Source organism: Burkholderia sp. MSMB1835 (assembly GCF_001526365.1).
Classification (GTDB): domain Bacteria; phylum Pseudomonadota; class Gammaproteobacteria; order Burkholderiales; family Burkholderiaceae; genus Burkholderia.
Genome location: NZ_LOYP01000012.1, coordinates 1 through 56932, shown reverse-complemented (window position 1 = coordinate 56932; position 56932 = coordinate 1). Strand labels below are relative to the sequence as shown.

At 66.6% G+C, this 56932-nt stretch carries 53 protein-coding genes and 1 tRNA gene (1 of these 54 cut by a window edge); 24 read left to right on the top strand and 30 right to left on the bottom strand.

The genetic code is table 11. The features are described from left to right. The 3 genes from WS96_RS05715 to nagE all read left to right on the top strand — a co-directional run. Positions 1-123, top strand: the 3' portion of a protein-coding gene (locus WS96_RS05715; RefSeq protein WP_059831152.1) for an SIS domain-containing protein. 894 nt of this gene lie to the left of the window's left edge; the window shows 123 of its 1017 coding nt (coding positions 895-1017); its start codon lies beyond the left edge, outside the window; it ends in the stop codon at positions 121-123. A gap of 15 nt (positions 124-138) precedes the next feature. Continuing rightward, complete coding sequence (gene ptsP / locus WS96_RS05710) at positions 139-2736, top strand: phosphoenolpyruvate--protein phosphotransferase (RefSeq protein ID WP_059831150.1); 2598 nt, start codon at positions 139-141, stop codon at positions 2734-2736. An 83-nt stretch (positions 2737-2819) separates the two neighbouring features. After that, on the top strand, positions 2820-4583 hold the full coding sequence (nagE, locus tag WS96_RS05705; RefSeq protein WP_059831149.1) for an N-acetylglucosamine-specific PTS transporter subunit IIBC: 1764 nt from the start codon (positions 2820-2822) through the stop codon (positions 4581-4583). 159 nt (positions 4584-4742) lie between these two features. Here nagE and WS96_RS05700 read toward each other — a convergent pair whose 3' ends face one another. The 6 genes from WS96_RS05700 to rpoH all read right to left on the bottom strand — a co-directional run bounded on the left by WS96_RS05700 (position 4743) and on the right by rpoH (position 12294). Beyond that, positions 4743-7220 (bottom strand): family 20 glycosylhydrolase, encoded by a 2478-nt coding sequence (locus tag WS96_RS05700; protein WP_059831147.1) that lies wholly within the window; start codon positions 7218-7220, stop codon positions 4743-4745. A 575-nt stretch (positions 7221-7795) separates the two neighbouring features. Continuing rightward, complete coding sequence (gene cydX / locus WS96_RS05695; RefSeq protein WP_059831145.1) at positions 7796-7918, bottom strand: cytochrome bd-I oxidase subunit CydX; 123 nt, start codon at positions 7916-7918, stop codon at positions 7796-7798. A 61-nt stretch (positions 7919-7979) separates the two neighbouring features. Beyond that, complete coding sequence (gene cydB / locus WS96_RS05690) at positions 7980-9116, bottom strand: cytochrome d ubiquinol oxidase subunit II (RefSeq protein WP_059831142.1); 1137 nt, start codon at positions 9114-9116, stop codon at positions 7980-7982. Positions 9117-9147: 31 nt separating this feature from the next. Continuing rightward, positions 9148-10728, bottom strand: coding sequence for a cytochrome ubiquinol oxidase subunit I (locus WS96_RS05685; RefSeq protein WP_034208434.1), 1581 nt, complete (start codon positions 10726-10728; stop codon positions 9148-9150). Next, complete coding sequence (cydP, locus tag WS96_RS05680; protein ID WP_179949914.1) at positions 10718-10999, bottom strand: cytochrome oxidase putative small subunit CydP; 282 nt, start codon at positions 10997-10999, stop codon at positions 10718-10720. The genes WS96_RS05685 and cydP overlap by 11 nt, the downstream gene beginning before the upstream one ends. Positions 11000-11358: 359 nt before the next feature. Next, positions 11359-12294: an RNA polymerase sigma factor RpoH gene (gene rpoH, locus WS96_RS05675; RefSeq protein WP_034208432.1), complete on the bottom strand. Its 936-nt coding sequence runs from the start codon at positions 12292-12294 to the stop codon at positions 11359-11361. Between the two features lie 359 nt (positions 12295-12653). Here rpoH and pagL point away from each other — a divergent pair, with 359 nt between their 5' ends. Beyond that, positions 12654-13223: a lipid A 3-O-deacylase PagL gene (pagL, locus tag WS96_RS05670; protein ID WP_034208431.1), complete on the top strand. Its 570-nt coding sequence runs from the start codon at positions 12654-12656 to the stop codon at positions 13221-13223. Positions 13224-13268: 45 nt separating this feature from the next. After that, complete coding sequence (locus WS96_RS05665) at positions 13269-13652, top strand: nuclear transport factor 2 family protein (RefSeq protein WP_034208430.1); 384 nt, start codon at positions 13269-13271, stop codon at positions 13650-13652. A 142-nt stretch (positions 13653-13794) separates the two neighbouring features. Here WS96_RS05665 and leuA read toward each other — a convergent pair whose 3' ends face one another. Beyond that, positions 13795-15441 carry a 2-isopropylmalate synthase gene (gene leuA / locus WS96_RS05660; RefSeq protein ID WP_059831138.1) on the bottom strand — a complete coding sequence of 549 codons (1647 nt, stop codon included), beginning with the start codon at positions 15439-15441 and terminating at the stop codon, positions 13795-13797. Positions 15442-15814: 373 nt separating this feature from the next. Next, positions 15815-16789, bottom strand: a complete 975-nt coding sequence (gene ybiB / locus WS96_RS05655; RefSeq protein ID WP_059831136.1) for a DNA-binding protein YbiB — start codon at positions 16787-16789, stop codon at positions 15815-15817. A gap of 179 nt (positions 16790-16968) precedes the next feature. Between ybiB and maiA the strand changes: the two genes are divergently transcribed. Next, a complete protein-coding gene (gene maiA / locus WS96_RS05650) occupies positions 16969-17613 on the top strand; it encodes a maleylacetoacetate isomerase (RefSeq protein WP_059831225.1) in 645 nt (214 codons plus the stop codon). Between the two features lie 93 nt (positions 17614-17706). On the opposite strand, the gene ftsY is transcribed toward maiA, so the two are convergent. After that, positions 17707-18861: a signal recognition particle-docking protein FtsY gene (gene ftsY, locus WS96_RS05645; protein WP_059795510.1), complete on the bottom strand. Its 1155-nt coding sequence runs from the start codon at positions 18859-18861 to the stop codon at positions 17707-17709. Between the two features lie 215 nt (positions 18862-19076). Here ftsY and rsmD point away from each other — a divergent pair, with 215 nt between their 5' ends. From rsmD to WS96_RS05630, 3 genes are all read left to right on the top strand, one after another. Continuing rightward, a complete protein-coding gene (rsmD, locus tag WS96_RS05640) occupies positions 19077-19691 on the top strand; it encodes a 16S rRNA (guanine(966)-N(2))-methyltransferase RsmD (RefSeq protein ID WP_059831134.1) in 615 nt (204 codons plus the stop codon). A 111-nt stretch (positions 19692-19802) separates the two neighbouring features. Beyond that, complete coding sequence (coaD, locus tag WS96_RS05635; protein WP_027785472.1) at positions 19803-20300, top strand: pantetheine-phosphate adenylyltransferase; 498 nt, start codon at positions 19803-19805, stop codon at positions 20298-20300. 59 nt (positions 20301-20359) lie between these two features. After that, on the top strand, positions 20360-20626 hold the full coding sequence (locus WS96_RS05630; RefSeq protein WP_027785471.1) for a YfhL family 4Fe-4S dicluster ferredoxin: 267 nt from the start codon (positions 20360-20362) through the stop codon (positions 20624-20626). 82 nt (positions 20627-20708) lie between these two features. On the opposite strand, the gene hisC is transcribed toward WS96_RS05630, so the two are convergent. The 8 genes from hisC to WS96_RS05590 all read right to left on the bottom strand — a co-directional run bounded on the left by hisC (position 20709) and on the right by WS96_RS05590 (position 27873). After that, positions 20709-21776: a histidinol-phosphate transaminase gene (gene hisC / locus WS96_RS05625; protein WP_059831133.1), complete on the bottom strand. Its 1068-nt coding sequence runs from the start codon at positions 21774-21776 to the stop codon at positions 20709-20711. Between the two features lie 117 nt (positions 21777-21893). After that, positions 21894-22493, bottom strand: a complete 600-nt coding sequence (gene pth / locus WS96_RS05620) for an aminoacyl-tRNA hydrolase (protein WP_027785469.1) — start codon at positions 22491-22493, stop codon at positions 21894-21896. 120 nt (positions 22494-22613) lie between these two features. Beyond that, positions 22614-23222 (bottom strand): 50S ribosomal protein L25/general stress protein Ctc, encoded by a 609-nt coding sequence (locus WS96_RS05615; RefSeq protein ID WP_034208424.1) that lies wholly within the window; start codon positions 23220-23222, stop codon positions 22614-22616. A gap of 158 nt (positions 23223-23380) precedes the next feature. Continuing rightward, positions 23381-24343, bottom strand: coding sequence for a ribose-phosphate pyrophosphokinase (locus WS96_RS05610; protein ID WP_034208423.1), 963 nt, complete (start codon positions 24341-24343; stop codon positions 23381-23383). A 44-nt stretch (positions 24344-24387) separates the two neighbouring features. Next, positions 24388-24464 (bottom strand) — tRNA-Gln (locus WS96_RS05605). Positions 24465-24519: 55 nt separating this feature from the next. Beyond that, positions 24520-25401, bottom strand: a complete 882-nt coding sequence (gene ispE, locus WS96_RS05600; protein ID WP_059831131.1) for a 4-(cytidine 5'-diphospho)-2-C-methyl-D-erythritol kinase — start codon at positions 25399-25401, stop codon at positions 24520-24522. Positions 25402-25429: 28 nt separating this feature from the next. Further along, positions 25430-26050: a lipoprotein insertase outer membrane protein LolB gene (gene lolB, locus WS96_RS05595; protein ID WP_059831130.1), complete on the bottom strand. Its 621-nt coding sequence runs from the start codon at positions 26048-26050 to the stop codon at positions 25430-25432. Continuing rightward, positions 26050-27873 (bottom strand): tetratricopeptide repeat protein, encoded by a 1824-nt coding sequence (locus WS96_RS05590; protein WP_059831128.1) that lies wholly within the window; start codon positions 27871-27873, stop codon positions 26050-26052. The genes lolB and WS96_RS05590 overlap by 1 nt, the downstream gene beginning before the upstream one ends. A gap of 246 nt (positions 27874-28119) precedes the next feature. Between WS96_RS05590 and mutM the strand changes: the two genes are divergently transcribed. Together mutM and mutY are read left to right on the top strand one after the other, a co-directional pair. After that, on the top strand, positions 28120-28947 hold the full coding sequence (mutM, locus tag WS96_RS05585) for a bifunctional DNA-formamidopyrimidine glycosylase/DNA-(apurinic or apyrimidinic site) lyase (protein ID WP_059831127.1): 828 nt from the start codon (positions 28120-28122) through the stop codon (positions 28945-28947). 25 nt (positions 28948-28972) lie between these two features. Next, complete coding sequence (gene mutY, locus WS96_RS05580) at positions 28973-30079, top strand: A/G-specific adenine glycosylase (RefSeq protein ID WP_059781472.1); 1107 nt, start codon at positions 28973-28975, stop codon at positions 30077-30079. A gap of 116 nt (positions 30080-30195) precedes the next feature. Here mutY and WS96_RS05575 read toward each other — a convergent pair whose 3' ends face one another. The 11 genes from WS96_RS05575 to kdsD all read right to left on the bottom strand — a co-directional run bounded on the left by WS96_RS05575 (position 30196) and on the right by kdsD (position 39427). Continuing rightward, positions 30196-30831: an LON peptidase substrate-binding domain-containing protein gene (locus WS96_RS05575; RefSeq protein ID WP_034208417.1), complete on the bottom strand. Its 636-nt coding sequence runs from the start codon at positions 30829-30831 to the stop codon at positions 30196-30198. Positions 30832-30858: 27 nt separating this feature from the next. After that, the gene (rapZ, locus tag WS96_RS05570; protein WP_006477783.1) at positions 30859-31767 is read right to left on the bottom strand and encodes an RNase adapter RapZ; all 909 of its coding nucleotides are present in this window, start codon (positions 31765-31767) and stop codon (positions 30859-30861) included. Between the two features lie 74 nt (positions 31768-31841). Further along, a complete protein-coding gene (gene hprK / locus WS96_RS05565; protein WP_006483133.1) occupies positions 31842-32810 on the bottom strand; it encodes an HPr(Ser) kinase/phosphatase in 969 nt (322 codons plus the stop codon). A gap of 129 nt (positions 32811-32939) precedes the next feature. Next, a complete protein-coding gene (locus WS96_RS05560) occupies positions 32940-33479 on the bottom strand; it encodes a PTS sugar transporter subunit IIA (protein WP_011546240.1) in 540 nt (179 codons plus the stop codon). A gap of 167 nt (positions 33480-33646) precedes the next feature. Further along, entirely contained in the window at positions 33647-34006 is a 360-nt protein-coding gene (gene hpf, locus WS96_RS05555; protein WP_006477786.1) for a ribosome hibernation-promoting factor, HPF/YfiA family, read from the bottom strand. A gap of 158 nt (positions 34007-34164) precedes the next feature. Continuing rightward, entirely contained in the window at positions 34165-35670 is a 1506-nt protein-coding gene (locus tag WS96_RS05550) for an RNA polymerase factor sigma-54 (protein ID WP_059831125.1), read from the bottom strand. Positions 35671-35830: 160 nt separating this feature from the next. Continuing rightward, entirely contained in the window at positions 35831-36607 is a 777-nt protein-coding gene (gene lptB / locus WS96_RS05545) for an LPS export ABC transporter ATP-binding protein (protein WP_034208414.1), read from the bottom strand. Then, the gene (gene lptA, locus WS96_RS05540) at positions 36604-37269 is read right to left on the bottom strand and encodes a lipopolysaccharide transport periplasmic protein LptA (protein WP_053525109.1); all 666 of its coding nucleotides are present in this window, start codon (positions 37267-37269) and stop codon (positions 36604-36606) included. The genes lptB and lptA overlap by 4 nt, the downstream gene beginning before the upstream one ends. Before the next feature lie 20 nt (positions 37270-37289). Continuing rightward, the gene (gene lptC / locus WS96_RS05535) at positions 37290-37904 is read right to left on the bottom strand and encodes an LPS export ABC transporter periplasmic protein LptC (RefSeq protein WP_034208413.1); all 615 of its coding nucleotides are present in this window, start codon (positions 37902-37904) and stop codon (positions 37290-37292) included. Positions 37905-37907: 3 nt separating this feature from the next. After that, the gene (locus WS96_RS05530; RefSeq protein ID WP_059831124.1) at positions 37908-38444 is read right to left on the bottom strand and encodes a KdsC family phosphatase; all 537 of its coding nucleotides are present in this window, start codon (positions 38442-38444) and stop codon (positions 37908-37910) included. Further along, positions 38444-39427 (bottom strand): arabinose 5-phosphate isomerase KdsD, encoded by a 984-nt coding sequence (gene kdsD / locus WS96_RS05525; protein WP_059831122.1) that lies wholly within the window; start codon positions 39425-39427, stop codon positions 38444-38446. The genes WS96_RS05530 and kdsD overlap by 1 nt, the downstream gene beginning before the upstream one ends. Before the next feature lie 125 nt (positions 39428-39552). On the opposite strand from kdsD, the gene WS96_RS05520 reads away from it, so the two are divergent. From WS96_RS05520 to purU, 5 genes are all read left to right on the top strand, one after another. Beyond that, positions 39553-41559 (top strand): monovalent cation:proton antiporter family protein, encoded by a 2007-nt coding sequence (locus WS96_RS05520; protein ID WP_034208410.1) that lies wholly within the window; start codon positions 39553-39555, stop codon positions 41557-41559. Positions 41560-41636: 77 nt separating this feature from the next. Continuing rightward, positions 41637-42203: an adenine phosphoribosyltransferase gene (locus WS96_RS05515; RefSeq protein WP_034208409.1), complete on the top strand. Its 567-nt coding sequence runs from the start codon at positions 41637-41639 to the stop codon at positions 42201-42203. Between the two features lie 87 nt (positions 42204-42290). Beyond that, entirely contained in the window at positions 42291-42905 is a 615-nt protein-coding gene (locus WS96_RS05510; RefSeq protein WP_059831120.1) for a LysE family translocator, read from the top strand. Positions 42906-42910: 5 nt separating this feature from the next. Further along, positions 42911-43771, top strand: coding sequence for an NUDIX hydrolase (locus tag WS96_RS05505; RefSeq protein WP_059831118.1), 861 nt, complete (start codon positions 42911-42913; stop codon positions 43769-43771). A 61-nt stretch (positions 43772-43832) separates the two neighbouring features. Beyond that, entirely contained in the window at positions 43833-44717 is an 885-nt protein-coding gene (purU, locus tag WS96_RS05500; RefSeq protein ID WP_059506669.1) for a formyltetrahydrofolate deformylase, read from the top strand. 92 nt (positions 44718-44809) lie between these two features. Here purU and WS96_RS05495 read toward each other — a convergent pair whose 3' ends face one another. Both WS96_RS05495 and uvrA read right to left on the bottom strand, forming a co-directional pair. Continuing rightward, positions 44810-45892, bottom strand: coding sequence for an AI-2E family transporter (locus WS96_RS05495; protein WP_059831117.1), 1083 nt, complete (start codon positions 45890-45892; stop codon positions 44810-44812). A 262-nt stretch (positions 45893-46154) separates the two neighbouring features. Next, a complete protein-coding gene (gene uvrA / locus WS96_RS05490) occupies positions 46155-49040 on the bottom strand; it encodes an excinuclease ABC subunit UvrA (RefSeq protein ID WP_034208404.1) in 2886 nt (961 codons plus the stop codon). A 263-nt stretch (positions 49041-49303) separates the two neighbouring features. On the opposite strand from uvrA, the gene WS96_RS05485 reads away from it, so the two are divergent. The 8 genes from WS96_RS05485 (at position 49304) to phaP (ending at position 56564) form a co-directional block, all read left to right on the top strand. Continuing rightward, the gene (locus WS96_RS05485) at positions 49304-50491 is read left to right on the top strand and encodes an MFS transporter (RefSeq protein WP_021162585.1); all 1188 of its coding nucleotides are present in this window, start codon (positions 49304-49306) and stop codon (positions 50489-50491) included. 103 nt (positions 50492-50594) lie between these two features. Continuing rightward, the gene (locus tag WS96_RS05480) at positions 50595-51140 is read left to right on the top strand and encodes a single-stranded DNA-binding protein (protein WP_059831115.1); all 546 of its coding nucleotides are present in this window, start codon (positions 50595-50597) and stop codon (positions 51138-51140) included. 638 nt (positions 51141-51778) lie between these two features. Beyond that, positions 51779-52678 carry an RHS repeat domain-containing protein gene (locus WS96_RS34745; RefSeq protein WP_156443584.1) on the top strand — a complete coding sequence of 300 codons (900 nt, stop codon included), beginning with the start codon at positions 51779-51781 and terminating at the stop codon, positions 52676-52678. Beyond that, entirely contained in the window at positions 52675-53076 is a 402-nt protein-coding gene (locus tag WS96_RS05475) for a hypothetical protein (protein WP_059831114.1), read from the top strand. Before WS96_RS34745 ends, WS96_RS05475 begins: the two co-directional genes overlap by 4 nt. Before the next feature lie 22 nt (positions 53077-53098). Continuing rightward, positions 53099-53365, top strand: a complete 267-nt coding sequence (locus WS96_RS31905; RefSeq protein WP_089456946.1) for a PAAR domain-containing protein — start codon at positions 53099-53101, stop codon at positions 53363-53365. Positions 53366-53981: 616 nt separating this feature from the next. Beyond that, complete coding sequence (locus WS96_RS05470; protein ID WP_059831112.1) at positions 53982-54605, top strand: DNA-3-methyladenine glycosylase; 624 nt, start codon at positions 53982-53984, stop codon at positions 54603-54605. A gap of 113 nt (positions 54606-54718) precedes the next feature. Continuing rightward, positions 54719-55483 carry a ParA family protein gene (locus tag WS96_RS05465; protein ID WP_034208399.1) on the top strand — a complete coding sequence of 255 codons (765 nt, stop codon included), beginning with the start codon at positions 54719-54721 and terminating at the stop codon, positions 55481-55483. Positions 55484-55979: 496 nt separating this feature from the next. Next, a complete protein-coding gene (gene phaP / locus WS96_RS05460; protein WP_059506684.1) occupies positions 55980-56564 on the top strand; it encodes a TIGR01841 family phasin in 585 nt (194 codons plus the stop codon). The last annotated feature ends 368 nt before the right edge of the window (positions 56565-56932 follow it).

The window sequence follows — 56932 nt, the reverse complement described above, 5'->3', positions numbered from 1 at the left end:
TCGGCGCTCGACCCGATCGCCGCCATTCTTTCGTTCTACGTGATGGCGGCGGATCTCGCCGTCGCGCGCGGCCGCAATCCCGACACGCCGCGCCACCTGAACAAAGTGACAGAAACGCACTGATAGCCGAGAAAGCCGATGAGACGCGCCGAGGAATCCCAGTTGAAGAGCCCCACCCACGATCAGATCGTTCTGCTCAGCCCGTTGACGGGGCCGATCGTCGCACTGGCCGATGTGCCCGATCCGGTGTTCTCCGGCGGGATGTTCGGCGACGGCATCGGCATCGACCCGCTCGCGGGCCGGCTCGTCGCGCCGTGCGCGGGCGTCGTGTCGCATCTGGCGCGCACCGGCCACGCGGTGACGATCACGACGCCGCAAGGCGCGGAAGTGCTGCTGCACATCGGCATCGATACCGTCGAGCTGAACGGCCAGGGCTTCATCGCGCACGTCGAAGCCGGCGCGCGCGTCGAAGCGGGCGCGCTGTTGATCGAGTTCGACCAGGACGCGGTGGCGCGCCATGCACATTCGCTCGTGTCGGTAATCGCGATCGCGAATTCCGACGCGTTCGAGGTCGTCGATCGCGCGAGCGGTTTCGCGACCGCCGGCGAGACGCCGTTGCTCGCGCTGCGCGGCAAGGGCGACGCCGCCGCGCAGGCGGCGCAGGCGGGTGCTGCCGCGCACAACGAAGTGCGCCGCGCGATCGTGCTCGCGCAGCCGGGCGGGCTGCATGCGCGGCCGGCCGCACGGGCGCGTGAAGCCGTGCGCGGGTTCGACGCGGCCGTCGACGTGCTGTACGACGGCCGCAAGGCGTCGATCGCGAGCGTCGTCGGCCTGCTCGGCCTCGGCGCCGGCGAAGGCGCGACGGTCGAACTGGTCGGACGCGGCGCGCACGCGCAGCAGGCCGTCGACGCGGTCGAGCACGAGCTGCTGCGCGAGGCGCACGGCGAAGTGGAAGAAAAGCCGGCGCGGCTGACATCGCCCGCGCCGCAGACGGTCGCACGCCACACCGGCGCACCGATCGATGGCGCGCCCATCGATCCGAACACGCTCGCCGGCGTATGTGCGTCGCCCGGCATCGCGGTCGGCACGCTGGTGCGTCTCGACGATGCGGACATCGTGCCGCCCGAGCAGGCCACCGGCACGCCGGCTGCGGAAAGCCGCCGGCTCGACCAGGCGTTGAAGGCGGTCGACGCCGAGCTCGGCGAAACGGTGCGCAACGCGTCGGCGCGCGGCGCGGTCGGCGAAGCGGGCATCTTCGCGGTGCATCGCGTGCTGCTCGAGGATCCGACGCTGATCGACGCGGCGCGCGACTTGATCAGTCTCGGCAAGGGCGCGGGCTTCGCGTGGCGCGCGACGATCCGCACGCAGATCGACACGCTGTCGAAGCTCGACGACGCGCTGCTCGCCGAACGCGCGGCCGACCTGCGCGACATCGAGAAACGCGTGCTGCGCGCGCTCGGCCACACGAACGGCGCCGTGCGTGCGCTGCCCGACGAGGCCGTGCTCGCGGCCGACGAGTTCACGCCGTCCGACCTGTCGTCGCTCGATCGCGAGCGCGTGACCGCGCTCGTGATGGCGCGCGGCGGCGCGACGTCGCACGCGGCGATCATCGCGCGGCAGCTCGGCATCCCGGCGCTGGTGGCGGTCGGCGACGCGCTGTACGCGATTCCGGACGGCACGCAGGTCGTCGTCGATGCGAGCGCGGGCCGGCTCGAACACGCACCGACCGCGCTCGACGTCGAGCGCGCGCGGCACGAGCGCCAGCGCCTGGACGGCGTGCGCGAGACGAACCGGCAACGGGCCGGCGAGGCGGCCGCGACGGTCGACGGCCGCGCGATCGAAGTCGCCGCGAACATCGCGACGCTCGACGACGCGAACACCGCGGTCGACAACGGCGCGGACGCGGTCGGGCTGCTGCGCACCGAGCTGATGTTCATCCATCGCCAGGCCGCGCCGACGGTCGCCGAACATCAGCAGAGCTACCAGTCGATCGTCGACGCGCTGCAGGGCCGCACGGCGATCATCCGCACGCTCGACGTCGGCGCGGACAAGGAAGTCGACTACCTGACGCTGCCGCCCGAACCGAACCCGGCGCTCGGCCTGCGCGGCATCCGTCTCGCGCAGGTGCGCCCCGATCTGCTCGACGATCAGTTGCAGGGCCTGCTCGCGGTGAAGCCGTTCGGCGCGGTGCGCATCCTGTTGCCGATGGTGACCGACGCGGGCGAACTCGTGCGGCTGCGCAAGCGCATCGACGAATTCGCGCGCGCGCAGGGCCGCACCGAGCCGATCGAGGTCGGCGTGATGATCGAGGTGCCGTCGGCCGCGCTGCTGGCCGACCAGCTCGCGCAGCACGCGGATTTCCTGTCGATCGGCACCAACGACCTGACCCAGTACACGCTCGCGATGGACCGCTGCCAGGCCGATCTGGCCGCGCAGTCCGACGGCCTGCATCCGGCCGTGCTGCGCCTGATCGACATCGCGGTGCGCGGCGCGGCGAAGCACGGCAAGTGGGTCGGCGTGTGCGGCGCGCTGGGCGGCGATCCGCTCGCGGTGCCGATCCTCGTCGGCCTCGGCGTGACCGAACTGTCGGTCGACCCGGTGTCGGTGCCGGGCATCAAGGCGCGTGTGCGCCGTCTCGATTACCAGTTGTGCCGTCAGCGCGCGCAGGATCTGCTCGCGCTCGATTCGGCACAGGCGGTAAGGGCAGCAAGCCGCGAGGTCTGGCCGCTCGACTGACGTCGACGGGGGGCGCGCGACCCGTTTCACTACGAAAGCAATTAGGTCAACGACGATTGAAGAGACATGGATTGGAGGACTGAATGGACGGGAACCCGTTTCTGAAGATACAGGGCCTGGGTCGGGCGCTGATGCTGCCGATCGCGGTATTGCCGGTCGCCGGCATCCTGCTGCGGCTCGGCCAGCCGGATGTGTTCAACATCAAGATGATCGCCGACGCCGGCGGCGCGATCTTCGACAACCTGCCGCTGCTGTTCGCGATCGGCGTGGCGGTCGGCTTCGCGAAGGACAACAACGGCGTGGCGGCGCTCGCGGGCGCGATCGGTTACCTGATCGAAACCGCGATCATGAAGGACATCGATCCCAAGCTGAACATGGGCGTGCTGTCCGGGATCATCGCGGGCGTGGTCGCGGGCCTGCTGTACAACCGCTACAAGGACATCAAGCTGCCGGACTACCTCGCGTTCTTCGGCGGCAAGCGGTTCGTGCCGATCATCACGGGGCTGGTCTGCGTGATCTTGGGCATCGCGTTCGGGTACGTGTGGCAGCCGATCCAGCATGCGATCGATGCGGCCGGCCAGTGGCTGACGACGGCGGGCGCGATCGGTGCGTTCGTGTTCGGCTTCCTGAACCGTCTGCTGCTCGTCACCGGCCTGCACCACATCATCAACTCGCTTGCGTGGTTCGTGTTCGGCAACTTCACGCCGCCCGCCGGCGGCGAGATCGTGCACGGCGACCTGCATCGCTTCTTCGCGGGCGATCCGACCGCGGGCACCTTCATGGCCGGCTTCTTCCCGATCATGATGTTCGGCCTGCCGGCGGCGTGTCTCGCGATGCTGCACGAAGCGCCGAAGGAGCGCCGAGCGATGGTGGGCGGCCTGCTGTTCTCGATGGCGCTGACGTCGTTCCTGACCGGCGTGACCGAGCCGATCGAGTTCAGCTTCATGTTCCTCGCGCCGGTGCTGTACGTGATCCACGCGGTGCTGACGGGGTTGTCGCTCGCGCTCTGCCAGATTCTCGGCGTGAAGCTCGGCTTCACGTTCTCGGCCGGCGCGATCGACTACGTGCTGAACTACGGGCTGTCGACGAAGGGCTGGATCGCGATTCCGCTCGGCATCGCGTATGGCGCCGCGTACTACGGGCTGTTCCGCTTCTTCATCCGCAAGTTCAACATGGCCACGCCGGGCCGTGAGCCGGCATCGACCGATGCAGCCGCGCAATCGTACGCATCGGGCGGCTTCGTCGCGCCGGGCGCGGCTGCAACGGCTGCCGCGCCGCGCGCGCAACGCTACATCGCCGCGCTCGGCGGGGCGGCCAACCTGTCGGTCGTCGACGCGTGCACGACGCGCCTGCGCCTGACCGTCGTCGATCCGGAGAAGGTATCGGAGCCGGAACTGAAGTCGATCGGCGCACGCGGCGTGCTCAAGCGCGGCGGCAACAGCGTGCAGGTGATCATCGGGCCCGAGGCCGACATCATCGCCGACGAGATGCGTGCCGCGATCGGCGGCGGCGCGACCGGTGCCGTATCGGGGGCAACGGGCGCTGCCGCGCAGCCCGTCACGGGCGCGGCTGCCGGGCCGCTCGATCCGGAGCCGGCCCGCTGGCTCGCGGTGTTCGGTGGGGCGACCAACGTCGCGTCGCTCGAGGCGGTGGCCGCCACGCGCCTGCGCGTGGTCGTGCGCGATCCGTCGGCGGTCGATCGCGAGCGTCTCGGCACGCTCGACGTCGCATGGGTGTCGCTCGACACGTTCCACATCGTCTGCGGCAACGCGGCGGTGCGCTATGCCGAACAGCTCGGCGCGCGCCTGCCGCCGTCGGGCGGCGGCACGGCCGCACAACCGGCGTGATGCGGTGAAGCCGGCCTGATCGATCCGCGCGGCGGATTCGGGCCGGCGGTCAAAAAAGCACGGCTTGCGACGTACGCGTCGCAAGCCGTTTTTCTTTTTGGGGCGGGCGATGCGCGATGCGTTTGCCCGCATCGCGCATCGCCGGATGCTTTCAGCCGTTCACGGATTCGTCAGCGTGAACGTCGGCTTCCGGTAGCCGACGCCGGCGCGGTCGAGCTTCGGCAATTCGCGTTGCGTGAGCAGCGTCGCGAAGCCGGCCCAGTCGCGCTGCAGCGCGGCGATGTCGACATGGTGCGTGTCGCCGCGCTTGAAGCGCACGCCGGCCGCATACGGCAGCTCCCAGTCGGCCCGGTGCCACGCGCGCTCGGCGAGCGCGAGCAGCCGCGGATAGGCCATGTATTCGAGGAAGGTGTCGTTGCGCATCACTTCGCCCCACGCCTGGCCTTGCATGCCTTCGATGCGCGGCGCGGCGCCCGTGCCCGTCACCTCGAACGGGTTGCCGTCGCGGTCGCCCATCACCTCGGCGTTCTGCGGCAGGTTCTCCGGCGCGAACGAGAACACCTTGTACTCGTCGGTTGCGTGCGAGCCCCAGTAGTAGCCGCGCTCGCGCGGATTGAGCGTGTACGGGAAGTCGAAGTACAGATAGTCGGGCAGCGCGAGCACCGTCAGGTAGCCCTTGCCGCTCAGGTCGCGCGCGCTGTCCGACGCCCCCCAGAAGACCGTGTCCCACAGCGACACCATCACGTGGCGCGTGCTGAAATCCTGCGGCCCGTTCGCATGCTTGATGCCGTCCTGCCACGCGGCCATCGTGCCGATCCCGTTCGCGTCGACCGCCGCGCTCACCTGTTTCGCGAAACGCGTCGGCAACTCGTCGATCGACTTGATCTCGCCGCGCTGGAGCAGCGCCGTGCACGCGGGCGACCGCGCCCACGGCTTGTCCTGCGCGGCCAGATCGATGCGCCCCTTGTTCGGGTCGGTGCCGTTCAGCGGCTGGAAGCCGCCGCCGAGGAAGATGTTCTTCGCTTCGTCGCCGCCGTAGTGCCAGGTCTGCAGCGGCGCTTGCGCGTCCGCGTGCATCGCCGCGATCTCGCGGATCACCTTCGACGCGAAGTTGAGCGCGCCCGGCACGCACGGGTTCAGATCGCTGCGCCGGTCGTAGAACTGCACCGTCGTCAGGTTCGTCGTGTCCTGCGGGTCGAGCAGCCGATACGCGTTCGCTTCCTGCTCGCGGCCGGCCGCATGCAGCCGCCGGTAGCGCGCCTCCATCGTCACGACGGCCGCCCGTGCATGCGCTGGCATGTCGATCTCGGGGATGATCTGCACGAAGCGCGCGGCCGCGTAGCGCACGAGCGCCACGTAGTCGTCGCGCGTCAGGTAGCCGCCGCCGGAGCGGTTGTCGGGGCCGGAGCCGAGCTGCGGCAGCAGGCAGCGCGTCTCGCTCGGGTCGTGGCAGCGGCGTGCGCCGATCTCGGTCAGCTCGGGCAGGCCGGGAATCTCGATGCGCCAGCCTTCGTCGTCGGACAGATGCAGGTGCAGGCGGTTGAGCTTGTACGCGCTCATCTGGTCGATCAGGCGACGCAGCGTCGCCGGATGCTTGAAGTTGCGCGCGAGATCGACGTGCATGCCGCGATGCGTGAAGCGCGGCGCGTCCTCGACGAGCATCGCCGGGATCGGGCCGCCGCCGGCCGGCGCGAGCGAGTAGAGCGTCTGCACGCCGTAGTAGAGGCCCGCACGATCGTAGCCTTCGATCAGCACGCCGCGCGGCCCGATCGCGAGCCGGTAGCCGCCCGGTGTCGCGAGGTCGGCCGGCAGCCGGCGCGGCGCGAGCGTGCCGCGAACCGGCACGCGCGCGCCGTCGAGCCCGAGCGTCGTCGCACGCTCGCGCAGCGCCGCGACCTGGGCGTCCGGCAGGTCCGGCAGCGAGAGTTCGACGCCGCGCAGATCGAGCGTGCCGGGCAGCGGCTGTTCGCGCTTCACGCTCGGCAGCGCGCGGCCCGGATCGGGGCGGGCGGCCACCGGCGGCGCGTTGCCGGTCGAGTTGTTCTGCGCGTCGGCCGGCAGCGATTCGACGTAGCGCAGTTCGTTGTCGGTGTCGTCGTAGCGCAGCACGGCCGGCGGCGCGCCGTCGACGACGACATACGGGCGCGGAATCACGTCGCTGTAACGCAGCAGCCAGTATTCGGCGACGAACGGCAGCTCGATGCGCTCGCCGGGCGCGAGCCGCACCGAGCCCGGCTGCGGCGTCAGTTCGTACAGGTCGCCGGTGAGCCGCCGCAGCGCGAAGCCCGGACGATCGATCCGCAGCAGGCGGCGGATGCTGTGCAGGTAGAGCCTCCAGCCGCCGTCGGCGATCGCCTGGTGGCCGCGGTTCTGCAGGATCAGGCGGCCCGTCGCGCAGGCGGCGCCGTCGGCGCCGAGATCGGCGCACGGCACGCCGGCCGCGGCCGCGTGGTTGTTGTCGACAGCCACGCGCAGCGCGAGGCCGTCCGACAGCAGCGCCGCGAGACCAGCCGCCTGGGCGGCGCCGGTGCTCGCGCCGGCGACGGCCGACGCCGGCGTCGACGCCGCCGAGATCGCGGCCGGCGACAGCACCGCGATCAGCAGACCGGCAATGAGGGAGGGCAAGGTAGATTTCATTCGAACTCCTGAGAAAAAGGGGGCGTAGCGGCGTCGTGACGCGACGTCGCTGCGAGCGGGTCTTTCAGTGGAGCTGCGGGCGATACCAGCACGCGGGGCGATGCGGGTGCCCCGCGCGCATTCGGCACGCGGGAGCGTGCGTTACGGAACGGGAGGCGGGCATGCGTGCCGATCGGACCGGCGCGGCGGCGGGCGCGGATTCATCGGCGGCAGCCGGCAATCGCCACGCCGGCGAGGCGGCGGCAGCCGGCGGCATTCGTCCGGCCGCGCACGGTCGCGACGACGGCGCGCACCCTCGCGCACGGACGTCGACACGGCGCGCAGGCGCACGCCCTACACGGAATTCGCATGTCTCCCCCACCCGGAAGGAATCGGCCTGTCAGCGGCCGTGTCCAACGATCTTATGAAACCTTTTATTGGTATTCAAGTGGTATCAATCTGGCGCTAAATTGGCATCGACGTACGGCGCCTGCCCGCGCGGCCGGGACGAAAAAAAACCTCGCGCGAAGCGAGGTTCTTTCCTTTCCGGACGGCGGCGGCGCGCTCGGCCGCGCGCGTGTCGCGCGTCGATGCCGTCAGGCGCGGCGCGCGCGCGCCGGCGCTTCCTGCGGCTTCTGCCGCGCTTCGAGCCACATCGCGTTGACGATGCCGAACGACAGCGCGACGCCGATACCGAGAATCCAGCTGAAATACCACATGATCCGACTCCTTGCGAAACGGTGGGCGAGGGCGCCTGCACGCCCCGCCCGGTTCAATGCATCAATACATCGAGTGCTTGTTCTCTTCGAGCGTCTGGTGCGTGACCTTGCCGCGCATCACGCGATACACCCAGCTCGTGTAGAGCAGGATGATCGGCAGGAACACGATCACCGCGAACAGCATCACCTGCAGCGTCATGTGGCTCGACGTCGAATCCCACACGGTCAGGCTGCTGCGCGGGTCGAGCGACGACGGCATGATGAACGGGAACATCGAGAAGCCCGCGGTCAGGATCACGCCGACGATCATCAGGCCGGTGCAGAAGAACGCCGTCTTTTCCTGCTTCGAGCCGGCGAGCAGCAGCGCGAGCACGCCGCCGGCGATGCCGGCGACCGGCGCCGCGATCATCCACGGATATTCGCCGTAGTTCGCGAGCCACAGGCCCGAACCGGCGGCGACGTCCTTGAGCAGCGGGTTCGCGACGGTGTCGGTCGGCGCGGCATGGGTGATGTGGAAGCCGCCGATATAAGAGGCCACCAGCACGCCGGCCAGCACGAACAGCACGACCGCGAGCAACGACGCGACGCGTAGCGCGATCGACGCGCGGCGCGCGATCGCGCCGTCGGTCTTCATCTTGATGAACGCGGCGCCGTGCGCGACGAGCATCGTGAGGCTGACGAGCCCGCACAGCAGCGCGAACGGGTTCAGCAGCGCCCAGAAGCCGCCGTAGTAGGTCACGCGCAGGTCGCTGTCGAACTTGAACGGCACGCCCTGCAGCAGGTTGCCGAACGCGACGCCGAACACCAGCGCCGGCACGAAGCCGCCGACGAACAGGCCCCAGTCCCAGCCCGCGCGCCAGCGCGGGTCGGGCCGCTTGCTGCGGTAGTCGAAGCCCACCGGCCTGAAGAACAGCGCGAACAGCACCAGCAGCATCGCGAAGTAGAAGCCGGAGAACGACGCCGCGTAGACGAGCGGCCACGCGGCGAACATCGCGCCGCCGGCCGTGATCAGCCACACCTGGTTGCCCTCCCACGTCGCGCCGACGGTGTTGATGATGATGCGGCGCTCCTCGTCGGTCTTGCCGAGGAACGGCAGCAGCGCGGTCGCGCCCATGTCGAAGCCGTCGGTGACGGCAAAGCCGATCAGCAGCACGCCGACGAGCAGCCACCAGATCAGCTTGAGAGTTGCATAGTCCATAGCGATTCCTTGTTCCGTTGCGAGGGCGTGCTCAGACTGCGGCCCGCTCGCCGGCAGCGGCGAGTTCGTGGTGATAGCGGCCGGTATGCAGCGACGACGGGCCGAGGCGCGCGTACTTGAACATCAGCTTGATCTCGATGACGAACAGCGCGGTGTAGAACGCGATGAAACCGGCGAGGCTCAGGTACAGATCGCTCGGCTGCAGGCTCGACGCGGACAGGTGCGTCGGCAGGATGCCGGCGATGGTCCACGGCTGACGGCCGAGTTCGGCGACGACCCAGCCGAATTCCGCGGCGAGCCACGGCAGCGGGATCGCCCACACCGCGTAGCGGAGGAACCAGCGGCGGTTGTCCTGCAGCAGTTCGCGGCGCGCGCAGAACCAGAACGCGGCGGCGAAGGTCGCGAGGAACAGGAAGCCGAGGAACACCATGATCCGGAACGAGAAGAACACGGGCGCGACCGGCGGGATCGTCTTCTGCGCGGCGGCCTTGACCTGCTCGGGCGTCGCGTCGACCACGTTCGGCGTGAACTGCTTGAGCATCAGCCCGTAGCCGAGATACTGCTTGTGCTGGTCGAACAGTGCGCGGGTCGCGTCGCTCGTGTCGCCTTCCTTGATCTTCTGCAGCGCGCCATACGCGACCATCCCGCTCCGGATGTGCTCCTCGCTGTGCTTCGCGAGCTCGCGCAGGCCGATCACCGGCTCGTCGATCGAGCGCGTCGCGATCAGGCCGAGCGCATACGGGATCTTGATCGCGTAGTCGGTGCGCTGTTCTTCCTGGTTCGGAATGCCGATCAGCGTGAACGATGCGGGCGCCGGCTGCGTTTCCCATTCGGATTCGATCGCGGCGAGCTTCATCTTCTGCACTTCACCGGTCGTATAGCCCGATTCGTCGCCGAGCACGATCACGCACAGCGTCGCCGCGAGGCCGAAGCCGGCCGCGACCGCGAACGAGCGCAGCGCGAAGTCGACGTCGCGCTTCTTCAGCAGGTACCACGACGACACGCCGAGCACGAACATCGCGGCCGTCACGTAGCCGGCCGACACCGTATGCACGAACTTCACCTGCGCGACCGGGTTGAACAGCACGTCGAACAGGCTCGTCAGCTCCATGCGCATCGTCTGGTAGTTGAATTCGGCGCCGACCGGGTTGTTCATCCAGCCGTTCGCGACGAGGATCCACAGAGCCGACAGGTTCGAGCCCAGCGCGACGAGGAACGTGACGATCAGGTGCTTGACCTTCGACAAGCGGTTCCAGCCGAAGAAGAACAGGCCGACGAACGTCGATTCGAGGAAGAACGCCATCAGGCCTTCGACCGCGAGCGGCACGCCGAAGATGTCGCCGACGTAGTGCGAGTAGTACGACCAGTTCGTGCCGAACTGGAATTCGAGCGTGATGCCGGTCGTCACGCCCATCGCGAAATTGATCCCGAACAGCTTGCCCCAGAACTGGGTCATGTCCTTGTAGACCTGTTTGCCGGTCATCACGTAGACCGCTTCCATGATGACGAGCAGCCAGGACAGGCCGAGCGTCAGCGGCACGAACAGGAAGTGGTAGAGCGCCGTGATGCCGAACTGCAGACGCGACAGATCGACGACTTCGCTACTTATCATGGTGGTCTCCCTCGGTAGATGCAGGCGCCGGCACCGAGAGCAGCTTCTCGGCCACGGCGGCAGGCGGCAACGACATGTGTTCGGCCTGCGGATGATTGAAGAATGCGTATTTGAGCGACATCAGGAGGATCAGCTTGACGATCAGCACCAGGGTGATGTCGCGGGCGAGGGTCGGTCCGCGTGCCCACGCGGCGATGCGCGCGCGCCAGCCGATCGTGCCGACCGGCCGCGAAGGCGGTGCTGGCTCTTTATTGATCGAGATCAAGGCGATTATCCTGAATCGATTTACGTCGGATTGGGGGCGACTTTACGTCGGATTGATGACGGCCGTGAAGCTGTTTTAATCCTTTTGCGCCTGACATGCCAATTTTAAAAGGACGGCTTTCCGATGCCGAGTGCTGCGCTGCGGCAGACCGTCGCGAAACATGGGGTGGAAATTGAGGCAGATCAAGGTTATGCGGAAGGGCGCCGCAAATGACGAAATACCCGATGAATCAGGTCAATTGATCGGCGAAGAAACGGAGCGTGAAACGCGCTGAAAAGCGGGTGAAAAGCGGCGGAAAACGGATGAAAAAAACCGCTGCCGGTCGGGCAGCGGTTTTCGATGAAGCGCTCTGAATCGTCGGGGATTTACGCGTATTCGGCGAGGGCGGTGCGCATTTTTTTCATCGCGCTCGCTTCGATCTGGCGGATACGTTCCGCCGACACGCCGAACTCCGCGGCGAGATCGTGCAGCGTCGAGCCGCCCGAGCCGTCGTCGTCGACGTGCAGCCAGCGGGCCTCGATGATGCGGCGGCTGCGCGCGTCGAGTGCGTCGAGCGCCTGCGCGATGCCGTCCGTCTGCAGCATGTCGCGCTGGCGCGCGGCGAGCACGGCGGTCGGCTCGTTGTGCGAGTCGGCCAGGTAGGCGATCGGCGCGTACGATTCCTCGCCGTCGTCCACCTGCCCTTCGAGCGCGATGTCGCCGCCCGACAGGCGCGTTTCCATCTCGGTCACTTCCTCGCGCTTGACGTTGAGCTCCTGCGCGAGGCCGTCGATTTCCTCGGGCGTCATCGCCTGCATGCTCTTCTTGTGGCTGCGCAGGTTGAAGAACAGCTTGCGCTGCGCCTTCGTCGTTGCGACCTTCACCATGCGCCAGTTGCGCAGGATGTACTCGTGGATCTCGGCCTTGATCCAATGAATCGCATACGACACCAGGCGCACGTTTTGCGCCGGGTCGAACCGCTTCACGGCTTTCATCAGGCCGATGTTGCCTTCCTGGATCAGGTCGCCGTGCGGCAGGCCGTAGCCGAGATAGTTGCGCGCGATCGACACGACGAGACGCAGGTGCGACAGCACGAGGCGGCGCGCCGCGTCGAGGTTGTTGTCTTCGCGGAATTCGGTTGCGTACCGGCGTTCCTCCTCGGCGGTCAGCAGCGGAATGCGGTTGACGGCCTGGATGTACGCGTCGATGTTGCCGAGCTGGCCGGGCAACATCGATTGGGCTGCGAGCGCCAACGAGCCTGCCGATTCGGCCTTGGCCGGCGTCGGGCTCAGGGTGTTCGGGAGGGTCAGGGCGTTGCTCACTAAAAACTCCTTTGGAATCAGGGACAAACCCCGGTCTCGAATGAGATTCCGGGAGTCATCTTAGCACTCCCGCAAGGTGAGTGCTAATTCCTTAGAGCGGGCGGGGGCATCCGAGTTCCCCATTTTTCTATCGAATCGGCTGAGTCGATAGTCTATTCTGCGACAAGGGGCGTGCCTCGAAGTTCCGTAAGCCGTTGTTTTCGATGGGAATCGGTAGACGATTTCGATTTTTGTCTTTTTGGAAGCAAGCTATTTCGCTTCGTGATGCCGATCCGAAAAGTCCTTTACCATACCATTCAGTTCGCTCGGGCCCGGCCGTTGCGGCAGGCTCCATTCAACCCACAAAGTTGGAGTGTCAGATGAACAATAAGAAGAATCGCCGGCCCCGCAGCCGGCTGGTGCTGCATGCGATGCTGGCAGCATCTCTTCTGGGTGGATCGGGTGCGGCTTTCGCGGATCGATGGGGGATCCAGGCGGGCGGCGGGTTTTCGGATCGTCGCGGAATCGACAAGGCCGATATCGGCGTGGTGTGGGATCCGGGCTGGAACTGGTGGGAAATCGGCGGCTGGCACTTCGCGTTCGTCGTCGAAGGGCACGCCGGCTACTGGCACACGGGCGGCAACGTCCATGGCAGCATCGGCGAGTTCGGCGTCACGCCGATGTTCCGTTTCATCAAGAGTAGCGGGGAGATTCGCCCGTTCATCGAGGCGGGCGGCGGCGTCCGGCTTCTGACGCACCCGACGATCTCGAACAATTTCTCGCTGTCGACCGCGTTCCAGTTCGCGCCGACCGGCGGCGTGGGCGTGCAGTTCGGTCAACGGCAACAGTATCAGGTCGGCTACCGTTTCGAACATGTGTCTAACGCGGGTATCAAAGAGCCGAATCCTGGTATAAATTTCCACCAGTTCTACCTGCAGTACAACTTCTGATCCGTACGCCCGTGCAAGGCGGGCGCGTTGCCGAGGAGTCAGGCGATGGCGAAGGTGGTCGATGCGATCCGCGCGCTCGAGCGCGACCGGTTCCGGGCGATGGTGGACGGCGACGGCGAGGCGCTCGACGCGCTGCTGTCGGACAAGGTGTTTTTCGTCCACACGAACGGCAAACGGGAAACCAAGCAGCAGTTCATCGACGCCATCGTCGCCGGCCGCCGCCGCTATCGCCAGATCGAAATCCAGTCGCAGGACGTGCTGCCGGTCGGCGACGAGACCTGCGTCGTCACCGGGCGCGCGTTGATCGAGATGGAAACGAACAACGGCGGCCTCGTCTTCCCGATTGCCTATACGTCCGTCCACACGCACGCCCAGGGCCGCTGGTGCCTGTTCGCGTGGCAGGCGACGCGGTGCGCGACCGAGACGTGAGCGCGGGTGGCGCTCCGTTTCATGTGTCGACCGAAGCGGCCTTCTGAGCCGCTTTTTGCTGCCTCGTGCGGCGCGGATCGCGCGGCGCACGGGCGGTCACGCACCGCTCGCTGACCTTTCAACCCTGCATCGAAGCCCGCGCTCAGGCCGCCGCGCGGCGGTCCGCGCAGTGCCATGCCGAGCGGTTGATCGCGCTGACGACCGCATCGAGCGCCGCGCTCGCCGCATCGGCGTGCACGCCGACACCGTGCCGCAGCGGCGCGTCGCCGACCCGGCAGCCGACCGATACCGCGATCCGGCCGTCCGCGGCGCGCGTGTGTTCGCACGACGCGACGTCGATCGCGGCGCCGGCGGCCGCCGCAAATGCCGCGGCGAAATGTCGCACGGCGTCGTCGGGCGTCGCGTCGGCGGCAGGCGCCGCCACGATCTCGCGGTTCTGCCAGCGCGCGCCGCCGCCGTGGCGCGCGGCCGGGCCGTCGGTCTCGAAGAATTCGCGCGCGAACAGCGCGCAGATCGCGTCGCCCGTCACTTCCTCGCCCGATGCGTCGGCGAGCGTCTGCACCGCATGGCTGAACTCGATCTGGACGCGGCGCGTCGGCGTGAAGCCCATCCCGCGTTCGAGCAGGAACGTCGCGCCGCCCTTGCCGGACTGGCTGTTCACGCGGATCACCGCGTCGTAGCTGCGGCCGAGATCGGCCGGGTCGATCGGCAGGTACGGTACCTCCCACATCGCGTCGGGGCGCTGCTGCGCGAAGCCCTTGCGGATCGCGTCCTGGTGCGAGCCCGAGAACGCGGTGAACACGAGGTCGCCCGCGTACGGATGGCGCGGATGCACGGGGATCTGGTTGCAGCGCTCGACGACGCGGCGCACGGCATCGATGTCGGAGAAATCGAGGCCCGGGTCGATACCTTGCGTGTAGAGGTTCAACGCGAGCGTGACGAGATCGACGTTGCCGGTGCGCTCGCCGTTGCCGAACAGGCAGCCTTCGATCCGGTCGGCGCCCGCGAGCAGCGCGAGTTCGGCCGCCGCGACCGCGGTGCCGCGATCGTTGTGCGGATGCACGGACAGCACGATGCTGTCGCGATACGCGAGGTTGCGGTCCATCCATTCGATCTGGTCGGCGAACACGTTCGGGCTCGCGGCCTCGACGGTGGCCGGCAGGTTGACGATCATCTTATGGTCGCGGGTCGGGCGCCACGTCTGCGCGACCGCGTCGCAGATCTCGCGCGCGAACGTCAGTTCGGTCATGCTGAAGGTTTCCGGCGAGTACTGGAACGTCCACTGCGTATCGGGGCGCGCGGCCGCGTGTTCCTTGATGATGCGCGTGCCGTCGATCGCGAGCGCCTTCACGGCGTCCTTCGACATCCCGAACACGATGCGGCGGAACGACGGGCAGACCGCGTTGTACAGGTGCACGATCGCGCGCGGCACGCCTTCGAGCGCCTCGAACGTGCGCGCGATCAGGTCTTCGCGCGACTGCACGAGCACTTCGATCGTCACGTCGTCGGGAATCCGCTCGTCGTCGATCAGCTTGCGGACGAAATCGAAGTCGGTTTGCGACGCCGACGGAAAACCGACTTCGATCTCCTTGAACCCGATGGCGACCAGCATTTCGAAGAACTCGAGCTTCTGCTCGATGCTCATCGGCTCGATCAGCGACTGGTTGCCGTCGCGCAGATCGGTGCTCATCCATACGGGCGCGCGCTCGATGGTGCGGGCGGGCCAGCGGCGGCCATTGAGGCGGACGGGCTCGAACGGACGGTACTTGTCTTGCGGATTGCGCATCATCTTCTGGACCTCGGGTCTCAAGTCGCGAGCGAAGACGGGCGGCAGGGCGGCGGTGGGCGCTGCCTCGCATCCGGCGCGCGATGGCGCCGCGGATGCGGATGATCTTCGCGAATCGGCCGACGGATGGACGGACGAATGCTGACGACTTCGGGTTGTAAAAATTACGAGAGGGGTACTGCGAGGAACTGCTGGGAGGACCGTGCGGACGGCACACGGCGCTACGACAGCCTTAGGCTAGTCGTAGCGATAGCGGCCGCGCTAGGCGGCCGGAGGTAATTCGGAGGGTGTTCGGAAAGGAACGCATGACGGCCACTCTATGCCAGGATGCGCTCGCGTGTCAATTATCGGGATAAAGGAGGGCGCCGCGGCGCCCTCAGTGCGCGACGCGGGCGATCCGGACGATCGTCGCGACCTGTCGCGCGACCGTGTCCGGCACCGGCACCTCGCCGCGCAGCACGGCGTCCGTCCACGCGGCCGTGGTCGCCGCATCGCGCGACTCGGGCAGGGCGACGGGCGGCGCATCGCTCGACGAACGCTCGGCGTCGATCAGCGTGTCGCACACGCCGTCGTGCAGCCAGTCGACCTGTACCTGGCGTCGCGTGTCGGCCACCGCTTCGCCTTCGGTGCCGCGCGCGAGCAGCGCGCCGCCCAGCGCGGCGTCCGGATGGTCGCGGAACAACTGCGCGAGGCTGTCGCGGTACGGCGGATGCGTGTAGTTGACGAGCCGCAGCCCGGCCGGCGCGAACGGCTGCAGGATCTTCACGAGCGTATGCGTCGAATTGCGCACGCCGAGCACGCGGCGCATCGACAGCAGGTGCGCGATGCGCGGCGCCAGCACGTCGATCGGGGCGAACGCGACCCGGCGTTCGGCGAGCGTGTCCTCGATCGCATCGTGCGACGTCGACGGCGCGAGCGACAGTGCCGAGAAAATCTCGGCGCTCGTCACGCGGCCCGGATCGCATTCCACGCCATGCACCAGCACCGGCACGCCTTCGCGCGCGAGCAGCAGCGCAAGCAGCGGCACGAGGTTCGGCTGCTTGCGCGCGCCGTTGTAGCTCGGGATCGACACCGGCCGGAACGCGGCGTCCTGCACGTGCACGGGCTCGAACGATGCCTGCGCGGCGGCGAGCATCGCGGCCAGTTCGTCGGCGGATTCGCCCTTCAGCCGATAGGCGATCAGGATCGCACCGAGTTCGACGTCCGACACGCGCGCATCGAGCATCGCGCGATAGAGCTCGAACGTGTCCTCGGCGGACAGGGCGCGCGCGCCGTTCGGGCCCCGGCCGATTTCCTTGATGAAGCGGGCGCAGGGGAACGGAGCGGCGGCGGGATCGTGGGAAGCGGTCATCGGGGCGTGGGGCGGGCGGCCGGCATCGGGCCGCGCGGTGAGCGGTAAGGAATGCCCCGAGTATCGCACGGGCGCGGCCGCGCATCGTGCCGCGCTACACTCTGGTTCCCGGCGACGCGCGCACCGGCTGCGCCGCACCCGTGCCGTTGCCGGCCGAATACGACAACGAGAGACATCCCATGAAGCTCTACAGCTATTTCCGCAGTTCCGCGTCGTACCGCGTGCGGATTGCCCTGAACCTCAAGCAGTTGCCGTTCGACTACGCCCCCGTGCACATGCTGCGCGACGGCGGCGAGCAACTGAAGGACGCGTACCGCGCGCTGAATCCGGATGCGGTCGTGCCGACGCTGATCGACGGCGACGCGACGCTGCAGCAGTCGCTCGCGATCATCGAATATCTCGACGAAACCCATCCCGAGCCCGCGCTGCTGCCGAAGCAGCCGGTCGATCGCGCGTACGTGCGCGCGGTGGCGCTGCAGATCGCATGCGAAATCCACCCGCTCAACAATCTGCGCGTGCTCAAGTACCTGAAGCACACGCTGAAGGTGCCCGAGGACGCCAAGAACGCGTGGTATCGGCACTGGATCGAGGCCGGTTTCGAAACGCTCGAGGCGCGTCTCGCGAACGATCCGCGCACCGGCGCGCTGTGCTTCGGCGACACGCCGACACTCGCCGACATATGCCTCGTGCCGCAGGTGTTCAACGCGAACCGCTTCTCGATCGACACGACGCGTTTCCCGACGATCCAGCGCATCGTCGACCATGCGGCGACGATCGATGCGTTCAAGGCCGCCGAGCCGGGCGTGCAACCCGACGCGGAATGAGCGCGGCGCGCCCGTGGCAGGCAATGATCGGGCGCGCATGAAAAAGGGCGCCCGAAGGCGCCCCGTGCGAGGTGCGACGCGAGCCGGCGGCGTTCAGCCGAGCAGCGCGTCCGCGAATTCCGCCGCGCTGAACGGCTGCAGGTCCTCGACCTTCTCGCCGACGCCGATGAAGTAGACGGGCACCGGGCGTTGCCGCGCGATCGCGGCGAGAATCCCGCCCTTCGCGGTGCCGTCGAGCTTCGTGACGATCAGGCCGGTGAGGCCGAGCGCGTCGTCGAATGCCTTCACCTGCGTGAGCGCGTTCTGGCCGGTGTTCGCGTCGATCACCAGCAGCACTTCATGCGGCGCGCCGTCGTGCGCCTTCGCGATCACGCGCTTCACCTTCTTCAGCTCTTCCATCAGATGGAGCTGCGTCGGCAGGCGGCCGGCCGTGTCGGCCATCATCACGTCGATCTTGCGCGCGCGCGCGGCGCTGACCGCGTCGAAGATCACCGCGGCCGGATCGCCGCTTTCCTGCTGCACGACCGTCACGTTGTTGCGCTCGCCCCAGACCGCGAGCTGTTCGCGCGCGGCCGCGCGGAACGTGTCGCCGGCGGCCAGCAGCACCGACTGGTCGAAGCTCTGCAGATGCTTCGCGAGCTTGCCGATGCTGGTCGTCTTGCCCGCGCCGTTCACGCCGGCGATCATCATCACGAGCGGCTGCGCGCGGCCGAGCATCAGCGATTTCTCGAGCGGCGTCAGCAACTCGACGAGCAGGTCGCGCAGCGCATTCTTCACCTGTTGCGGATCGGTCAGCCGGCCCGCGCGCACCTTCTCGCGCAGCGCGCCGAGCAGGTATTCGGTCGCGTCGACGCCCGCGTCGGACATCAGCAGCGCGGTTTCGAGTTCCTCGTACAGATCCTCGTCGATCTTCGTGTTGACGAAGACGCCGGTGATGTTCGAGCCCGTCTTCGCGAGACCCGTTTTCAGGCGCGCGAGCCACGACTTCTTCGCGGACGCGTCCTGCTGCGGCGGCGGGACGATCTCGACCGTCTCGACGACTTCGTCGCGGCCGTCGTTGGTCGGCGTGACCGTCATCACGACGGCCGGCGCGGCCGGTTGCGCGGGCGCCTGCGGCACGTCGGCCGCGGGCGGCGTCGCGCGCGCGTCGGCGTCGGACGCTTCGTCCGCTTGCTGCGCGTCGGCCGATTGCGATTCCGCCGGATCGGGCTCCTGCGTTTTCTTGAATCGTTTGAAGAAACTGAACATGGTCTGACGTCGGGAAGAGGGCGGGCCGCCGCCGAGGGCGGGGCGCCGGACGGGCCGTTCTGCGTTCGCGCGGGCGCGGCGCACGGCGGCCGAAACCGTGCATTTTATCAGTGCGGCGTGGCGCTCGCGTCAGTGGGCGTCGCCGCTGTGGTAACGTGCGCCTGTTTGGCGGCGCCCTCTGCGCGCGCCCGGTCCCTCCGTTGTCGATATCCCGTATGTCCCGTTCCTCTTCCGGCCGCCCGGCGGCCCCCCCTGGCCGCGGCAAGCCGCACACGATCCGCATCATCGGCGGCGACTGGAAACGCACGCCGCTCGCGGTGCTCGATCTCGACGGCCTGCGCCCGACCCCCGATCGCGTCCGCGAGACGCTGTTCAACTGGCTCGGCCAGGATCTCGACGGTTGGCGCTGCCTCGACCTGTTCGCGGGCACCGGCGCGCTCGGCTTCGAGGCCGCGTCGCGCGGCGCGGCGAGCGTCGTGATGGTCGAGCGCCATCCGCGCGCCGCGCAGCAGCTTCGTGCGATCAAGGACAAGCTCGGCGCCCGTTCGGTCGAGATCGCCGAAGCCGACGCGCTGCGGCTCGCGGCCGGGCTCACGCCGGGCGCGTTCGACGTCGTGTTCCTCGATCCGCCGTTCGACGACCTGGCCGCGCTCGAGCGCGCGATCGCGTTGTCGGCGCCGCTCGTCGCGGCCGGCGGCGCGCTGTACGTCGAAACGGGGGCGGAACTCGATCCGGCCGCGCACGACGCGCTCGCGGGCTGGCAGCTGGCGAAGCACGGCAAGGCCGGTGCGGTTCACTATCATTTGCTGCGGCGCGAAAATGATGAATAATGCGCGTTCCATACGAGGCGGCGCGCGGCAAAGGCGACGCATGCCCATCTCGGCAGCGGCGTGCGCATCGCACGGCTGCCATCCCGTTTGCGTGATGACAGGAGGAGCGACATGGTAGTCGCCGTGTATCCCGGTACGTTCGATCCGCTGACGCGCGGGCACGAAGACCTCGTGCGGCGTGCGTCGAGCATTTTTGATACGCTGGTGGTGGGTGTCGCCGACAGCCGCGCGAAAAAGCCGTTTTTCTCGCTCGAAGAACGTCTGACGATTGCGAACGAAGTGCTCGGTCATTATCCGAACGTGAAGGTGATGAGTTTCACCGGCCTCCTGAAGGATTTCGTGCGCGTCAACAATGCGCGCGTGATCGTGCGCGGGCTGCGCGCCGTGTCCGATTTCGAATACGAGTTCCAGATGGCGGGCATGAACCGCTATCTGCTGCCCGACGTCGAGACGATGTTCATGACGCCGTCCGACCAGTACCAGTTCATCTCGGGAACGATCGTGCGCGAAATCGCGCAATTGGGCGGCGATGTCAGCAAGTTCGTGTTCCCGTCCGTCGAGAAGTGGCTGACCGAGAAAGTCGCCGCGATCGGAGGCCCGGCCGCGTGACGCGGCGCCGGCCGGTTTCGTTGCGAAGCCGGCCGGCGGCCTGAAGAAGTGAGATCAGTATGTCTTTGATGATTACCGACGAGTGCATCAATTGCGACGTGTGCGAGCCCGAGTGCCCGAACGGCGCGATTTCGATGGGCCCGGACATCTACGTGATCGACCCGAACAAGTGCACCGAGTGCGTCGGCCATTTCGACGAACCGCAGTGCCAGCAGGTGTGTCCGGTCGAATGCATTCCGCGCGATCCGCAGCATGACGAATCGCACGCGCAATTGATGGAGAAGTATCACGCGTTGATCGCCGCGAAAGGCGACGACGCGTCGTGATCCTGCGCTGACGCGCGCGCCTGGCTTGGCTCGCGCGCGTCGTGCTTTCGGATCGGCGCCGCCCGGCGCCGGTTCCTTCGTGTCAGGCCAGCAGCTCGCGCAGCGCCGCGACGAGCGCATCGCATTCGGCATCGGTGCCGACGGTGATGCGCAGGTGCTGGTCGATCCGCGGCAGCCGGAAGTGCCGCACGAAAATCTCCCGTTCCTTCAGCTTCGCCGCGATCGTGCCCGCATCGTGTGCGGGATGGCGCGCGAACACGAAATTCGCGGCCGACGGCACGATCTCGAAGCCGAGTGCGTCGAGCGCATGCGTGAGCCGCGCCCGGCTGTCGATCACGCGCCGGCAGGTGGCGTGGAAATAATCGGCGTCCTCGTAGGCGGCCTGCGCGGCCACCTGCGCGAGCCGGTCGAGCGGATACGAGTTGAAGCTGTCCTTCACACGGTTCAGCGCGTCGATCAGCGCCGCATCGCCGAACGCGAAGCCGACGCGCATGCCCGCGAGCGAGCGCGCCTTCGACGTCGTATGCACGACGAGCAGGTTCGGATGACGGTCGATCAGCGTGATCGCCGACTGCGCGCCGAAATCGACGTACGCTTCGTCGATCACGACGACCGACGACCGATTCGCGGCCGCGATCCGCTCGACGTCCGCGAGCGGCAACGCGCGCCCGGTCGGCGCATTCGGGTTCGGAAACAGTACGCCGCCGGCGTCGTCGAGATAGTCGTCGACGCGGATCGAGAAATCGTCCGCGAGCGGCACGATCGTGGTCTCGACGCCGTACAGGCGCGCGTAGGTCGGATAGAAGCTGTACGTGATGTCGGGAAAGCGTAGCGGCCGGTCGTGCTTGAGCAGCGCCTGGAACGCGTGCGCGAGCACCTCGTCGGAGCCGTTGCCGACGAACACCTGCTCGGGCGCGATGCGATGATGGGCCGCGACCGTCTCGCGCAGCGCGCGCGCGACCGGGTCGGGATAGCGGCGCAGCGAGTCGCCGGTGTCGCCGAGTTCGCGTGCGATCGCCGCGACGACGCGCGGCGACGGCGGATAGGGATTCTCGTTGGTGTTCAGCTTGACGGGGTGTGCAAGCGCGGGCTGTTCGCCCGGCACGTAAGGCACGAGTTGCTGAACGACGTCGCTCCAGTAACGGCTCACCGCTTGGCTCCTGACGGGCAAAACGTCGAGAGTACCGCATGTGCGCGTCGCGGTGGGGCGGGCGAGGCCGCCCGGTTGCGCCGAACGGCCGATGCACCAGGCCGGTGCGACGGGCGGTCAGTTGCGATGCAGCTGCATCGTCGCGCGATCGAGTTCGCCCTTGACGATCATCGGCATCACGGCGAGCGCGCGTTCGATCGATGCATCGATCACGTCCTGTTCCTCGCGGCGCGGCGGTTTCAGCACGAAGTTCGCGACGTCGGGCTTCGCGCCGGCGCGCGCACTTTCCGGAATCAGGTCGCGCGGATGGCCGATGCCGATCCGCAGCCGCCAGTACTGCTGCGACGACAGGTGCGCGGAGATGTCCTTCAGGCCGTTGTGGCCGCCGCTGCCGCCGCCGAGCTTCAGCTTCACGGTGCCGGGCGGCAGGTCGAGCTCGTCGTGCGCGACGAGGATCTGGTCGGGCAGGATCTTGAAGAACTGCGCGAGCGCGACGACCGATTGGCCGGAGCGGTTCATGTAGGTTTGCGGCTCGAGCAGGTGGACTTCCTCGCCGTGCAGGCGCGCTTTCGCATAGAAGCCGTGGAAGCGGCGCTCGTCGCGCAGCGTCGTGCCGGCTTCGCGGGCGAGCTGGTCGATCAGCCAGAAGCCGGCGTTGTGGCGCGTCGCGGTGTATTCCGCCCCGGGATTGCCGAGGCCGACGATCAGTTTGATCATGACGTTTCGAAGGCGGCGGCTGCCGCCTGGGCGCAGAAAAAGAAAAACCCGCCGGGCAGGCCGCGGCGGGTTGCGTCGACCGTTTCGCGAAACGGATCGATGGGGCGCGTGAGCGGCCGCTTAGGCAGCCGGCGTTTCGCCTTCGTCTGCTGCGTCCGACACGGCGCCAGCCGGGATCGTTGCCGAGGCGACGACCGGGTTTTCCGCGTCGACGTGCGCGACCAGCGCGACGCCCTTCGGCAGCGCGATGTCCTTCGCGTGCAGCGATTGACCGGCTTCGATCTTCGACAGGTCGACTTCGAGGAATTCCGGCAGGGCAGCCGGCAGGCACTCGACTTCGATTTCCGTTGCGACGTGCGAAACGACTGCGCTCGACAGCTTCACGGCCGGGCTGACTTCAGCGTTCAGGAAGTGCAGCGGCACCTTCGTGTGCAGCTTCTTCTTCGCGTCGACGCGCTGGAAGTCCACGTGCAGCACCAGTTGCTTGAACGGGTGGTATTGCACGTCGCGCAGCAGAACCTGTTGCGACTGGCCGGCCACTTCGAGGTCGAGGATCGACGAGTGGAAGGCTTCCTTCTTCAGGGCGTGCCACAGGGCGTTGTGATCGAGTTCGATCTTTTGCGGGGCGGCTTCGCCACCGTAGACGATACCCGTGGTCTTACCGGCGTTGCGCAGGCGGCGGCTCGCACCCGTACCTTGCTGTTGGCGCTCGAAAGCGACGACTTTCATGTGATTCTCCAATGGCTGCCCGCGACCAGGCAGTGAAACGGGGCCATCAAGCGGCCCCCGATGAAACGGCCGGGGTTTCGTCTATCCCGTCCGATTGTGCAAAAAGCGAAGCGTTGCCGCTTCGCTTTCCGCGCATACTGTGTTCCGTCGTTTCGCGATCAGGATTCCGCGAACAGCGACATCACCGAATCGCCGCGGCGAATCCGCGAGAACGTCTCGGCCAGCAGGCTCGCGCTCGTCAGTGAGCGAATCTTCGAGCACGCCAGCGATTCGGCCGACAGCGGAATCGTGTCGGTCACGACCAGCTCGTCGAGTTCCGATGCGGCGATGCGTTCTGCGGCGCCGCCCGACAGCACCGGGTGCGTCGCGTACGCGAACACCTGTTTCGCACCGCGGTCCTTCAGCACTTGCGCGGCCTTGCAGAGCGTGCCGGCCGTATCGACCATGTCGTCCATGATCACGCAGGTGCGGCCTTCGACTTCACCGATGATGTTCATCACTTCGGCGACGTTCGCCTTCGGGCGACGCTTGTCGATGATCGCGAGATCGCAGTTGAGCTGCTTCGCGAGTGCCCGGGCGCGCACCACGCCGCCGACGTCCGGCGACACGACGAGCAGATCCGAGTAGTTCTGCTTGCGCAGGTCGCCCAGCAGGATCGGCGTGGCGTAGATGTTGTCGACCGGAATGTCGAAGAAGCCTTGAATCTGGTCGGCGTGCAGATCCATCGTGATGATCCGCTCGACGCCGGCGATTTCCAGCATGTTCGCGATGACCTTCGCCGAGATCGCGACGCGCGCCGAACGCGGGCGGCGATCCTGACGCGCATAGCCGAAGTAGGGGATGGCTGCCGTGATCCGGCCGGCGGATGCGCGCTTGAGCGCATCGACCATGATCATCAGTTCCATCAGGTTGTCGTTCGTCGGTGCGCACGTGGATTGCAGGACGAAGACGTCCTTGCCGCGCACGTTTTCCTGGATCTCGACCTGGATCTCGCCGTCGGAGAAACGGCTGACCATCGCTTTGCCGAGGGGGATACCAAGGATATTGACGACTTCCTGGGCGAGCGCGGGATTCGCGTTGCCAGTAAAGACCATCAGGCCATCATGGCTGTGGCTGCTCATCGTGCACCTGCTTCAGGCTTGGGCGGGAAATGCGGGAAAATTTTTGGCAGGGGAGGAAGGACTCGAACCCTCGCATGCCGGAATCAAAATCCGGTGCCTTGACCAACTTGGCGACTCCCCTACACTTAACTGATAACTTCACCGAACTCGTGTAGGTCGTTCGGCAAAGTAAAACTTCATGACGCGAAAGCGAAGAGCGGATGCTCGTTCAGGCTCTCGGCAACTGCGCCATTCCAACTGGCGGGCAATTTGGCTTTCGCCGCTTCTGCCTCGTGCTTGCTGTGAAACGCTGCAAACACGCTTGCTCCGGAGCCGGTCATCCTCGCGGGGGTCACATCATACAACCATTTGACCACCTGCGCAACTTCCGCGTACTTCCTTGTTACAACTTCCTGCATATCGTTCCGGCCGAAGCTATCTGGCCATCCCGCATCGCTGGTTTGCTGTGCAAGAAAGTCAGCAATTGTGACGGGCTTCGTATCTCTTGTCAACAACTCATCTGAAAATATTTCAGCGGTCGGGACATGAACGCGTGGCGTCACAACCAAGAACCAGCGAGTCGGCAATTCTACCTCAGCTAATTCTTCTCCGATACCCTCTGCGAACGCATTTTTTCCAAAAATGAAAAACGGCACGTCGGCGCCGAGTTTGACCGCGAGCGACTGGAGTTCGGTGCGCGGCAAATCGAGTTGCCACAGGCGGTTCAGCGCGAGCAGCGTCGTCGCCGCGTCGGAGCTGCCGCCGCCGAGGCCGGCGCCCATCGGCAGGATCTTGTCGATCTCGATGTCGACGCCGTGCGCGGTGCCCGTATGCGCTTTCAGCAGGTTCGCCGCGCGCACGACGAGATCGCTTTCCTCGGGCACGCCGGGCACGTCGGTGACGCGGGCGACGCGGCCGTCGTCGCGCCGCGTGAAGTGCAGCGTGTCGCCCCAGTTCAGCAGCTGGAATACGCTCTGCAGATCGTGATAGCCGTTCGGGCGACGGCCGGTGATGTGCAGGAACAGGTTGAGTTTCGCGGGCGCCAGGCAGTTGCGCAGCGAGCGGGTCGAATCGGTCATGCGGGTATCGGGGGCTAGGCGCGCGTGCTCACTGATCGAGCACGAGCTTGATGTCGAGCGGCGGCGTCGCGCGCACGAGGTTGACGCGTTTGACGCCCGTGGCCGGGGCATCCGCGTAGGCGAGGTAGTCGATCGTCCAGCCGTCCTGGCGGAGCTGCTTGAGGCGCGTGCCGTCGGCCGGGTCGCGCACGGTTTCCGCGGGCGTCGCGGGCGCGGCGCTCGGCAGCAGCCAGTAGCGCAGGCCCGCGAGCGGCAGCTCGAAGCCGAGCGTTTTCTGCATCAGGTCGCCGACGTCCGGCGCATATTGGGTCGGACGGTTCGGCAATTCGAGCGACGCCGCGCGCGGCGTCGTTTTCACGACCGCAAGCGTCTGGCCGAGCGGGCTGCGCAGTTCGAGCGACACGTCGTCGCCGTGTTCCTGCCAGTCGAAGTTGCCGTACACGTTCTGCGGGTTGCCGAGACGATCGTCGTACCGCACCGCGAAGCGGCCGTGGTACGCATGCGTCGCCGCCGTCTGCAGTGCGGCGCCCGCCGGCGTGCCGGCCGACGGCGGCGTGCTCGCGCAGCCGGCGAGCGCGAGCGCCGCGCCGGCTGCGGCCAGCGTGCGCCGCGCGCGGGAAGACAGGGAAAACATCGCGAACATCCGCATCAGAGGCCGTTGATCTGCAGGCGCTTCAGCGTCTGCACGAGCGTTTCGTTGTCGGGCTCGAGCTTCTGCGCGGCACGCCACGCGTTGCGCGCGTCGTCCTGCGCGCCGCTCTTCCACAGCACTTCGCCAAGATGCGCGCCGATTTCGGCGTTCGGCTGCAGCTCGTATGCACGCTGCAGCACCTTCGTCGCGCCGGCCGTGTCGCCCATCCGGTACTTCACCCAGCCGAGGCTGTCCATGATGTAGGCGTCGTTCGGCGCGAGCGCCATCGCCTTGTCGATCAGCTTGCTGGCCTCGGGCAGGCGCTGGTTGCGGTCGGCGAGCGAATAGCCGAGCGCGTTGTAGGCCTGCGGATTGTCGGGCTGCGTCCGGATCAGCTCGCGCAACTGCTTTTCCATCGTCGCATAGTGGCCCGTCTTTTCGGCCGCCATCGCGTAGTCGTAGCGCAGGTCGGGATCGTCCGGGAAGTCCTGGACGGCCTGCCCGAGCCGCGCCTCCGCTTCCGGATAGCGCTTCGCCGTGAACAGGATCGACGCATCGGTGCGCGCCACCACGGCCGCGTCGCGCGGATCCGTGATCGGCAGGTTGTCGAGCACCTTGCGCGCCTCGTCGGTCTTGCCCTGTTTCTGCAGCAGTTGCGCGCGCGTGATCTGCGCGGGCAGGTAGTGCTGGCTCGTCTGGTCGACCTTGTCGAGCCATTGCGACGCCTGCGCGTCGTTGTTCTGGTCGATCGCGATCTGCGCGAGGTAGATGTAGCCCTGGCCGACGTCGAGATTCGGCTGCTTGTCGCCGAGCTGCACGTACTGCTTCAGGTAGCCGGTCGCCTCGTCGAGCTTCTTCTGCTGGATCTTGATCAGCGCGAGCGCCATCAGCGGCGTCGGATCCTTCGAGTCGAGCTTGCGCATCGTCTCGAACTGCTTCTGTGCGTCGTCGAGGCGATCGTCGGCGAGATAGAGCTGCGACAGCGCGAGCCGTGCGTCGCGCGACTTCGGATTCTGCTGAACATACTTCTCGAACGACGCGATGCCCGCCGCGCGTTCCGCCGGCCCCATTTGCGACAGCATCAGCGCTGCCGGCAGGTAATCGGGGCGAATCTGCAGCGCCTGCTTCAGCGATTGCGCGGCGCCGTCCTTGTCGTCGACCGCGAGCTGCTGCCGCGCGATCGCCAGCTGCGCCTCGGGGCGATTCATGTCGTTCTTCAACATGTCCTTCAGCACCGCGAGGCCGCCGACGCGGTCGGGGCCGCGCACGAGCAGCGCCTGCAGCGCGAGGATCGCCGGGCCGCGCGTGTCGCCGGTCGCGCGGGCCAGCTCGCGCGCGAGCATCGGCTGCGCGTCGGCCGGCTTGCCGGCGAGCACCAGCAGTGCGGCGTCGACCTGCGACGCGCGGTTCGAATCCGGTGCGTACTGGCGCCACAGATTCGCGGCGGACAGCGCGTCGGCCGGGCTCTGCGCGCCGAGCGCGATTTCGGTCGCGCGCTGCGCCATGCGCGGATCGCGCGTGTCGCGGGCAAGCGCGAGGTAGGTCTGGTAGGCCGGTGCCGGCTGGTTGCGCTGGAGCGCGACCTCGGCGGCGAGCACCTGGTAGACGATCTGGCTCGTCAGCGGCACGCCGGGGAGATTCTTCTGCTCGTCCGGCATCACATGCTCGAACGCGCCCTGCGGCTCCGCGTCGTCCGAGGCCGGATCCTGCGCGTGGGCCGGAAAGGCGGTGAGGGTCCAGGCGGCAAGCAGCGCGGCACCGAGTGCACGGCGGACCGGGAAGGCGCGCGCGCCGCGCACGGCGGCGGGGCGCTTCTGAAGCAGCTTCGAGGGCAGGGTCATGGAAATCCGTTCGATGTTTCAACCGATTGTAACGCGCTCGCTACAATACACGCACGATCGTGATAGGGTCCGCTTACCTGTGGAATCCCCATGCGAATGCCCGAAATCGCCCGTCTCGCGTGCTGCCGGGCGGGCGATTTCGGGCATTTCCGTGTCTCGTTCGGGGGGGCCGCGAGCGCGGCCGTTCTCGTGGCGGCGCACGCGCGTTCCCTATGTAAACAGACCGTAGCCTCAGACCCGCAAAACATGCCAGAGTTGCCAGAAGTCGAAGTCACGCGCCGGGGTATCGAGCCCTTTGTCGCGGGCCGCCGCGTCGAGCGTGTCGACGTCCGTACCGCGATGCTGCGCTGGCCCGTGCCGGCGGGGCTCGCCGAGCAGTTGCGCGCGCGCGAGGTGCTCGCCGTCGAGCGCCGCGGCAAGTACCTGCTGTTCGAGGTCGATGCAGGCTGGTTCATCGTCCATCTCGGGATGACCGGCACGCTGCGCGTGCTGCCCGCAACCGGCGTGCCGGTCGCGGCGAAGCACGACCACATCGACTGGATCTTCGACGAATTCGTGCTGCGGTTCCGCGATCCGCGCCGCTTCGGCGCCGTGCTGTGGCATCCGCGTGAAGCAGGCGACGTGCATGCGCATCCGCTACTCGCGAGCCTCGGCGTCGAGCCGTTCTCGCCGGCGTTCACCGGCGCGCTGCTGCATGCGCGCACGCGCGGCCGCACGGTGTCGGTCAAGCAGGCGCTGCTCGCGGGCGACATGGTCGTCGGCGTCGGCAACATCTACGCGTCGGAGAGCCTGTTTCGCGCCGGCATCCGGCCGACGACGGCCGCCGGCAAGGTGTCGCTGCCGCGCTACGAGCGGCTGGCCGATGCGGTACGCGCGACGCTCGCCGACGCGATCGAGCGCGGCGGCAGCACGTTGCGCGATTTCGTCGGCAGCAACGGCGAAAGCGGCTACTTCCAGCTCGACTGCTTCGTCTACGATCGCGCCGGCCAGCCGTGCCGCGTATGCGGCACATCGATCCGCCAGATCGTGCAGGGCCAGCGATCGACCTATTTCTGCCCGACGTGCCAGCGTTGAAACCCTTTTCCGCCATCAGACAAACTTGAAGCCGCCCCGCATCGCCCCCGCTCCGTTCCCCGTCACGCCGCTGCACCGCACGTTCGCCACGCGTCTCGTCGCGTGGCAGCGCGAGCATGGCCGTCATGACCTGCCGTGGCAGAACACCCGCGATCCGTACCGGATCTGGCTGTCGGAAATCATGCTGCAGCAGACGCAGGTATCGACCGTCATTCCGTATTACACGCGTTTTCTCGACCGCTACCCCGACGTCGCCGCGCTCGCGGCCGCGCCGAGCGACGACGTGATGGCGTTGTGGGCCGGGCTCGGCTACTACTCGCGCGCGCGCAACCTGCACCGCTGCGCGCAGGTCGTCGTCGCCGAGCACGGCGGCGCGTTTCCGGCGACACCCGACGCATTGGCCGAACTGCCGGGCATCGGTCGTTCGACGGCCGCCGCGATCGCGTCGTTTGCGTACGGCGCGCGCGCGACGATCCTCGACGGCAACGTGAAGCGCGTGCTCGCGCGGGTATTCGGCGTCGAGGGCTTTCCGGGCGAGAAGCGCGTCGAGAACGACATGTGGGCGCTCGCCGAATCGCTGCTGCCCGACGCCGCGAACGCGGCCGACGTGAGCGCGTATACGCAGGGGCTGATGGATCTGGGCGCGACGCTGTGCGTGCGCGGCAAACCCGACTGCGCGCGCTGCCCGTTTGCGGGCGACTGCGTCGCGCAATCGACCGGCCGTCAGCGCGAACTGCCGGCCGCGCGGCCGAAGAAGGCCGTGCCGACGCGCAAGACCTGGATGCTCGTGCTGCGCGACGGCGACGCCGTGCTGCTCGAGCGCCGGCCGCCGACCGGCATCTGGGGCGGACTGTGGAGCCTGCCGCAAGCGGACGGCGATGCCGCGCTCGCGGATCTCGCGCGCGGCTTCGGCGGCGGCGGCACGGTGCCGCTCGCGCCGCTCACGCACACGTTCACGCATTTCCGGCTCGAGATCGAGCCGCGGCTGAGCGATCTGACGGAGGGCAAAGGCCTGCCGTCGCCGGCGCGGGACGCGGACACCGCATGGGTACCGCTGAGCCGGCTCGACGCGTACGGCGTGCCGGCGCCAGTGCGCAAGCTGCTCGATGCGCTGAGCGGGCCGCTGCTGTAACGAACGGCGTGGGGCGCGGCGCGGGCCGCGTTCGGGAAGGCGCCTGACTGCCGCGGCTATGCCGTCGCGCAGGCAGGCTCGCCGGGCAGGTGCGCTGCGCGACGGAGGCTGCGGCGTTACAGCCAGCCGTGCCGGTCGAGCACGTGGTGCACGGCGTCGATGCGCGCGCCGACGTCCGGAAACTCCATCAGCTTCTGCCGCGCGCGCAGGTCGAGCGGCAGCAGTTCCGCGAGGCGATTCGATACCCAGCTCGGATCGTCGAGGCGGAACGGTTCGCCGAACGGCATTTTTTCCGGATCGGACTTCTTCAGCGCGTCGATGATGCGCTCGAGCACCTCGGCGCACGAGCCGAACTGCGCGAGCGCCTGTTCGCCTTCGAGCGGGATGTCGTCGGGCAGCGGCTCCGCGATGCCGACCAGCAGCCCGTTGCTTTCGACGCGATACGACAGCAGCTCGAAACGCTGCGTGCCGACCGCCTGCAGATACAGCATCCCGAACTCGCCGGTATCGCACTCGGTGATGCGCGCCATGCAGCCGATGGTTTCGGGCACCGACACCGCGCCGTCCTGCGCGACTTCGGGCCCGCTCTTGAGCAGGCACACGCCGAACGGCGCGTCGTCGCGCAGGCATGCGCGCGACATGTCGAGATAGCGCGCCTCGAACACCTTGAGCGGGAGCAGCCCTCCCGGAAACAGCACCGTATGCAGCGGAAACAGCGGCAAGTCGATCAGGGTGGTCGATAGGGAGGACATGGCGCGCGGGCGTGGGGGCGGGTGTCGCTAGGGTCGATCGACCTCGGAGACGAGCCGCGACGACGCGTCGACATCCACTGGCGCGTCACGATGCCGCACGATCACGTTCGCGTCGCGCGCGAGGCGCGCGGCGAGCGTTTCCGCGATGAACACCGAGCGATGCTGGCCGCCCGTGCAGCCGATGGCGACGGTCAGGTAGCTGCGGTTGTCATCGCGGAAGTGCGGCAGCCATTTCATCAGGAACGCATGGATGTCGTCGATCATCTGATGGACGATCGGCAGTGCGTCGAGAAAGGCGATGACCGGCTGGTCGAGCCCGGTGAGCGGGCGCAACTGGTGGTCGTAGTACGGATTCGGCAACGCGCGCACGTCGAACATCAGGTCGGCGTCGAGCGGCACGCCGCGCTTGAAGCCGAACGATTCGAACATCACCATCAGGTCGTTGTTCTTCTGCTCGATGAAGCGCTTGACCCAGGTGCGCAGCGCGTTCGCGCGCAGCGTGCTGGTATCGATCTGGTGGCCGAATTCCGCGAGCGGCGCGACGAGCTCGCGTTCGCGCTCGATCGCTTCCTCGAGCGACGACAGCAGGCCGACGTCCGCATCGTGCGACCGCGAGCCGGACAACGGATGGCGGCGACGCGTTTCGGAGAAGCGCTGGATCAGCGCCTGGGTGCTCGCGTTGAGGAACAGCACGCGCACGTCGTGCTCGCGGGACAGCTCGCGGATCAGGCCGGGCATTTCATCGAGCGACGCGCTCGAGCGCGCGTCGATCGCGACCGCGAGCCGGCGCTGGCCGTCCTGGGCGAGGTAGCGGGCGAGTTCGGGGAGCACGTGCGGCGGCAGGTTGTCGACGCAGTAATAGCCTGCGTCTTCGAGCGCGTTCAGCGCGACGGACTTGCCTGAGCCGGAGATGCCGGTAATGAGGACGATGCGCATGGGAACGGAGAATCCTGACGTTTCATCATAGCACCGGCTCGACGCGTCGGCGTTGCGTGGCCGGCGCGTGCGGGTTACACCAGTTTGCCGGGGAACTGACTGTCGGGATCCTGCATCGCGAGTCGTTGCCGATCCATGAAATCGCGCAACGTGTCGATTCCGCGCAACTGCAGGATCGTGTTCCGGACGGCCGCCTCGACGAGCACCGCGAGGTTGCGGCCGGCCGCAACCTGGATCGTGACCTTGCTGATCGGCAAACCGAGCACGTCGACCGTCTGGCTCTCCAGCGGCAGCCGCTGGAACTCGCCGTCGGGGCGCCGCACGAGCTGGACGATCAGCTTCAGCTTCATTTTCCGTCGCACCGCGGTTTCGCCGAAGATCGTCTTGATGTCGAGCAGGCCGAGGCCGCGCACTTCGAGCAGGTTCTGCAGCAGCGGCGGGCAGCGCCCTTCGACGAAATCGGGGCCAAGGCGGACGAAGTCGACCGCGTCGTCGGCGACGAGGCCGTGTCCGCGGCTGATCAGCTCGAGGCCGAGCTCGCTCTTGCCGAGGCCCGAATCGCCGGTCAGCAGCACGCCCATCCCGAGGATGTCGAGGAACACGCCGTGCAGCGTTGCGCGCGGCGCGAGGATGCGCGACATGTAGAGCCGCAGGCTGTCGATCACCGCGGCGGCCGACATCGGCGTCGTGAACAGCGGCGTGGACGAGCGCGTGCAGCGCAGCACCAGTTCGGGCGGCGCCGCGGCGCCGCCGGCGACGACGAGGAACGGCGGCTCGAGCGCGATCAGCTCGGCCATGTGGCGCGAGCGGTCTTCGTCGGTCTGTCGCTGGTAGTAGTCGATTTCGGCTTCGCCGAGCACCTGGATCCGGTTCGGGTGGATCAGGTTCAGGTGGCCGACGAGGTCGGCGCTCGACGTTGCGTTGCCGACCGTGTCGGCCGAAAAGCCGCGTTCCCAGCCTTCATGCCCCGTCAGCCAGCTCAGTTTCAGCGTGGCTGCGTTGTCGTCGAAGATGCTCTGGGCGTTGATGCTGGACGTATCCATGACTCTCGTCACTCCAATGGGCCGGTGCGGGCGCGCGGCGACGGACGTCGCCATGCCGGGCCGGCGCCGGGCGGCCCTGGACGGCGGCGCGTGCCGCCTGGTACGGGGAAATATTCCGCCCGGAACAACTCAAGGTTGCCACTGAGTGAGCAGGCGATGCAACTCGGCGATATCCGTTTCGTTGTGCAGACGCTCGCGTGCGTCGCGATCGGACAGCAGTTGCGCGATTTCCGACAGGATCTCGAGGTGCTGCTGGGTCGCTTGCTCGGGGACGAGCAGGAAGATCAGAAGGCCGACCGGCTGGCCGTCGGGCGCTTCGAACGGGATCGCATCGGCGAGGCGGACGAACGCGGCGAGCGGGTGCTTGAGGCCCTTGATGCGGCCGTGCGGAATCGCGACACCTTCGCCGAGCCCGGTCGACCCGAGGCGCTCGCGTGCGAACAGGTTGTCCGTGACGGTGCTGCGGCCGATGCCGTTCTGATTCTCGAACATCAGCCCGGCTTGTTCGAAGACGCGTTTCTTGCTGGTGACCGAGAGGTCGATGACGACGTTCTCTATGGGCAGGATTTTGGCTAGGCGATTCATGTTGGCAGGCGATTGGGCGGCCTGGGGTCTCCTTGCGGCGGCGGACTGATTTTCCATGTTCGGCGATATCAAGGCATGTGGCATGGCAACCTGCAACGCCGCTACCGCATCCAACACCCCCCGGCGATAACCGGAACATTATAGAGCACAGCCGCGTGCGTGGCGCGGCACGGACGGACCGGTTGCACCTTCGCGCGGAGTCGCAAAAAAAACGCCCGGCGAACCGGGCGGCGTGCGTGTTGCAGTGACGGTTATTGCGGCGGCAGTTCGATCTGGTCGATCGACGGCTGCAGCTTGATCGGGTCGTGCGCGTGCGTTTGCAGGCGCTCCATGTGCTTGACGACCTGGCGATCCAGCTTGTCGATCAGCAGATCGATCGCGGCGTACAGGTTGCCGTTCGCGCTTTCGACGAAGATGTCCTTGCCCTTCAGGTGCAGATTGATTTCCGCGCGCTGCTGCTTGTCCTTTTCCTTGTGGTTGTCGACCGAGAGGATCACAGTGCCATCGATCACCTGATCGCTATGCCGTAGCACCCGGTCCAGCTTGGTGATCACGTATTCGCGAATGGCAGGCGTGACTTCGAGATGATGTCCACTGATCTTCAGGTTCATAGTGCTTCTCCAAGCGAGTGACCACCCGGCCGCATCGAGGCGGCGCTCCGGTCGACTTGCCCGTGCCGCACGAGGCGGCGTATCGCGGACAGGTCGCCCGGCCTGTTCCCCGTGTGCGCGGTGGCCGGAACACGCCTGCCGCCGGGCAGGCAGCAGGCTTAAAGAGACTTGCGCAGATTCACTGCCGGGATCTTGAGGGCTTCGCGATATTTCGCAACGGTGCGGCGCGCGACCACGAACCCCTGTTCTGCCAGCAGCTCGGCAATGCGGCTGTCCGAAAGTGGCGATTTTGGGTCTTCAGCTCCTATCAGTTGCTTGATGAGGGCTCGGATGGCGGTCGACGAGGCGGCGCCACCGGTGTCGGTCGAAACGTGAGATCCGAAGAAGTACTTAAATTCAAGCGTCCCGAACGGGGTCAGCATGTACTTCCCGGTTGTCACACGGCTGACAGTCGACTCGTGTAGGCCCAGCGTATCAGCTATTTCCCGCAAAACCAAGGGGCGCATGGCAATTTCGCCGTGCGCAAAGAAATTCTTCTGACGCTCGACAATAGCCTGCGCGACACGCAGGATCGTGTCGAAACGCTGCTGGATATTTTTGATCAGCCAGCGCGCTTCCTGAAGCTGCTGCTTCAGCGATCCGGCCGACGGATCGCCGCGGCTGTTGCGCAGGATGTTCGCGTACAGGTTGTTGATCCGCAGGCGCGGCACAACCTCCGGATTGAGCTCCGCGAGCCATCCCTGGCCGGCCTTCTTCACGATGATGTCGGGTACGACGTAGTCGGCCTCGGCCTTGCCGTATGCGGCGCCGGGGAACGGCTCCAGCGAGCGGATCAGCGTGTGCGCGTCGCGCAGCGCGTCGTCGCTCGCCTTCAGGTGCTTGCGCAACCGTGTGAAGTCGCGGGCGGCGAGCAGTTCGAGATGCTGCGACACGATCTCGAGCGCGAGCGTGCGCGTCGGGGACGGATCGAGACGCAGCAACTGCAGCTTCAGGCATTCGGAGGCCGAGCGCGCGCCGACGCCGGCCGGGTCGAAGCTGTGCAGCAGCGCGAGCGCCGCGTTCAGTTCGTCGCCGTCGATTTCCAGTTCGGGCGGCAGGTCGGCGAGCACTTCGTCGAGCGTGGCGGTCAGGTAGCCGTCGTCGTCGAGCGATTCGATCAGGAACATCACGAGCGCGCGATCGCGCGGGCCGGCCTGCGTGACGCGCAACTGCGCGGACAGGTGGTCGCGCAGCGACGTCGCGGCTTCCTGCACCTGCAGCGGCGGCAGGTCGTCGTCGTCGGACGCGCCGCCGGAGCGGCCGTATTCGTCGAGGTTCCACTGCGGGCCGTCGTTGCCGTCGCCGGACCCGTAACCGTCGTATTCGTCGGCGCCGGCCGGCTCGTCGCGCTCGGCGCGATCGCCGGACGTGCCGCTGCCGTTCGTCGCGACGGGCTCGGTGTTCTGTGCGGGCGGCGTCTGCGCGATCAGCGATCCGTCCGCCGCGACGCGCAGCGGGCTCGCGATCCATTCGTCGTCGGTTTCGAGCAGCGGGTTCTGCGCGACGGCCATCGCGACTTCCTGCTGCAATTCGAGCGTCGACAACTGCAGGAGCCGGATCGACTGCTGCAGCTGCGGCGTCAGCGCCAGATGTTGCGACAGGCGAAGTTGGAGGCTGGCTTTCATGGCAAGGAGGGAGTCATACCGGCAGTTTGCCACGACCCAGGCGCATTGAGCCATCCGCGATTACGCGCGGCGCGCCGCGTGGCCGCGGGCATGGCCGCGAAGCGGGACGCGGCCCCGCGCGGCCATGCCGGGCGGGGTGCAGCCAGCCACGAGGAGGACGTTACATGCGGAAGTGCTCGCCGAGGTACACGCGGCGCACGCTTTCGTTTTCGATGATTTCGCTCGGCGCGCCGGCGGCCAGCACCGAACCGTCGCTGATGATGTACGCGTGGTCGCAGATGCCGAGCGTTTCGCGGACGTTGTGGTCCGTGATCAGCACGCCGATGTTGCGCTGCTTCAGGAACTTGACGATCTTCTGGATCTCGAGCACCGCGATCGGGTCGACGCCGGCGAACGGTTCGTCGAGCAGGATGAAGTTCGGGTTGGTCGCGAGCGCGCGCGCGATTTCGACGCGGCGCCGTTCGCCGCCCGACAGCGACAGCGCGGGGTTCTCGCGCAGGTGGCCGATCTGCAGCTCGTCGAGCAGCGCTTCGGTGCGCGACGAGATCGCGTCCTTCGACAGCCGCTTGCCGTCTTCGCCGTGCTGCAGCTCGAGCACCGCGCGGATGTTCTCCTCGACGGTCAGCTTGCGGAACACGGACGCCTCTTGCGGCAGGTACGACAGGCCGAGCGACGCGCGCTTGTGGATCGGCAGCAGGCCGATCGAGCTGCCGTTCAGCGAGATTTCGCCCCCGTCCGTCGGCACGAGGCCGACGATCATGTAGAACGACGTGGTCTTGCCGGCGCCGTTCGGGCCGAGCAGGCCGACGACTTCGCCGCTCTTCACGTCGAGCGACACGTCCTTGACGACCGTGCGCGAGCCGTAGCGCTTCTTCAGGTTGCGGACGACGAGCGAGCTCGTGGTGCCGGCCGGCTGGCGATTCGGGAGCGCGTTCATTGGCCCGGCGCTCCCTGGATCGTGGTCGACGGCGACAGCTTGGCCGGCGCCCCGTTCAGCGGCGCGGGGCCGCCGCTCTTCGGCGACAGCATCGCGCGCACGCGGCCGTTCGGGTTGCCCGGCGCCGCGACGTCCTTGCCGCCCTTCGCGGTGTAGAAGTCGCGCTGGCCGTCATAGGTGATCACGCTGCCGTGCACGGTATCGGCGACGGTCGACGTGCCCTGCAGGCGGCGCACGGTCGCCGCGGTGGTCAGCGTGGTCAGGTCCTGCTTGCCGTCGTAGTCGATGCGCTCGGCGTCGCCGTCGATGTATTCGTCGAGGCCTTCGCGCTTCTGGCGGAACGTCGCGTGCTTCTTGCCGCTGCCGAACGACGTCGCGTACTGGTAGCCTTCCGGGTCCTGGCGCACTTCGACGCGATCGCCCTTGATGATGATCGTGCCCTTCGTGATCACGACGTTGCCGGTCGCGACCGTGACCTGCTTCAGATCGTCGTAGGTCAGGTTGTCGGCCTCGACGTTGATCGGCTTGTTCTGGTCGGCCTTCTCGGCATGGGCGAGCGGCGCCAGCCCGACGAGCGGGAGCGCCACGAGCGTCGCGGCGAGCGCGGCGCGGACGGCGCGCGCAGCGCCGCCGGAAATCTGTCGAGGGAACGGTTCGTTCATGCAGTCACGTGAGGGATGCGTCACTTGGGTTGACCTTTCGAGCCGCCGGACGTGTCCGCCGCGGCGATCGTGCCGCGCACGTTGCCGTAAAGCTCGATGACCCGGGTGACGTTGTTGTACTTCATGCCGTCGGTCGCGTTGACGAGCGACAGGCCGCGCTGAAGTTTAACCGGCTTTTCGGTCTGGATCACATCGTCATTGACGAAGATCCGGAAATGCTGGGAATCGGCCTGCATCTGCGGATCGCCGCCGCCGGCCGCGCGCAGGATGCGCGCATCGTCGTACAAATCGACGATCGACACGTCGCCGTTGACGGTGCCGCGCTTCGCGGTGGTCGTCACGACGGGCTTGCCGGGCTGGAACGCGCGCATGGCCGGATCGGTCAGGTCGCTGCTTTCGGTGTCTTCGTAATGGACCAGCTTCGCGGCCGTCAGCCGGTACTGGGTCGTGCCGGACTGGTCGAGCTCGGTGACCGAGAAGTTGTCCGCGAAATAGTCGGGCGTATGGCGCTTCGGCTGCGCGACGCCCTCGCCGGGCGGCGGCAGCGTGGCCTGCAGCAGCCACCAGGTGACGCCCGCGAGCGCGGCGACCGCGGCGAGCGGCAGCAGCTGGGTCCAGCGGAAATGCGTGCTCATCGGTCAGGCTCCGCAGGCGGCGGCGAGCAGCGCGTCGTAGCGGCGCTGTGCGCGCAGGATCGCATCGCAGACCTCGCGCACGGCGCCGTGGCCGCCGCGGGCTTCGGCGACCCAGTGCGCGCGGGCGATCACCTCGGGGTGCGCGTTCGCGGGGGCCGTGGCGAAGCCGCAGCGCAGCATGACCGGCAGGTCGGGCCAGTCGTCGCCCATGTAGCCGCATGCGTCGGCCGTCAGGCCGAGCGACGCGATCAGGTCGGCGAACACGTCGAGCTTGTTCTCGACGCCCTGGAACAGGTGCGCGATCTTCATTTCCTTCGCGCGCGCCGCGACGATGTCCGAGCGGCGGCCCGTGATGATCGCGGTCGCGATGCCGGCTTCGCCGAGCAGCTTCACGCCGTGGCCGTCGAGCGAATTGAACGACTTCATCGCGTCGCCGGCCGCGGTAAACAACAGGCCGCCGTCGGTCAGAACGCCGTCGACGTCGAAAATCATCAGCTTCACGCGGCTCGCGCGTTCGGCCGCAGTCAGCGCTGCGCTCATCAGATCACCTTCTTCGAAAACAGGTCGTGCATGTTCAGCGCGCCGATCAGCACGCCGGCGGCATCGACGACCAGCATCTGGTTGATCCGGTGGCGCTCCATCAGTTCCACGGCCTCGACCGCCAGGTGATCCGGCGCGATCGTGCGCGGGTCGCGCGTCATGACTTCGGTGATCGGCAGCGTGCGGAAGTCGCCGTCGCGCGCGAGCACGCGGCGCAGGTCGCCGTCCGTGAAGATGCCGACGACCTTGCCGTCGGCGTCGACCACGGCCGTCATGCCGAGGCGCTTCGCGGTGATCTGGAACAGCGCGTCCGACAGCGTGGCGTTCAGCCCGACGGACGGGACGTCGTCGCCCGAGCGCATCACGTCGCGCACGTAGGTGAGCAGGCGCCGGCCGAGCGCGCCGCCCGGATGCGAGCGCGCGAAATCTTCCGAGCCGAAGCCGCGCGCGTCGAGCACGGCGACGGCGAGCGCGTCGCCGAGCGCGAGCGCGGCGGTCGTGCTCGCGGTGGGCGCGAGGTTCAGCGGGCACGCCTCCTTCGACACCGCGGCGTTCAGGTTCACGTCGGCGAGCGTGCCGAGGCTCGACCCCGCGCGGCCCGTGATCGCGATCAGCTTCGCGCCGATCCGCTTCACGAGCGGCAGGATCGCGACGAGTTCTTCCGATTCGCCGGAATAGGAGATGCCGATGAAGACGTCGTCGGAGGTGACCATCCCGAGGTCGCCGTGGCTGGCCTCGGCAGGGTGGACGAAGAAGGCCGGCGTACCGGTGCTGGCCAGCGTGGCCGCGATCTTGCGAGCGATGTGCCCCGATTTGCCGATCCCGGAGACCACGACGCGGCCGCGGCAGCCGAGCAGCAGCGCAACGGCCTGGACGAAGCCGCCGTCGAGCTGGTCGCGCAGCGCGCGCACGGCGTCCGCCTCGATGTCGAGCACGTCGCGGGCGAGCGCGAGCGCCCGATCATCATTGATTTTCGCTATCATGCGCGGAGTATAGCAAAGGCGTTTGTTCGCCGCGCCGCGCCTTCGGACTCGTCCGACGTCGCCTGTCCACCGCCACCACCCGCGCCCGCATTGCCGTGGCCCCGACGAACGAGGACGCTTCGCCTGTGATTTCCCCGCTCGAAATGACCCTGCTGCTGCTGCTGGCCTCGGTGGTGGGCGTCGTCGTATTCCGCTCGCTGAACCTGCCGCCGATGCTCGGCTACCTGACCGTCGGCATCCTGGTCGGCCCGCACGCGTTCGGCGTCGCGGCGGATCTCGAACGGGCCGAGCACCTCGCGGAGTTCGGCGTGGTGTTCCTGATGTTTTCGATCGGCCTCGAATTCTCGCTCGCGAAGCTGAGGGCGATGCAGCGGCTCGTGTTCGGGCTCGGCCTGCTGCAGGTCGTCGCGACCCTCGTGCTCGCGCTCGTGCTCGGCGTGCTGTTCGAGCGCTGGGTGCACATCACGTGGCAGGGCAGCATCGCGCTCGGCGGCGCGCTCGCGATGTCGTCGACGGCGATCGTGTCGAAGATGCTCGCCGAGCGGCTCGAGATCGAGACGGAGCACGGCCGCAACATCTTCGGCGTGCTGCTGTTCCAGGATCTCGCGGTCGTGCCGCTGCTGATCGTGATCGCCGCGTTCGGCGCCGAATCGTCGAAGGACCTCGCGATCACGCTCGGCTTCGCGGCGCTCAAGATCGTGATCGCGCTCACGCTGCTGCTGGTCATCGGCCAGCGTTTCATGACGCGCTGGCTCAACGTCGTCGCGCGGCGCCGCTCGCAGGAGCTGTTCGTGCTGAACCTGCTGCTCGTCACGCTCGGCGCCGCGTTCGTCACCGACCGCTTCGGCCTGTCGCTCGCGCTCGGCGCGTTCATCGCGGGGATGCTCATTTCCGAGACGCCGTTCCGCCATCAGGTGGAAGAGGACATCAAGCCGTTCCGCGACGTGCTGCTCGGCCTGTTCTTCGTGACGACGGGGATGCTGCTCGACCCGCGCGTGATCTGGGAGCATCCGTTGATCGTGCTCGGCTTTTTCGTCGGGCAGATCCTGTTCAAGGCGACGATGATCGCGGGGCTCGCACGGCTGTTCGGCGCGACGCCGGGCGTTGCGATGCGCACGGGGATCGGCCTCGCGCAGGCCGGCGAATTCGGCTTCGTGCTGCTGAACCTGATTCTCGACCGGCATCTCGTCGATTCGACGCTGCTGCAGGCGATCCTCGCGTCGATGCTGCTGTCGATGCTCGCCGCGCCGTTCCTGATCCAGAACGCCGACCGCATCGTGATGCGGCTGTCGTCGACGGAGTGGATGCAGCAATCGCTGCAGATGACGCGGATCGCGACGCAAAGCCTCAAGCAGCGCGGCCACGTGATCATCTGCGGCTACGGCCGCGCGGGCCAGAACCTGGCGCGCATGCTCGAGCAGGAAGGCATTTCGTACGTCGCGCTCGACCTCGACCCTGATCGCGTGAGCGCGGCCGCGACGGCCGGCGAATCGGTCGTGTTCGGCGACGCGGCGCGCCGCGAGTCGCTGCTCGCGGCCGGTATCCACCGTGCGGCGGCCGTCGCGATCACCTACGCGAACACGCCGTCCGCGCTGCGCGTGCTGCACCACGTGCACGAGCTCGAGCCGACGCTGCCGGCGATCGTGCGCACCGTCGACGATGCCGATCTGGAGAAACTGCTCGCGGCCGGCGCGACCGAGGTGATTCCGGAGATCGTCGAGGGCAGCCTGATGCTCGCGTCGCATACGCTGGTGCTGGTCGGCGTGCCGATGCGCAAGGTCGTGCGGCGCGTCGAGGAGATGCGCGACGAGCGCTACAGCCTGCTGCGCGGCTATTTCCGCGGCGCGGACGACGCGGACGACGACGATCACGAGCAGGTGCGGCTACAATCGGTGCCGGTCGACGCGCGCGCGGACGCGGTCGGGCGTTCGCTGGAAGAACTCGGGCTGTACGCGCTCGGGCTGGAAGTCACGGCGATCCGCCGGCACGGCATCCGCGGCGTCGAACCCGATCCGCAGACCAAGCTGCGCGCGAGCGACATCGTGGTGCTGCGCGGGTTGCCCGAGGCGCTCGCGCTCGCGGAGGAGCGGTTGTCGCGCCATCGGCGCGATCCGCCGGCCGCGGCTGCGTGAGCCGCGAATCACAACCTGACCCGTATTGATCAGAAACGGTGCCCGATCTTCGCGCACCGTTTTTTTCGGAGAGTTTCATGCCGCATTCGTCGTCGGGCGCACCGCTCGATCCGGTCGCCTTCATCCACAGCCAGATCCGCACGGTGCCCGACTGGCCGCAGCCGGGCGTGCAGTTCCGCGACATCACGACGCTGCTGCAGAGCCCGAAGGCGCTGCGCATCCTCGTCGACCTGTTCGTCGAACGCTATGTCGATGCGAAGCTCGACTACGTCGCGGGGCTCGACGCGCGCGGCTTCATCATCGCGCCGATCGTCGCGTACGAGCTGAGCGTCGGCTTCGTGCCGATCCGCAAGGTCGGCAAGCTGCCGTACAAGACCCGTTCGGAATCGTACGACCTCGAATACGGCAGCGCGACGGTCGAGATCCACGAAGATGCGTGCCGCCCCGGCGACCGCGTGATCATCATGGACGACCTGATCGCGACCGGCGGCACGATGATGGCGGGGCGCAACCTGCTGCAGCGGCTCGGCGCGGTGGTCGTCGAAGGCGCGGCGATCATCGACCTGCCGGATCTCGGCGGCTCGGCGCTGCTGCGCAATGCCGGCCTGCCCGTCTATACCGTTACCGAATTCCCCGGCCACTGAACGCCGGTCCTGCAGCGGCTTGCCGCCCCGGCTTGCGCGGGTTCACGCTTGGTTCACGCTTGGCTCACGTTACGCAGCGAGGTCACGATGCCCAACTTCATGCTGTTTCTCGCCACGTCGATCGCGATCACGTTCGCGCCGGGGCCCGACAACCTGCAGGTGCTCGCGCGCGGCATCTCGCAGGGTCGCGCGGCCGGCTTCGTCGCCGCGCTCGGCTTCACGGCGGGGATCCTGTTCCACACGACGCTCGCGGCGCTCGGCGTCGCGGCCGTGCTGCGTTCGTCGCCGGTCGCGTTCCAGATCCTGAAGCTCGCGGGGGCCGCGTACCTCGTGTGGATCGGCATCAAGGCGCTGCGCAGCCAGGGCCTCGCGAACGCGCATGCGCGCCCGCCGCAGCCGCTCGGCGCGATTTTCCGGCAGAGCGTGATCGGCAACCTGATGAACCCGAAGGTCACGCTGTTCTTCGTCGTGTTCCTGCCGCAGTTCGTCGATCCGCACGGCGCGCAGGGCGTGACGCTGCAGATGTTCGAGCTCGGCGCGCTGTTCATGCTGCAGACGGCCGCGGTTTTCTCGCTGTTCGGCGTCGGCGCGGGCATGATCGGCGCGTGGCTCAAGCGTCGCCCGCAGGCCGGCGTGTGGCTCGACCGGATCGCCGGCGCGACGTTCATCGCGATCGGCATTCGCGTCGCGCTGAAGGATTGAGCGCGATGACGTTTCCGTGCATCGCGGCCGCGCGCCGCTTCGATCCGGCCGCGCACCTGCGCTTCGAGATCGCCGGCCAGGCGGTCGGCTGGGTGCGCCGCCGGGACGTCGCCAGGCTCGCACGCTGGCCCGACGTGTTCGAGCTGACCGGCGAGCGGGTCGTGCTGTCGGCGCGCTACGATTCGGTCGACGCGCGCAGCATGGCGCTGGCCGGCGCGATCGGCGCGCTCGCCGCCGAAGGCGCGATTCCCGGCTGGCGCGACGAGATCTACGCGATCCGCAACCGCTTCGACGATCCGCCGCTCGCCTACATCGAGCGCGCCGCGTCGCGCTTCTTCGGCACGCAGACCTATGCGGTGCACGTGAACGGCATCGTAGAATACGCGGTTACGCCGGGCGAGCCGGCCGCTGCGCCGAAGCTGTGGCTCGGCCGCCGCAGCGCGACCAAGGCCACGGACCCCGGCATGCTCGACAACGTCGTCGCCGGCGGGATCGGCTGGGGGCTGGGCGTTCACGAGACGCTCGCGAAGGAGTGCTGGGAAGAAGCCGGCATTCCGGCCGACCTGGCGGCGCGCGCGATCGCGGGCCGCGCGGTACAGGTGCTGAACGCGCTGCCGGAAGGCACGCAGTCGGAACTGATCTTCGTGTACGACCTGCCGCTGCCGCACGACTTCGCGCCGCGCAACCAGGACGGCGAAGTGGCCGAACACCTGCTGGCCGGCGTGCCGGAGGTGATCGGCTGGTTGCGCGAAGGCCGTGCGACGATGGATGCGAGCCTCGCGACGCTCGATACGCTGCTGCGCCACCGCTGGATTGCGGCGGCCGACGCGGCCGGTATCGACGCGCTGTTCGTACCGGCCGCGTGACGCGCGCCGCGCGGTGCGACCGGGCAATTTGACGAATACGGAAACAATGGGAGTAGCGGTCATGCCGACCGATCACAGCTTTATCTTGAAACTGTCGTGCCCCGATCGGCACGGCATCGTCCATGCGGTCTCGGGCTTCCTGTTCGAGCGCAGCAACAACATCCTCGATTCCGCGCAGTTCGGCGACAGCCGTACCGGCGAGTTCTTCATGCGCGTGCACTTCGAGCAGGACGGCGGCGGCGTGGATGCCGCGTCGGCGCTCGACACGCTTCGCAAGGAATTCGCGCCGCTCGCCGAACAGTTCTCGATGCGCTGGGAGCTGCACGATGCGGCCGTGAAGCCGCGCGTCGTGATCATGGTGTCGAAGATCGGCCACTGCCTGAACGACCTGCTGTTCCGCTATCGCACCGGCCAGTTGCCGATCGAGATTCCGGCGATCGTGTCGAATCACAAGGAGTTCTACCAGCTCGCCGCGAGCTACAACATTCCGTTCCATCACTTCCCGCTGGTCGGCGGTTCGTCCGATGCCGCGAAGGCGGCGCAGGAAGCGCGCGTGCTGGAAGTGATCGACGAGCATCAGGCCGATCTCGTCGTGCTCGCGCGCTACATGCAGATCCTGTCGCCGAACATGTGCGAGCAGCTCGCCGGGCGCGCGATCAACATCCACCATTCGTTCCTGCCGAGCTTCAAGGGCGCGAAGCCTTACTACCAGGCGTTCGACCGCGGCGTGAAGCTGATCGGCGCGACCGCGCACTACGTGACGACCGATCTCGACGAAGGCCCGATCATCGAGCAGGAAGTCGAGCGCGTCGACCACAGCATGACGCCCGACCAACTGACCGCGATCGGCCGCGACGTCGAGTGCGTGACGCTCGCGCGCGCGGTGAAGTGGCACGTCGAGCACCGGATCGTGCTGAACGGGACGAAGACGGTCGTGTTCCGCTGATCCGTCGGCCCGAAAGGCCGGCTCCACGAGCAAAAACGCCGCGCCCCGAAGGGCGCGGCGTTTTTTTTATCGCCGTCGGCGAGCGGGCGGCTTCAGATCAGCCGCAGCAGGTGCAGCTCGCGTTTCAGGTACGCATAGAAGATCGGCGCGGCGATCACGCCCGGTAGCCCGAACGCGGCTTCCATGATCAGCATCGCGAGCAGCAGCTCCCACGCGCGCGACTCGATCTGGCCGCCGATGATCTTCGCGTTCAGGAAATATTCGAGCTTGTGGATGACCACGAGGAACGCGAGCGACGCGATCGCGGTGCCCATGCTGACCGACAGCGACACCGCGACGATCAGCGTGTTCGAGATCAGGTTGCCGATCACTGGCAGCAGGCCGACGATGAACGTGACCAGCACGAGCGTTTTCGACAGCGGCAGCCGCTGGTGGAAGATCGGCAGCGCGACGAGCAGGTAGATGCCGGTGAAGGCCGCGTTGATCGCGGAGATCTTGATCTGCGCGAACACGATGCGGCGGAACGCATCGGCGAAGCGCGACACGCGCGTGACGAGCGCGGTCGACAGCGGCCGGCGCACCTTGCCCTGCTCGACGCCGATCGCGATCATCGCGCCGATGACCATCCCGAACAGCACGTGGCCGAAGCCGCGCGCGACGCTTTTGCCGCTTTGCTGGAGCTGGTCCATGTGCGAATGCATCAGCACGGCCGCCTTCGTCTTCATCTGTTCGACGTCGACGGGCAGCAGGTTCGCGATCCACGCCGGCGTGCGCGCGCGCGTCTGCTCGACGATCTGCATCAACTGGTCGAGCAGGCTCTGCAGGTTCGGCACCGTGTGCTCGAAATGCTCGATGATGCCGATCGTCAGGCCGGTGAGCCCGCCGACGATCGCGATCGACAGCAGCACGACGGCGACCCAGCGCGCGCGCATGCTGGTGGTATGGCGCTCGATCACGGGCGCGATCGTGTGGATCAGCTGATAGACGAGCAGGCCGGCCAGCATCCCGCCGAGCAGCCGCAGCTCGAGGACGAGCCACATCATGGCGAGCGCGAAGAGATAGCTGCCGATCTCGAGCGCCGACAGCTTCGGCAGGCTCAAGTCGCTCGTCAGCCGCACACTGCGCAGGTGCGGCTCGCGGTTCTGCGTGTCGCGCGACTCTTGTTGCTTCTCCATCGTGGATTCCTGTCGTCGGTGTGTCGTGCCGCGCAGTGCGAGGCAGAGCGCCGGTCGCCCGATGCCGGTCGCCAGGCGCCGCACCGGATTGGTGCGGATGGCGAACCTTACGACCGTAAAGTATAGCTGCCATTATGGTCCGCAAACGGGCCGTTTGGCGCGTGGTGTAAACGCAGAAGGGAAAACGAGGGGGCGGCCTGCCGTCGACGCGCGCGCGGCCGGGGTGCCGCGCGCGGGGAAGGGGGGAACCGGCGGACCGGGGTCAGCCGGCCGCGACTTTGCGGGTCGGACGCTTGAGCAGCGGCGCGAGGTACTTGCCGGTGAAGCTCGCCTTCGTCTTCGCGACCTGCTCGGGCGTGCCCTGCGCGATGATCTGGCCGCCGCCGGCGCCGCCTTCCGGGCCGAGGTCGATCACCCAGTCGGCCGTCTTGATCACGTCGAGGTTGTGCTCGATGATCACCACCGTGTTGCCCTGGTCGCGCAGCCGGTGGATCACTTCCAGCAGCAGCGCGATGTCGTGGAAGTGCAGGCCGGTGGTCGGCTCGTCGAGGATGTACAGCGTGCGGCCGGTGTCGCGCTTGGAGAGCTCCAGCGACAGCTTCACGCGCTGCGCCTCGCCGCCCGACAGCGTCGTGGCCGACTGGCCGAGGCGGATATAGCCGAGGCCGACGTCGAGCAGCGTCTTCAGCTTGCGCGCGATGACCGGCACCGCGCTGAAGAACTCGTACGCGTGCTCGACCGTCATGTCGAGCACTTCGCTGATGTTCTTGCCCTTGTATTGCACTTCGAGCGTTTCGCGGTTGTAGCGCTTGCCGTGGCAGACGTCGCACGGCACGTAGACGTCCGGCAGGAAGTGCATCTCGACCTTCAGCACGCCGTCGCCCTGGCACGATTCGCAGCGGCCGCCCTTCACGTTGAACGAGAAGCGGCCCGGATCGTAGCCGCGCTCCTTCGCGGTCGGCACGCCCGAGAACAGCTCGCGGATCGGCGTGAACAGGCCCGTGTACGTGGCCGGGTTCGAGCGCGGCGTGCGGCCGATCGGCGACTGATCGACGTTGATCACCTTGTCGAAGTGCTCGAGGCCCTCGATCGCCTCGTGCGGCGCCGGCTCGGCAGCCGAACCGTACAGGTGGCGCGCGACCGCGTGATACAGCGTGTCGTTGATCAGCGTCGACTTGCCGGAGCCCGACACGCCGGTGATGCAGGTCAGCAGCCCGACCGGCAGCTCGAGATCGACGTGCTTCAGGTTGTTGCCGTGCGCGTCGACGATGCGCAGCATCCGTTCCGGATCGGGCGCGAGCCGCTCGTCCGGGTACTCGATGACGCGCTTGCCGAGCAGGTACTGGCCGGTCAGCGATTGAGGGTTCGACTGCACCTGCTTCGGCGTGCCTTCGGCGACCACGACGCCGCCGTGCTCGCCCGCGCCGGGGCCCATGTCGACGACGTAGTCGGCCGTGCGGATCATGTCCTCGTCGTGCTCGACGACGATCACCGAGTTGCCGAGGTCGCGCAGATGCTTGAGCGTCGCGATCAGGCGGTCGTTGTCGCGCTGGTGCAGCCCGATCGACGGCTCGTCGAGCACGTACATCACGCCCGTGAGGCCCGAGCCGATCTGCGACGCGAGCCGGATCCGCTGCGCCTCGCCGCCCGACAGCGTTTCGGCGCTGCGCTCGAGCGACAGGTAATCGAGACCGACGTTGTTCAGGAACGTCAGGCGCGCGACGATTTCCTTGATCACCTTGTCGGCGATCTCGCGCTTCGCGCCTTCGAGCGTCAGCCCGTCGAAATAGCCGAGCGCGTCGCGCAGCGGCCAGCCGCTGATTTCATAGATGCCGCGCGCATGGTCGCCGGTGCCGATCCGCACGTGGCGTGCCTCGCGGCGCAGGCGCGTGCCGTCGCAGGACGGGCACGGCTGGTTGTTCTGGTATTTCGACAGCTCTTCGCGCACCGCGACCGAATCGGTCTCGCGGTAGCGGCGCTCGAGATTCGGGATGATCCCTTCGAACACGTGCTCACGGATCGTCGTGCGGCCGCGCTCGTTGATGTACGAGAACGGGATCGTCTGCTTGCCCGAACCGAACAGCAGCACCTTCCGGATCTTTTCGGGCAGATCCTCGAACGCGGCGTCGATGTCGAATTCGTAGAACGCCGCGAGGCTCTGCAGCATCTGGAAGTAGAACTGGTTGCGGCGGTCCCAGCCCTTCACGGCGCCGGCGGCGAGCGACAGCGACGGGTGCGCGACGACCCGCTTCGGGTCGAAGAACGTGATCTGACCGAGGCCGTCGCATTCCGGGCACGCGCCCATCGGGTTGTTGAACGAGAACAGGCGCGGCTCGAGCTCCTGCAGCGAGTACGAGCAGACCGGGCACGCGAACTTCGAGCTGAACAGGTGCTCGCGGTCGGTATCCATCTCGAGCGCGATCGCGCGGCCGTCGGCGAGGCGCAGCGCCGTCTCGAACGATTCGGCGAGCCGCTGCTTCATGTCCGGGCGCACCTTCAGGCGATCGACGACGACGTCGATCGTGTGCTTGTCGTTCTTCTTCAGCTTCGGCAGCGACTCGACCTCGTAGATCTTCGCGACGCCTTCGTTCGCGGCGCCGCCGCCCGAGCGCACGCGAAAGCGCACGAAGCCCTGCGCCTGCATCTCCTCGAACAGCTCCGCGTGCTCGCCCTTGCGGTTCGCGACGACCGGCGCGAGGATCATCAGCTTGGTTTCCTCGGGCAGCGCGAGCGCCGCGTCGACCATCTGCGACACGCTCTGCGCCTCGAGCGGGATGTCGTGGTCGGGGCAGTACGGCGTGCCGACACGTGCGTACAAAAGTCGCAGGTAGTCGTGGATTTCGGTGACCGTGCCGACGGTCGAACGCGGATTGTGGGACGTTGCCTTCTGCTCGATCGAGATCGCCGGCGACAGCCCCTCGATCAGGTCGACGTCGGGCTTCTCCATCAGCTGCAGGAACTGGCGGGCGTATGCGGACAGGCTTTCCACGTAGCGGCGCTGGCCTTCGGCATAAAGGGTGTCGAACGCGAGCGACGACTTGCCCGACCCGGACAACCCGGTAATCACGACCAGCTTGTGGCGCGGCAGGTCGAGATTGACGTTTTTCAGGTTGTGGGTGCGCGCCCCACGGATACGGATCTGTTCCATGAACCTGGCGAAAATGGAGGGAACCAAACCTGCTACTATAACGGCTTTTCGAGACCGTCGTTTACGGCCCTCAGCCTTTACAGCAGGTGGCAGCAAGGCGACGCCTGCGCCGGGGAAAGCGGTCGCGCCGCACGTTCCGGGCCGCCCGCAGGCCGCCTGCATCCGGCCCCGACGTGTCGCCCGAAAGGCCGCCAGGCCGCCGGTCCTGATCTTCCGCCGCCCGCCGCCGGGCGGACATTCCGATCATTCGAAATTCATTCCCGATGTCCAATCCGTCTGCCACGTCTTCCCGCATGACCGCGCCCGAACTGCGCGCGACCACGTCGCTCGCGGCGATCTTCGCGTTGCGCATGCTCGGCCTGTTCATGATCATGCCGGTGTTCTCGGTCTACGCGAAAACCATCCCGGGCGGCGACAACGTGCTGCTCGTCGGTATCGCGCTCGGGGCCTACGGCGTCACGCAGTCGCTGTTCTACATCTTCTACGGCTGGGCGTCCGACAAGTTCGGCCGCAAGCCGGTAATCGCCACGGGCCTCGTGATCTTCGCGCTCGGCAGCTTCGTCGCCGCGTTCGCGCACGACATCACGTGGATCATCGTCGGCCGCGTGATCCAGGGGATGGGCGCGGTGTCGTCCGCGGTGCTCGCGTTCATCGCCGACCTGACCTCCGAGCAGAACCGCACGAAGGCGATGGCGATGGTCGGCGGCTCGATCGGCGTGTCGTTCGCGGTCGCGATCGTCGGCGCGCCGATCGTGTTCCACTGGGTCGGGATGAGCGGGCTGTTCGCGATCGTCGGCGTGCTGTCGATCCTCGCGATCGGCGTCGTGCTGTGGATCGTGCCCGACGCGGCCAAGCCCGTGCACGTGCCCGCGCCGTTCGCCGAGGTGCTGCACAACGTCGAACTGCTGCGCCTGAACTTCGGCGTGCTGGTGCTGCATGCGACGCAGACGGCGCTGTTCCTCGTCGTGCCGCGCCTGCTGGTGGACGGCGGGTTGCCGGTCGCCGCGCACTGGAAGGTCTACCTGCCGGTGATGGGGCTCGCGTTCGTGATGATGGTGCCGGCGATCATCGTCGCGGAAAAGCGGGGCAAGATGAAGCCGGTGCTGCTCGGCGGCATTCTAGCTATCCTGATCGGCCAATTGTTGCTCGGCAGCGCACCGCATACCATTCTGATTGTGGCGGCGATCCTGTTCGTGTACTTCCTCGGGTTCAACATCCTGGAAGCGTCGCAGCCGTCGCTCGTGTCGAAGCTTGCGCCGGGTTCGCGCAAGGGCGCGGCCACGGGCGTCTACAACACCACGCAGTCGATCGGGCTCGCGCTCGGCGGCATCGTGGGCGGCTGGCTGCTCAAGCACGGCGGCGCGAACACGGTGTTCTACACGTGTTCGGGGCTCGTTGCCGCGTGGCTTATAATCGCGGCCAGCATGAAAGCGCCGCCGCGCAAGGCCTGAATCTGATCGTCGGGCAGGCGCGGGCGGCGTTCGCCGGCTTGCCCGGCGGGCCGCTCAGACGGCTTTCGCGGGCGGCCCCGCATCGAATTTACTGGAGAAACACATGGCATCCGTCAACAAGGTCATCCTCGTCGGCAATCTCGGCGCCGATCCTGAAGTCCGTTACCTGCCGAGCGGCGACGCGGTTGCGAACATCCGTCTCGCGACGACCGATCGCTACAAGGACAAGGCGAGCGGCGATTTCAAGGAAATGACCGAGTGGCATCGCGTCGCGTTCTTCGGCCGTCTGGCGGAAATCGTCAGCGAATACCTGAAGAAGGGTTCGTCGGTCTATATCGAAGGCCGCATCCGTACGCGCAAGTGGCAGGGTCAGGACGGCCAGGACCGTTACTCGACCGAAATCGTCGCCGAACAGATGCAGATGCTCGGCGGCCGCGGTGGTTCGGGCGGCGGCGGTGGCGGCGGTGACGAAGGCGGTTATGGCGGCGGCTACGGTGGTGGTGGCGGTCGCGGCGAGCAGGCGGAGCGCGGCGGCGGTGGCGGTCGTGCCGGCGGCGCGGCGCGTGGCGGTGCGGGCGGCGGCCAGAGCCGTCCGAGCGCGCCGGCAGGCGGCGGGTTCGACGAGATGGACGACGATATTCCGTTCTAGGAGGAACGTTAGTTCCTAGTGTAAGGATAGACCCGAGTTTCCAGGCTAAATCAACGATTTAGCCTGGATCTTCGGGTCTTTTTTCGTTTACACATTATTCGATCTAGGCGGAACGTGCCTAATCGGTAAAAAATGGGTTCCGTTCGTCGAATGGAGCCTAGCGTGACCAGATACGCAATTCGTGAAGTTCGTCTTGAGAACGGCGAACGCTTACTGACCTGCCCCCGGTTTTAGTCCGAACTGCAGTTAGAGTCCGAGGTTAAAAACTGCTGCTTTGCATCGTGCGCCCGAGCGAACTGCACCGGCGTCAGATATTCGAGTTTACTTACGACGGACATTGCAACCGGATCGGACAGACGGTACAAGCCGGGCGAGAAGCGTCCCCTCCTCAACCTGCATCGAGCCTGATTGGTAGGCTATTGTCGAGACAGGACTCTCCCGGCGGGCAGGAAATCACGGCCGCGCCACGCTCGACGCGATACTGGTACGACGGTGCGCATCAACTCTCAGGCGTTGAGCATGCTGACGGTACTCGAACCGAATACAGATACGACGCAATTGGCCGACGAATTGCGAAAATCCACACGCCTGCAAACGAAGCACCTCGAACGACGTTGTTCACTTGGGACGGCGATTGGATGCTGCAGGAAGTGTTGGCAGGTGCGTCGCCCCGAGACGATTCGGTGATTACATATATTCCGCATCCAGACCACAAGGGGCCACTGGCAAAGCTTGAGGGTGGTAAGCGCTATCACTATCTAAGCGATCATTTGGGCACGCCGCAAGAACTGGTCGACGACGAGCGTAAGGTGGTGTGGGCCGTCGATCTCAAAGGCTATGGTCAAGCGCGGATGCATATTGCAGAGGAAATTGATAATCCGATTCGATTCCCGGGGCAGTATCGCGATCTGGAATCCGGCTTGTACTACAACCGATATCGGTATTACGATCCTCAAGTAGGGCGGTACATTAATCAAGACCCGATCGGGATTGTTGGTGGTCTAAACAAATTTGCATATGCCGAATCGAATCCGGCGTCTGAATATGATCCGCTTGGGTTGTATACGCCAGGTAAGGATGGAGTTACCGGTGTTGACGCAGATGGAGTTCCGTCGTTTGATGAATCGAATACGAGATTCCATTCATACAATGTGGTTAATTCTTGTCAAAAGACGAATCCAAAGTGCAACTACAAGAGTGCAGTTGAAGGATTGCTTCGATATCCTGCTCCCGGTGCGTCGGGGGAACCCATCAAGAATGGACAAGAAAGCTTTGCGTTACCGGTAGGGTACGTGCATCATGTTGTCAAGGATGGTGGTGCGACGGTAATCAACGTTACCGAGCCAGGGCGCCACTTGCTCTCACCAGGGATTGTCAGGCGATGGGTATCGGACGACGGTAATTCAATCAGTATCCATACTTACGGCGAGGGAACCGGATATCTCCCGAAGATTAACGAATGGGCTGCTGATTCGTTGTGGGGTAAAGTCGATGCAAACATATTTAAATATATGGGGTGTCAAGGAGATAAAAAGTGAGATTCTCTGAGTTGCTTGGGGCGAGCTTGACAGCCGCAATTGTGGGCGGAGTGTTGATTGGGCTTCTTTCCATTCGGGACTTTGGGATTGTCTCGCTTTTGTTCGCCGTCGTTGCGTTTGTGGTCGCATTTTTTTCGGCAATGGTTTTGTCTTATCCGATGGCTTGGGTGAAGGCGGTGATTCCATCAGGCGCTATTTTCCCTGTGGTTATCATCGCTGGTGGAGTTGCGGCTGCACTTATTCTTGCAGTGCTCACGAAGGCATCGTGGGCGGACATGTTGGCGATCAACAAGATGTTGTTGCTGTACTCGGCCATTGGTGTTGTGTGCGCGATTTCTGCTTTTGGTTACATTGAGAGGTCCGTGATTTTTGAAGGACTACGTAAGTTATTCGGATAGATAGCGCGACGCGGAGGCTGCATTGACAAAGCCGATCATTCGCAAGGGTGATTCAACTGATCACGGCGGCTTGGTGCTCGAAGGCTTCGAGCGTGCCGACCTAAACGGTCGCCCACCGGCAGGTATTGGACACATGGTTGCGTGCCCGAAATGCAGTGGTGTCTTTCCCATTGTCCAGGGTTCGAACCAGTATGCGATAGATGGTCGACCGGTAGCGCTGGATGGGATGAAGACCGCGTGTGGCGCCGCACTAATAGCGACTCAACAGACGTTTGTCGTGAGTAGTTGAATCTGACAGGCTCTTGCTGTCTGGGGAGCCGAGCTACCGTCACCAAATGCATGCCTGCAATACCGGCACGTCGATTGGGACTGGAGATTTGCAAGCTGTGCTCAATGACGAGGCGCTAGCGCAGCGTTCGACACGGGGATCCTGCAGGAGCGCTTGATCTTCGACTGAACCCTGCCAAAAAGCGATCGCTACGCCGAGAGCATGATGCGCTTGTTATCGTATACCGTTGCCTATAGGATATGAACCTTGAGCGACGTAGTCGATTCGGTGGTGAGCACCCCGCCGTTCGAGGCGCGAGGGTTCACGATTTCGATCGCATCGGTCATCGTGCAAAGAGCTTGCCTAACCTTTGCTGGACGGTTCGTTACAAGTGGCCATCATCGTTCATTGGAATTTGTGGCGCTTCAAGAGGTTGGCAGATTTTTTTACAGTGGCATGTTCCGCTAACCGTTTTGATCGCAAGTCGCACCCCGCATCACGATGGGCCCGAATGTCCGGGTCAAGCCAGTCGCTTGGCCCGGATTTTCGGGCCTTGCTTCGTTTACGCGCTCCGGGCTCGACGATCCGGTCGATGCATATCGTGAGCTTCATCTCGCGACGATGACGGAGAGGCGCGATGCGGCGCAGTAAGACCCCGACGGCGTGGCTCGGCACCATCGTGCCGCGCGCATTCTTCAACCGCATGGCCACCGAGGTGGCGCCGCAACTGCTCAACAAGATCCTCGCGGCCGCGGACGGCCGGGCCGGCCGCATCGTCGAAGTGGAAGCGTATGCGGGCGCGCTCGATCCGGCCGCGCACACCTATCGCGGCAAGACGCCGCGCAATGCGACGATGTTCGGGCCGCCCGGGCACTTCTACGTTTATTTCACGTACGGCATGCACTGGTGCTGCAACTGCGTGTGCGGCCCGGACGGCGCGGGAACGGGCGTGCTGATCCGCGCGCTGGAGCCGCTGCACGGGCTCGAACGGATGCGTGCGGCGCGGCCGCCGCGCACGCGCGATCGCGACCTGTGCCGCGGGCCGGCGCGGTTGACGCAGGCGATGGGGATCGGCGGCGCGCAGGACGGCGTCGACCTGGTCGGCGCGCATGACGGGTTCGCGATCGTCGACGACGGGATGGCGCCGCCCGCGGATCTGGCGGGCGGGCCGCGCATCGGCATTCGCGTCGGCCAGGATCTGCCGTGGCGGTGGAGTGTGCCCGGCAACCGGTACGTATCGGGCGCGGCGCCGCGCACGTGACGGGTGCCGCGCCCAGTTCGCGTCCACTTCGCGCCCAATTCGACCTGCGTCACGCAGCCGCCATGATTGGCCGGCTAAGCTGGCCGTTTCGACGTTTCGATCGAGGGGACACCATGCGGCGGGTCGTATTCAACCAGAAGGGCGGCGTGGGCAAGTCGACGATCGTCTGCAACCTGGCGGCGATCAGTGCGAGCGAAGGATTGCGCACGCTCGTCATCGATCTCGATGCGCAGGCGAACTCGACGCGCTACCTGCTCGGCGACGCCGCGGCCGATGCGCAACCGGGCGTCGCCGGTTTCTTCGAAACCGCGCTGACCTTCAACTTCCGTCCGGTCGACATCGCGTCGTTCATCCACGCGACCCCGTTCGACGGGCTCGACGTGATGCCCGCGCATCCGGATCTCGACACGCTGCACGGCAAGCTCGAATCGCGCTACAAGATCTACAAGCTGCGCGACGCGCTGAACGAGCTCGACATGTACGACGCCGTATACATCGACACGCCGCCCGCGCTGAATTTCTATACGCGCTCGGCGCTGATCGCGGTCGAGCGCTGCCTGATCCCGTTCGACTGCGACGATTTCTCGCGCCGCGCGCTGTACACGCTGCTCGAGAACGTGAAGGAAATCCAGCAGGACCACAACGCGGCGCTCGAGGTGGAAGGGATCGTCATCAACCAGTTCCAGCCGCGCGCGAGTCTGCCGCAACGGCTGGTCGACGAGCTCGTCGACGAAGGGCTGCCGGTACTCGCGTCGCGGTTGTCCGCGTCGGTGAAGATCCGCGAATCGCATCAGCAGTCGACGCCGGTGATCCATCTCGAGCCGACGCACAAGCTGGCGCAGGAGTTTCGCGCGCTGCATCGCGAACTGGCGGGCTGATCCCGCGCCCGACCGCGTCGACCGGGGCCGCTTCAAGCGGCCTTTTTTATCGCTCCCGTAATTCGTCCGATTATTGAATTCGGTATTAATAATGTAGAAAACGATTTCATAAAGAATCCGGAAAAACGGTTACATGGGTGGTCGCTAAATTTCCAATGAGGGCCGGTTTTCTAATAAACAGAATAATGAATTGGTAAATATTGCGCGACATCATGTTGCGCTATGCTGTAAAAAGGTAAAAAAGCATTGCGGGTCGGAGCGGGCGATATCACGACCACGACGTCGACGCGCCGGGGCTTCGGCAGGCGCTCCAAAGGGTAATAAGGGTTTATACCTATCATTAATGCCACTTAATTGACAATTAATCGCTCTAAAATGGCTTCCTTCAACCGCCCGTGCACAAAAAGGTGACGGGTTGTCAATAAGGAAGCAGCTGTCGATCAAGCTTCCATTTTTCTTCAAGTCGTCTCTCGCATTGCTAACAGGAGCGTGCCCGATGTCCGTATTTGCCCCCGAAAAACTCGCCGCCGATTATCAATCCGGTATCGCCGCCTGGTTCGCGATCGCCCGTCCGGCGATCCACGGTTTCGAGGCCGTCGTCGAACTCAACCTGCAGGCGGCCCGGACGGCGCTCGAGGAATACGAGGACAAGCTGAAAAACGCGTTCAACGGCAACAACCCGGCCGCAGGCTTCGCGCAGCAGGTGGCCGCGCCGCAGGAAGCGGCCGGCAAGGTCGTGTCGTACGGCCGCCATCTGTTCGACATCGCGGTGTCGACGCAGTCCGAATGGGCGAAGGTCGCGCAGGCGCAGTACGAGCAGAACGACAAGCGCCTGAAGGACGTGCTCGGCGAACTGTCGAAGCATGCGCCGGCCGGCTCGGCGCCGGTGGTGGCCGCGCTGAATTCGGCGCTGTCCGCGGCGAGCGCCGCGGCCGACTCCGTGCGTGCGGCGACGGGGCAAGCGCTCGAAGCGGCGCAGAGCGGCTTCGATGCGGTCAGCGAAACGGCCACGCGCGGCGCCAAGCAGACGGCGGCCGCTGCCCGCAAGGACGCAGCGGCTGCGCGCGAATCGGCAGCGTAACCGCGTGAGTGCGTGTCGCGCGCAGGCGCGACACGATTGACCGGCGCCGGATGGCGCCGGACGCCGCGTGTGCCACGCGGGGGTCCGGCGAACGCCCGGTGCGCCGCAAGACGACCGTGCACGGTTGCCCGTGCCGCGGTGTGCCGTGCCGCCGGTGCGAACGGATGCTGCCCGCCATGCGGCGGCATGCGACCGCGCTCGCGCCGGATGGCCCGACGCACGCCATCGCCACGTGCAGCCGCCTCGTGCCGGCGTCGGAACGACGAACTGATTTCAATGCAGGGATTGAACATGACGGATGTAGTGATCGTATCGGCCGCGCGGACCGCGGTCGGCAAATTCGGCGGCTCGCTGGCGAAGATTGCGGC

Bases quoted from the DNA above. Each gene is read 5' to 3' on its own strand.
- ptsP (WP_059831150.1), top strand. From the start codon at position 139: ATGAGACGCGCCGAGGAATCCCAGTTGAAGAGCCCCACCCACGATCAG.
- nagE (WP_059831149.1), top strand. From the start codon at position 2,820: ATGGACGGGAACCCGTTTCTGAAGATACAGGGCCTGGGTCGGGCGCTG.
- WS96_RS05700 (WP_059831147.1), bottom strand. From the start codon at position 7,220: ATGAAATCTACCTTGCCCTCCCTCATTGCCGGTCTGCTGATCGCGGTG.
- cydX (WP_059831145.1), bottom strand. From the start codon at position 7,918: ATGTGGTATTTCAGCTGGATTCTCGGTATCGGCGTCGCGCTGTCGTTC.
- cydB (WP_059831142.1), bottom strand. From the start codon at position 9,116: ATGGACTATGCAACTCTCAAGCTGATCTGGTGGCTGCTCGTCGGCGTG.
- WS96_RS05685 (WP_034208434.1), bottom strand. From the start codon at position 10,728: ATGATAAGTAGCGAAGTCGTCGATCTGTCGCGTCTGCAGTTCGGCATC.
- pagL (WP_034208431.1), top strand. From the start codon at position 12,654: ATGAACAATAAGAAGAATCGCCGGCCCCGCAGCCGGCTGGTGCTGCAT.
- WS96_RS05665 (WP_034208430.1), top strand. From the start codon at position 13,269: ATGGCGAAGGTGGTCGATGCGATCCGCGCGCTCGAGCGCGACCGGTTC.
- leuA (WP_059831138.1), bottom strand. From the start codon at position 15,441: ATGATGCGCAATCCGCAAGACAAGTACCGTCCGTTCGAGCCCGTCCGC.
- ybiB (WP_059831136.1), bottom strand. From the start codon at position 16,789: ATGACCGCTTCCCACGATCCCGCCGCCGCTCCGTTCCCCTGCGCCCGC.
- maiA (WP_059831225.1), top strand. From the start codon at position 16,969: ATGAAGCTCTACAGCTATTTCCGCAGTTCCGCGTCGTACCGCGTGCGG.
- ftsY (WP_059795510.1), bottom strand. From the start codon at position 18,861: ATGTTCAGTTTCTTCAAACGATTCAAGAAAACGCAGGAGCCCGATCCG.
- rsmD (WP_059831134.1), top strand. From the start codon at position 19,077: ATGTCCCGTTCCTCTTCCGGCCGCCCGGCGGCCCCCCCTGGCCGCGGC.
- coaD (WP_027785472.1), top strand. From the start codon at position 19,803: ATGGTAGTCGCCGTGTATCCCGGTACGTTCGATCCGCTGACGCGCGGG.
- WS96_RS05630 (WP_027785471.1), top strand. From the start codon at position 20,360: ATGTCTTTGATGATTACCGACGAGTGCATCAATTGCGACGTGTGCGAG.
- pth (WP_027785469.1), bottom strand. From the start codon at position 22,493: ATGATCAAACTGATCGTCGGCCTCGGCAATCCCGGGGCGGAATACACC.
- WS96_RS05615 (WP_034208424.1), bottom strand. From the start codon at position 23,222: ATGAAAGTCGTCGCTTTCGAGCGCCAACAGCAAGGTACGGGTGCGAGC.
- WS96_RS05610 (WP_034208423.1), bottom strand. From the start codon at position 24,343: ATGAGCAGCCACAGCCATGATGGCCTGATGGTCTTTACTGGCAACGCG.
- ispE (WP_059831131.1), bottom strand. From the start codon at position 25,401: ATGACCGATTCGACCCGCTCGCTGCGCAACTGCCTGGCGCCCGCGAAA.
- lolB (WP_059831130.1), bottom strand. From the start codon at position 26,050: ATGCGGATGTTCGCGATGTTTTCCCTGTCTTCCCGCGCGCGGCGCACG.
- WS96_RS05590 (WP_059831128.1), bottom strand. From the start codon at position 27,873: ATGACCCTGCCCTCGAAGCTGCTTCAGAAGCGCCCCGCCGCCGTGCGC.
- mutM (WP_059831127.1), top strand. From the start codon at position 28,120: ATGCCAGAGTTGCCAGAAGTCGAAGTCACGCGCCGGGGTATCGAGCCC.
- WS96_RS05575 (WP_034208417.1), bottom strand. From the start codon at position 30,831: ATGTCCTCCCTATCGACCACCCTGATCGACTTGCCGCTGTTTCCGCTG.
- rapZ (WP_006477783.1), bottom strand. From the start codon at position 31,767: ATGCGCATCGTCCTCATTACCGGCATCTCCGGCTCAGGCAAGTCCGTC.
- hprK (WP_006483133.1), bottom strand. From the start codon at position 32,810: ATGGATACGTCCAGCATCAACGCCCAGAGCATCTTCGACGACAACGCA.
- WS96_RS05560 (WP_011546240.1), bottom strand. From the start codon at position 33,479: ATGCCACATGCCTTGATATCGCCGAACATGGAAAATCAGTCCGCCGCC.
- hpf (WP_006477786.1), bottom strand. From the start codon at position 34,006: ATGAACCTGAAGATCAGTGGACATCATCTCGAAGTCACGCCTGCCATT.
- WS96_RS05550 (WP_059831125.1), bottom strand. From the start codon at position 35,670: ATGAAAGCCAGCCTCCAACTTCGCCTGTCGCAACATCTGGCGCTGACG.
- lptB (WP_034208414.1), bottom strand. From the start codon at position 36,607: ATGAACGCGCTCCCGAATCGCCAGCCGGCCGGCACCACGAGCTCGCTC.
- lptA (WP_053525109.1), bottom strand. From the start codon at position 37,269: ATGAACGAACCGTTCCCTCGACAGATTTCCGGCGGCGCTGCGCGCGCC.
- lptC (WP_034208413.1), bottom strand. From the start codon at position 37,904: ATGAGCACGCATTTCCGCTGGACCCAGCTGCTGCCGCTCGCCGCGGTC.
- WS96_RS05530 (WP_059831124.1), bottom strand. From the start codon at position 38,444: ATGAGCGCAGCGCTGACTGCGGCCGAACGCGCGAGCCGCGTGAAGCTG.
- kdsD (WP_059831122.1), bottom strand. From the start codon at position 39,427: ATGATAGCGAAAATCAATGATGATCGGGCGCTCGCGCTCGCCCGCGAC.
- WS96_RS05515 (WP_034208409.1), top strand. From the start codon at position 41,637: ATGCCGCATTCGTCGTCGGGCGCACCGCTCGATCCGGTCGCCTTCATC.
- WS96_RS05510 (WP_059831120.1), top strand. From the start codon at position 42,291: ATGCCCAACTTCATGCTGTTTCTCGCCACGTCGATCGCGATCACGTTC.
- WS96_RS05505 (WP_059831118.1), top strand. From the start codon at position 42,911: ATGACGTTTCCGTGCATCGCGGCCGCGCGCCGCTTCGATCCGGCCGCG.
- purU (WP_059506669.1), top strand. From the start codon at position 43,833: ATGCCGACCGATCACAGCTTTATCTTGAAACTGTCGTGCCCCGATCGG.
- WS96_RS05495 (WP_059831117.1), bottom strand. From the start codon at position 45,892: ATGGAGAAGCAACAAGAGTCGCGCGACACGCAGAACCGCGAGCCGCAC.
- uvrA (WP_034208404.1), bottom strand. From the start codon at position 49,040: ATGGAACAGATCCGTATCCGTGGGGCGCGCACCCACAACCTGAAAAAC.
- WS96_RS05485 (WP_021162585.1), top strand. From the start codon at position 49,304: ATGTCCAATCCGTCTGCCACGTCTTCCCGCATGACCGCGCCCGAACTG.
- WS96_RS05480 (WP_059831115.1), top strand. From the start codon at position 50,595: ATGGCATCCGTCAACAAGGTCATCCTCGTCGGCAATCTCGGCGCCGAT.
- WS96_RS34745 (WP_156443584.1), top strand. From the start codon at position 51,779: ATGCTGCAGGAAGTGTTGGCAGGTGCGTCGCCCCGAGACGATTCGGTG.
- WS96_RS05470 (WP_059831112.1), top strand. From the start codon at position 53,982: ATGCGGCGCAGTAAGACCCCGACGGCGTGGCTCGGCACCATCGTGCCG.
- WS96_RS05465 (WP_034208399.1), top strand. From the start codon at position 54,719: ATGCGGCGGGTCGTATTCAACCAGAAGGGCGGCGTGGGCAAGTCGACG.
- phaP (WP_059506684.1), top strand. From the start codon at position 55,980: ATGTCCGTATTTGCCCCCGAAAAACTCGCCGCCGATTATCAATCCGGT.